Consider the following 54,851-nt stretch of genomic DNA (forward strand, 5'->3'; position numbering starts at 1 on the left):
TATGAAATCGGAAGCCATGGTCATAAGCATGATGATTACAGCACATTCAGCGATGATGAAATCCGTTCGCAAATTCGCATGGCGGATACGATCATTTCTGGATTAACTGGCAAATCGCCGAGCTTGATTCGACTGCCGAATGGCGATTTTGACAAACGTGTCCTTCGAATTGCAGAGGAAATGAATTACAAAGTCATTCAATGGGATACGGATTCGCGCGATTGGCTGAATATTGGCACAAGCAATATCATCGACCGTGTCGTGTCGCGTGCACATCCAGGGGATATCGTTCTTATGCATGCCAGCGATTCCAGTAAACAAACCCATGAAGCATTGCCTGCTATTATCGACCAATTAAAAGCTAAAGGTTATGAATTCGTAACCGTGTCCCAAATGATCGGGCAGACGGAACTTCAAGGCAAAACGGTAAATACCGATACCTTGTCAGATCCCTCTGCCCGGATGGAAGCTGCAGCTTTCGGACTTTAATGAGACTTAAGAAGCTGAGTTAGCCGATTTCGTGATAGTCGCGGAGTCGGCTTCTTGCTTGGAGTTCCCAACGAGTCGATGCAGCAGCAATATTTGGTATGCATTACATATAAACAGTGGCGTTATCATAAAGAAGACGGAAACTGCATTCGTTTCATCTCCGTTAATGCTCGGCCAAGCTTCTAAGACGGTGACGACGAACATCAAGAACACCGTAGATACAAAAGCGCTTTTATTCGTTTGTTTCACTTTAACGAATGCGACTAGGATCGAGCCGATAAACAGTGCAAGCGGCAATACCCAATATAGCCAGTCGCTTAGCTTGTCACGTTCCCCATACAGCATGTAGCCGAGTGCGAATACCGCAAAAGCCGATGAATACCCTTGAAGGGTTGTCCATAAAAACTTCCGGCGGAATATGCTAAGTGCGATATAACTTGCAGTCAAATATGCAAAGAAGCCCAACTGGCTAAATACGCCAATCATCAGACCACTGACAGCCATATTAAATACATTATATCCGATTTCATCCGCTTTCAAAAAACCAAACGATTGATCCGTAAATTGCAGCATTAGACCCAGCAGCGTACATACGACAGCACCGAGGGCCATACAGCTCCAAAATAGGAAAAACAACTTCTTCAAATTCATGCCTGTCCCTACCTCCGCATCATCTCGAAGTCCTCTTCGATAACCTACCCTTCATTTTACCATGTCCGCAACAAAAAGCTAATCCAATCCGATGATAATCGCGTGAACTTTGCGCATACTAACACCATGAAACGGTGTAAGCTAATTTTCGGCTATTACGGCTGTATACAGCTTGTACTAACGGAAGGAGACGGCGGATCATGGTTATCCAATGGCGATTGTGGATAGTAGTGGCGAGTATCTTACTGATGCTGACGGCCTGTGGCGCAGAGCCCTCCGCTCAGAGCGAGCCCATTAGCTACAAGGATATGAAATCAATGGTTATCGACATTCTCAAGACTGAAGATGCCCAGAAAGCGTTGCAGGAATCGGCAAATGCGCAGACGGGCAATAGCGGCTTTAGCTCAAAGCTGCTTTCCGTGCAAGACCAGGAGCAAGTACGAATGGCAGTCAAAGAGGTTCTAGTGTCGCCTGAATATGATAAGGTCATTAATAAACTCATGACTGATCCTCGCTTCGCGGGAGAATTCGCCAAAACCGTAAATTCGCAAAACAAACAAATTCATAAGGATTTGCTGAAGGACCCGACGTATCAAAAGGATCTCATTCAAGTGCTGAAGACACCTGAAATGGATAAAATGATTCTTGAAGTGCTCCAAAGCTCACAGTACCGGAAACAAGTCATGTCACTTATGCAGGATTCCATGCAAAATCCCTTGTTCCGTCTTGAATTGCTTGAGCTGCTTAAAAAGGCGGTACAGGAAGAGCTTAAGCCTAAGCCTGATGAACCGGTCGATAAGAAAAAAGACGACAGCAGCGAGGAAAGCGGAAGCGGCGGCGATTCCTCCAAAGATTCCGAATCCGAGGGCGACAGCGGCGACTCCTCCGTCTAACTGCGAACAGCAAAATGACCCATGCAGAAGATATGCGAGTATCTCTGTCATGGGTCATTTTGTTATATTTTTTCCATTACGCGTTGTGCAAGAGCAGCATATAGCTGGCCGGTTTCACTATCAGCTTTGTATACCGATGGTGAAAAATCTGGCTCTGCAGGGTGGTTGTCTGGCGCGCCTAACGGAATCTGAGCCATCAGCTCGGCGTTAAGCTGTTCAGCCAGCCTCGCGCCGCCTCCGCGTCCGAACACATATTCTTTCTCGCCAGTCTGGGTACTGACGTAATAAGACATATTCTCGATGACACCAACGATCGCATGCTCGGTCTTGATGGCCATCGCCCCAGCGCGAGCTGCGACAAATGCCGCGGTCGCATGCGGTGTGGTCACGATAATCTCTTGGCTCTGCGGGATGATTTGATGAACATCCAATGCGATGTCTCCTGTTCCCGGGGGGAGATCCAGCAGCATATAATCAAGCTCGCCCCACTCGATTTCGGCGAAGAAGTTGCGCAGCATTTTGCCAAGCATCGGCCCGCGCCATACGACGGGGCTGTTGTCCTCTACAAAAAAGCCCATCGACATAACTTTGACGCCAAAGCGCTCGATTGGGATAATGCGGTCCCCGTCAACCTGAGGACGTTCTTCAATCCCCATCATGTCCGGTACGCTGAAGCCGTAGATGTCCGCATCAATTAGTCCTACACGTTTGCCAGCACGGGCTAAAGCAACGGCTAAGTTAACCGTAACAGTCGACTTGCCTACGCCTCCCTTACCGCTTGCTATCGCAATAAATTTCGTGCCGCTTTCTGGCGACAAGAGCGGTGTGGGCTCTAACAGGCCACCGTGTCCCTTAACCGGCGTCTCTTGCTTGTCTGTAGCGACTGAAGCCGCTTCATTCGGCAGCCGGAAGCGACAATGCACGCTGGTTGCCCCTGCACCGATAAGCGCCGTACGAAGCGCTTCTTCCAGTGCAGCTTGCCGTTCTCCTGCCTCAGCAAGCACGGTCATCGATACTTGCCCATCTTTCACCACAACGTCCCTGAATTGCGCCGCAGCGCCTACAAAACCTGCCTCATCCGCAGCGACGCGGACGATGTCTATTACTTGCTCACGAGTTACCATCGTTTCTCATTCCACCTTCGGCTAGATACGATATTAGATCGAATAGATTCGTCCATGCTTTAAAGGCTATTATAGCACAGTTGGGCATCGTCTTCGATTCGCCTACTCGGATTGATTACTTGGGCGCTTAGGGCGCCCCAGGCTTCTCTCCTGCGCTGAAGCGCAGTATGCCTTGATAAATGGCTGCCGCCACCGAACGCTGGTAATTCCCGTCCGCTAGACGAGCCGCTTCCGCTGGATTCGATAAGAACCCAACCTCAACGAGCGCCATCGGAATGTCTTTTATTTGCTTCATGAGGTACACCTCATTCCGTATGACGGAAGCCACTCGGTTCGTATTTGTCAAGTTCCGACGGATTTCGTCTTGAATGAGCGCAGCGATAACGCTATTGTTCGTGTTGTTCGGGTAAAAGAACGTTTGTGCGCCCGACCATTTTGGAGATGGAATGCTGTTCATGTGAACGCTAATGACGAGATCCGCTTTGTTCTCCCGGATAAACGCAACACGCTTCACCAGATCCTCCGTTTTCCTTCTAGCCGTCACTTTCGTATCGGGAGAAGCCAGATCGTAATCGCCTTCCCTCGTCATGACGACAAGCGCGCCGGCTTGCTGCAAATAATCACGTAAATAAAGCGCAATTGCCAGGTTGAGGTCCTTCTCGATTGCGCCTTGCTTGCTGACAGCTCCCCCATCGATCCCTCCATGCCCTGCGTCGATTGCTATGGTCTTTCCAGATAGCGGCAATGACCATGTGGTAGATGTCCGAGAGGCCGGGAAGTCCTGCACGATGAGCACAGCTGCTGCCATCACGATAAGCAATCCAATCGCAATGCGTATAGTCCCCTTGTAATTTAACCAGATTACGATTCGGCTGCGGTAACGCCGCATAAAAAAACCACCCCGTCCCACGCGATTGGTAAGCGGGCTTTACGAGAAAGCCTGTACTTTACCATCCTTATGGGACGAGGCGGTTGAATATGACAAATGACGTAGCGATTAACCGTTAACCGGTTCTACAGCCATGCCTTCGATCAAAATTTTCGCAACTTCTGGGCGCGAGAATTCTGGCGGCGGGCAAACGCCGTCACGCAGAAGTGCGCGAACTTTCGTACCGGAAAGCGTCAAATGATCTTCTTTGCCGTGAGGGCAAGTTTTGCTGGAAGCCATGTTGCCGCATTTGGTGCAGAAGAAGCTGTGCTCGAAGTAAAGCGGTTGAATACCGAGCTCTTCAGCCGAGAACGAGCGAAGCAGATCTTGTGCCTCGTACGTGCCGTAGTAGTCGCCTACGCCAGCATGGTCGCGGCCTACGATAAAGTGCGTGCAGCCATAGTTTTTGCGGACCATCGCATGGAAGATCGCCTCACGCGGACCAGCATAGCGCATAGCAGCCGGGAATACGCCGAGGAACGTACGATCCTGTGGATAGTAGTTCTCAAGAAGCGCGATGTAGCTCTTCATCCGAACGTTAGCGGGAACATCGTCCGACTTCGTCTCGCCGACAAGCGGGTTGAGGAAGAGGGCATCGACGATTTCCATTGCGCTCTTTTGAATATATTCATGTGCACGATGCACGGGATTACGCGTTTGGAATCCAACAACCGTACGCCAGCCCTTCTCAGCGAAGATGCGACGGGTTTCAGCTGGATCGAAGTAGAACTCGTTAAATTTCTCAGGAACAGGACGGTTCAATACCGTAATTGGTCCGCCCACATATGTCGAAGGACGTTCAAACAGTTTCGCGACACCTGGATGCTCAACGTCGTCTGTTTTAAATACGTTAACCGCTTCAACCTTCTGGTCGACGTTATAGATGCTTTCGACAGACAGTACTGCATACACAACGCCATCTTCGCCTACAAGCGCTACGCGCTGGCCTGCAGCCAGTGCAGCAGCTTTAGCTGGCTCAACTGCGAGTGTAATCGGGATACTCCATACCGTGCCGTCAGCCAAGCGCATACGCTCAACTACCGAACGATAGTCAGCTTCGTTCATAAAGCCTGTAAGCGGCGAGAACGCGCCTACGCCAATCAGGTCAAGGTCAGAAACTGTCCAGTTGTTGATGACGAGCTGTTGCAAAGATTTTGCTTCTTCCAATAATGCTTCACGTTCAGCACCAGCGGCAACCCGGTTTACCAGTACGCCACCATGCGGCAAAATATTACTCATTGTGCTTCGTTCCTCCTCTATTCGATAGCCCTACCTTATTTATGCAGTCCGCACTCCGTCTTGTCGTTACCCGACCAACGTCCAGCACGCGGATCTTCACCTGGCATAACTTGACGTGTGCAATGCGTACATCCGATCGATGGATAGTTACGGTCATGCAATGGGTTGTATGGCACGTTGTTCTCGCGAATGTAGTTCCATACATCCTCATTAGTCCAGCTAGCGAGCGGATTGAACTTCATGAGGCCAAACTTGTAGTCATACTCGGCTTTTTTCGAATTAGCACGCGTTGGCGCTTGGTCACGGCGGATACCCGTAATCCAGCATTCGTATTGGCTCAAAATTTTAGTCAGTGGCTGAACCTTACGAATGTTGCAGCATTGGTTCGGATCGTTTTTCCACAGCTCATCGCCGAATTGTGCCGCTTGCTCTTCTGGCGTAATTTCCGGCTTCACTTGTACGTAACGAATGTTCGGGTAACGTTCTGCTAACGCATCACGCGTTTGCAAAGTTTCTTCGAAGTGGAAGTCCGTATCCAAATAGAAAATATCAATATTCGGATTCACTTTTTGAATCATATCGACGAGCACAACGTCCTCTGCGCCGAAGCTGCATGCAAACGTAATATTCGGGAACGTCTCAATGGCGTATTGGATGATGGCTTCTGGCGTCGCATCTTCAAGTTCGATTGCTTTCTGGGCTGCGAGCGCTTCTTTTTCTAACAAGTTCATCGTCAAAACCTCCACACAGGAATAAATCCAAGTAATATAATCTACATTAACTTGATTATACGTCTTTCAATCCGTTTGTACAATGGATTAATTTAAACGTAGTGGGCACTTCCAAGCCCATCATTACAACAAAAATACCTCTTCTCTGCACAACGTGCAACAGAAGAGGTATGGGAAACGAATTAACGTTTGGAGAACTGTGGAGCGCGACGTGCTGCTTTAAGACCGTATTTTTTACGTTCTTTCATACGTGGGTCACGCGTCAGGAATCCTGCACGTTTCAACGATGGACGGAACTCTGGATCAGCTTTGAGCAATGCACGGGAGATACCGTGGCGAATTGCGCCTGCTTGACCGGAGATGCCACCGCCGTTAGCGATAACGATGATGTCGTATTTGTTAGTTGTGTCAGTCAGCGTGAGCGGTTGCTTCACGATGAGTTTCAGCGTTTCCAGACCGAAATATTCATCCAGATCGCGTTTATTAACAATGATTCGTCCTTCACCCGGCACGAGACGAACGCGTGCTACGGAGTGTTTACGACGACCGGTTCCATAGTATTGGACTTGTGCCATGAAACTGTCCTCCCTTTAATTAACCGCGAAGCTCGTACACTTCAGGGTTTTGTGCTTGGTGCGGATGTTCCGAACCAGCATAGACTTTAAGCTTGAGCTTCATTTTGTCGCCAAGACGGTTTTTCGGAAGCATGCCGTGTACAGCAGCCTCGAGAACGCGCTCTGGGTGTTTCTGGAGCATGTCGTTCGCCGTAGTCACTTTCAGACCACCTGGATACATCGAGTGACGGTAGTACTTTTTGTTTTGAAGCTTTTTGCCCGTGAGGACAATTTTCTCAGCGTTGATGATAACAACGAAGTCGCCCGTATCAACGTGAGGAGTAAATTCAGGTTTGTGTTTACCGCGGATCAAGGAAGCCGCTTCGCTGGCCAGACGGCCCAGCGTTTTGCCTTCAGCGTCGATCACAAACCACTTGCGATCAACTTCATTCGGCTTTGCCATAAAGGTAGTACGCATGGGTGTTCCTCCTTAAAATGTAACCAATCCATTTATAATGAAACGTTCGCGCGTTTCAAGATTTAATTCGTTCGTTAAAGGTGCCAAGTTTGTTGCGTCAATGCTGTACATTTTTAATCGGGGCTGTGGGATAGCCATTAAAAATGCACAAGTTATATACTACTATAAGTAACGGTCTTTAGCAAGAGGGTTTCTCTGGCATTTCTCGATTATTTGCATATTTAACATGATCAAATGCTGCTATAGCGAACATGAACAAATAACGCCCTTGATCGTTAACGCCATAACCCATTATCCCTGCTAATCGAGACTACTCCGCTGGGTACTCCACGTTCCATAACATGAGCCCATGCGCCATAGCCGTCGGACCGGCACACGTACGATCAACTGCGGCCAACATAGCAGGAATATCTGCTGGAGCAAGCTTACCTTCACCTACCCACATCATCGTTCCCGCAATGATCCGAACCATATTATATAGGAAGCCATTTCCCGTCACAAATAAATACAGTAATGGGCCATCCTCTTCAAGCCATGCTTCGAATATCGTGCGAACATGGTGAGGCTGTGTAGATTGTATCGAGGTGAACGATGTAAAGTCATGCTCGCCGATCAAATGCGTCAACGCCTCGCGCATTGCGCCCACCTGCAGCGGCGTTGGATGATGGAAGGCATACATTCGGCTAAAAACATCAGGGAACTTGCGACGGTCAATCGTATACCGATAAGTCTTCCGCTTCGCTGAATGACGAGCGTGGAACGCCTCAGGCGCTTCCCAAGCCTCCAAGATGACAATATCATCAGGCAGCCTTGTATTCATCGCTAAAGCCCACCGCTCTTGTGGTATGCGCGACTCCGTATGAAAGTTAAATACTTGGCCACGCGCATGCACACCGGCATCTGTACGACCTGAGCCGATGATACGAAGCTGCTCGCCCGTTAACGAATGTATCGCAGTTTCGACAATATCCTGTATCGTATTGCCGCTAGGCTGTGATTGAAAGCCACTATACGTCGTCCCGTCATAGCTGACGGTCATCACAATATTACGACTCATCGCAACCCCTCCCCTCTTGCAAAGCCAAAAGCACGCCTCATCCTGATGCAGCTTTTACACTTCGTTTCCCCTATCCACACACTAGCCCACAATATCCCCAGAATGTCGGCTTTAATTGAGTCTATCAAGCTTATCAACAAGTGGATAAGATAATCATCAGCCACCTATCCCCATGTTAACAGCTTTAAAATTCGATACACGCAGCTGTTGATAGTGGTTCGTTAAACCGTCTATCGCAACGCATCCACGCGTTCCGGTATCGCGCAAGAAAAAAAGGTGGCCGCGAAGGTCCACCCTTTCTCATCCGATCCATCCGGTCGATTACGCGCGATCCACCAGTTCCAAATACACCATAGGTGCTGAATCACCGCGGCGCGGTCCTAGCTTAAGAATCCGCGTGTATCCGCCCGCACGTTCCGAGTAACGGGTGGCCAGTTCGGAGAACAGCTTTTGGATTGCGTCTTGTTCGCCATCAATTGTTTCACGGCGAACGAAAGCAGCAACTTGGCGACGTGCATGAAGATCACCTTTTTTAGCTTTCGTGATCAGCTTTTCAGCGATAGAACGAACTTCTTTCGCCTTTGCTTCCGTCGTTTGGATGCGCTCGTTCAGGAACAGGTCAGTGACGAGGTCGCGGAAAAGTGCTTTACGCGCGCTTGCGTCACGGCCCAACTTTTGGTAAGCCATCGATTTCTCCTCCTTCTGCAAGACCGCTTAACCGATTAGCGCTTACGCTGCCAGCATCCGAATGAATCGGCAACGAAACGTAAGCAATCGCTTAAGTTATCCCACTTCTTGTGTTCTCATGATTGTCTCTATTCTTCCATGCGGAGGCCTAAACCCAGTTCCTCGAGCTTCTCTTGTACTTCCTCCAAAGATTTACGACCAAGGTTACGCACCTTCATCATATCTTCTTCAGTTTTCGTGATCAGCTCTTGAACCGTGTTAATGCCTGCACGTTTCAAGCAGTTGTAAGAACGAACGGAAAGATCCAGTTCCTCGATCGTCATCTCGAGTACTTTTTCTTTCTTATCTTCTTCTTTCTCGACCATAATTTCCGCGTCTTTGGCTTCATCGGTCAATCCGACGAACAGGTCCAAATGCTCGGTCAAAATTTTAGCGCCGAGGCTTACAGCCTCTTCCGGTCGAATACTTCCGTCAGTCCAAACTTCTAAGGTGAGCTTATCATAGTTGGTAACTTGGCCGACACGAGTATTTTCTACGCTGTAATTGACACGGGTAATGGGCGTGTAAATCGAATCTACGGGAATTACGCCGATCGGTTGATCTTCTTTCTTGTTGCGATCCGCAGGTACATACCCGCGTCCACGATTGGCGAATACCCGCATATGGAGCCGCGCACCGGAGGCTAAGGTCGCGATATGAAGATCAGGATTTAAAATCTCGACATCGCTGTCCGCGCGGATGTCGCCCGCCGTTACATTCCCTTCGCCTTCTGCATCAATTTCCAAAACCTTTTCTTCATCGGAGTGGATTTTGAGCGACAGGCCTTTCAGGTTCAATATGATCTCGGTTACGTCCTCGATCACTCCGGGAACCGTAGAAAACTCATGCAGCACGCCGTCGATTTGTACCGAAGTCACAGCTGCGCCCGGCAACGACGAAAGCAGAATCCGGCGAAGCGAATTCCCCAGCGTCGTACCGTATCCGCGCTCAAGCGGTTCGATTACAAAACGTCCGTATGTGCCGTTATCAGTAAGTTCAACGGTTTCGATTTTCGGCTTTTCGATCTCAATCACTAGTAATACCCTCCTTCAAAACGTCGCTCCGTTCACCGTACGTTTTCAGTCGAATCATGTAGTATGCCAAACCTTCACAACCATTATTCACAAGTTGCTGTAATTTGATACCACAGCAAGACTGAATTATACGCGGCGACGTTTCGGTGGACGGCAGCCGTTGTGCGGAACCGGCGTAACGTCTTTAATCAGGTTAACTTCAAGACCAGCAGCTTGGAGGGAGCGGATTGCCGCTTCGCGACCAGCACCAGGTCCTTTAACCATAACTTCTACCACTTTCATGCCATGCTCCATAGCTGCTTTAGCAGCCGTTTCCGCTGCCATTTGAGCTGCGAACGGCGTGCTTTTACGGGAACCTTTGAAACCAAGGTTACCGGAGCTTGCCCAAGAGATTGCATTACCGTGTGGATCCGTGATCGTTACGATCGTGTTGTTAAACGTCGAACGAATGTGCGCTACGCCGGTATCGATATTTTTACGATCACGACGTTTCGTACGGACGACTTTTTTAGGTTTAGCCATTGTCTGTTATCCTCCCTTCTTACTTCTTCTTGTTCGCTACAGTACGACGAGGACCTTTGCGCGTACGAGCATTCGTTTTCGTACGTTGACCGCGAACTGGCAGTCCACGACGATGGCGAACACCGCGATAGCAGCCGATCTCGATCAGACGTTTGATGTTAAGCGAAATTTCGCGACGCAGGTCGCCTTCCACTTTAACCGATTTGTCGATCGTTTCGCGCAGTTTGCTAACTTCGTCTTCCGTCAGGTCGCGAACGCGCGTTTGTGCGTCAACGCCAGTCGTCGCCAAAATCTTCTTAGCAGTCGTTTGACCGATGCCGAAGATGTATTGGAGAGCGATCTCGACGCGTTTGTCGCGTGGCAAGTCAACACCAGCAATACGTGCCATATGCCTTGTTTCCCTCCTTTAACTAGCCTTGTTTTTGTTTGTGTTTAGGATTTTCACAAATCACCATAACGTTGCCTTTGCGACGAATAACTTTGCATTTCTCGCAAATTGGCTTAACCGAAGGTCTAACCTTCATTGTGACTACCTCCCGAATCCTTCGGCGCAAGCCCGAAAGGCTTACTTCCGATAGGTAATGCGTCCACGTGATAAGTCATAAGGCGATAACTGGATAACAACTTTGTCTCCGGTAAGAATCCGGATAAAGTGCATGCGCAGTTTGCCGGATACGTGAGCCAAAATTTGATGACCGTTCTCTAGCTCCACCTTGAACATTGCGTTAGGTAGCGGTTCTACTACCGTACCTTCGACCTCAATGACGTCTTCCTTAGCCACCGTCATTCTCCTTTCGCTTGCACGAACTTCTGAATCGCGTAGCGCAGCTTGGCATTCGTCACCCGGCCGGTCTCACTCATGCTGTCTGCAACTTCGGTACTGACGACCGACTGAAGCACAAGGTGCGCGATGTTCTTCTTCTTCGGCCGATCAAATCGTTTCTTATCGCCATCAGCGATGAGAACAAAACGATTATCTACGATACCGATAATAACCGCATAACCGCCCTCATCCTTACCACGAAGTACGAAAGCGATCTGACCGATCTGCGGTGCATCATCAACGTGCATCATGCCTGAGCATCCGATTTGGTTAGTATTTCATAACCAGTCTCGGTTACTGCGACAGTATGCTCGAAATGAGCGCACCACGAGCCGTCAACCGTGACGACTGTCCAGTTGTCTTCCAGCGTCCGGACGTAGCGTTCACCGAGGTTAACCATCGGTTCGATACAGAGGACCATACCCGGCTTAAGCCGTGGGCCCCGATCCGGAATGCCGTAGTTCGGAATTTGCGGTTCTTCATGAAGCTTTGAGCCGATTCCATGACCGACATACTCACGAACAATCGATAATCCCGCATCCTCGACAACCTTTTGTACAGCATGCGATATCGTGAAGAGTCGAACATCCGGTTTAATCAGTTCCAGCGCTGCATACAGAGATTGTTCCGCTACATCGAGCAATCGCTGCGCATCAGCAGAAATGGTTCCAACGCCATACGTCCAAGCGGAGTCGCCATGATATCCCTGATATTGCGCACCAATGTCAATGCTGATGATATCTCCGTCTGCCAACTGTTGATTACCCGGTATGCCATGCACTAGCTGATCGTTTACAGAAGCGCATATGCTGGCAGGAAATTGATTGTAACCTTTAAAAGATGGAATGGCGCCCTGACTCCGAATATACGTTTCGGCGATCTGATCCAGATCACGGGTCGTAATTCCCGGCCGTATCGATTGCTTAAGCAACCGATGCGTATCCGCGACTATACGCCCTGCTTCCCTCATCAGACGAAGCTCCGCTTCCGACTTGCAAATGATCATTAGCGTGAACCCCGCAGAACGGATACGATCTCAGCAGTTACTACATCAATGTCCTGTTCCCCATCAACTTCACGAAGTTGCGATTTGCCGTCATAGTAAGCGAGCAACGGTGCTGTTTTCGAGATGTACTCGTCAAGACGCGTACCGACTTTTTCTTCGGTATCGTCTGAGCGTTGGTACAGCTCGCCTTCGCACTTGTCACAAACGCCTTCCTGTTTCGGCGGGTTGAACATGACGTGATACGTAGATCCACACGATTTACAGATGCGGCGACCCGTCAAACGAGCAAGCAGCAATCCGCGATCAACTTTCAGGTTAACGACGTGATCGATCGTGCGACCCATGTCCGCGAGCATGCTGTCAAGCGCTTCTGCTTGCTGCAGCGTACGCGGGAATCCATCAAGCAAAAAGCCGTTAGAGCAGTCATCTTGAAGCAAGCGATCCCGTACGATTCCGTTCGTAATCTCATCCGGAACAAGCAAGCCTTGATCAACAAACTCTTTTGCTTTTAGGCCCATTGGAGTGCCTTGCTTCATAGCTAGGCGGAACGCGTCACCGGTCGAGATATGCGGCACGGAGAACTGATCGACAATGCGCTCAGCTTGCGTTCCTTTACCAGCTCCTGGAGGTCCCATGAATAGAATGTTCATTCCGTGTTCCTCGCTTTAAGCACAATAGGTCCCTTCGGGTCCGACGCTGTCGCCAACGCCCGGATCCCGATTTGAACCTACTGTTATTTATTGATAAACCCTTTGTAATGGCGTTTGATCAATTGGCTCTCGATCTGTTTCATCGTATCGAGTGCAACCCCGATGATGATCAGAAGCGAAGTACCACCTAATTGAACGCCCTGCGGCAAGCCTGCCAATTTGCCAAAGGCAACTGGGAGCAGCGAGATAAGTGATAAGAAAATCGCACCTGCAAGCGTCAGACGAGTCATAACGCGCGTAATGTACGATGAAGTTGGTTTGCCCGGACGAACGCCTGGAACATAACCGCCATTCTTTTTCATCTGATCTGCCATCTGTACCGGGTTGATTTGAACAAATGTGTAGAAGAAGGTAAAGCCGACAATCAAGATAACGTACAGAACCATACCAAGCGGTTTGTCATAGTACATGTTCTTGATAACCCACTGTGCCCATTCTGTATTAGCCCAGAACTGTGCGATCGTAATCGGGAACATGAGCAACGAGATTGCGAAGATTACTGGAATAACGCCTGCACCGTTAACCTTCAGCGGGATGTGGGTCGACTGTCCACCGTACATTTTCCGGCCAACTACACGTTTAGCATATTGTACCGGGATTTTACGTATACCTTGTTGGACGAAGATAACGCCTACGATAACTGCGATTACCACAATTACGATAAGGATTACCTTCAGGATGTTCCAGAAGAGCAGATCGCCTGGGTTCTCGAACTCTGATGCATAGATATCACGAATATGTCCCGGCATAGCCGCTACGATACCCGCGAAGATCAGAACCGAGATGCCGTTGCCGATACCGCGTTCCGTAATTTGCTCGCCCAGCCACATCAAGAAAGCTGTACCAGCAGTCAAGACAATTGCGATCATAAGATAAGTCGTGAACGAATCATCAATGACCATCTTGTAAGCATATCTACGGTTAAAGCCTACAGCCGTACCAAAGCCTTGAATCAAGCCTAAGATGATCGTGCCGTACCGAGTTATTTGCGCAAGTTTCTTTTTACCATTCTCGCCTTCCTTCGCCCATTCCGTAAACTTCGGAATAACGTCCATCGACAAGAGCTGTACGATGATAGAGGAAGTGATGTATGGCATAATCCCGATCGCGAAGATCGAGAAATGGAACAATGCGCCACCCGAGAAAGTGTTCAAGAGGCCAAACAGGTCTGCACCAGTATTAGCTTCCTTGAACACATCCGTATTAATATTCGGAACCGGGATAAACGAACCGATTCGGTAGATCAGCAAGATGAAAAGCGTAAACAGGATCTTCTTGCGAAGGTCTTCCACTCTCCAAATGTTGGACACCGTCTTGAACATTAGATCACCTCGGTTTTACCGCCGGCAGCCTGGATTTTCTCTACCGCAGATTGAGAGAACTTACTAGCTTTAACAGTCAGTTGAACCTTGATTTCGCCGTTGCCCAATACTTTAATACCGCTCAATGGGTTTTTGACGATCCCTTGCTCCAGAAGGAATTCTGGAGTTACTTCTGTTCCTGCTGCAAAGCTATTCAATTCTTCAATATTGACAATCGCGTATTCCTTGCGGAAGCGATTGTTGAAGCCGCGTTTCGGTACGCGACGGTACAATGGGTTCTGACCGCCCTCGAAGCCTGGACGAACACCGCCGCCGGAGCGAGCGTTTTGCCCTTTGTGACCGCGGCCAGCCGTTTTACCGTTACCGGAACCGATACCGCGACCGATACGCTTGCGCTCTTTACGGGAACCTTCTGCAGGTTGGAGCTCATGCAATTTCATCGTTCGTAGCACCTCCTTAAATGGTTTGCCTTAAAATCTATAGAGGTTAAAATTAAACTTCTTCAACTTTAACCAAGTGGTTAACTGCGTTAACCATACCGCGAATAGCCGGACTGTCGTTCAGGACAACCGATTGGTGAAGCTTGCGCAGACCAAACGATTCAACTGTAGCACGTTGCTTTTCGTTGCGGCCGATTAGACTGCGAACAAGCGTAATTTGCAATTTCGCCATCGTGTTTCCCTCCTTAACCCAGAAGCTCTTGTACGGTTTTACCGCGAAGCTTCGCCACGTCCTCTGCACGTTTCAGGCGGGAAAGGCCTTCAAGCGTTGCATTAACCATGTTCATGGAGTTAGAGGAACCCAGCGATTTCGTCAGGATGTCGCCTACGCCAGCCAGCTCGAGTACTGCACGAACTGGACCGCCGGCGATAACACCCGTACCTTGGGAAGCAGGCTTCAGAAGAACTTCGCCAGCGCCAAAGTGACCGATAACTTGATGCGGGATCGTTGTTCCTACGAGCGGAACGTGAACCAGGTTTTTCTTCGCATCTTCAATGCCTTTGCGAATCGCGTCTGGAACTTCGGCAGCTTTACCGATACCAGCGCCTACGTAGCCTTTGCCGTCGCCGACAACAACGAGAGCGCTGAAGCTGAACCGACGTCCGCCTTTTACTACTTTAGATACGCGGTTGATGTTAACAACTTTTTCAGTCAGTTCTAACGTATTAGGATCTACACGCAAGTCGTTTTACCTCCTTGTTAAAAATTTTATTAGAATTCGAGCCCTGCTTCGCGAGCTGCATCAGCCAGTGCTTGAATACGTCCATGGTACAGATAGCCGCCGCGATCGAACACGACTTCAGTTACGCCTTTAGCTTTCGCACGAGTTGCGATTGCTTCGCCAACTTTTTTAGCCGCTTCAACGTTACCGCCGTTGCCAATTGCTTCAACCAGCTCTTTATCGAGCGTGGATGCTGCAGCGATTGTTACGCCGTTTACGTCGTCGATCAGCTGCGCGTACATATGTTTCGAAGAACGGAACACGGACAGACGCGGGCGCGCAGTCGTTCCGTTAATTTTCTTACGAACACGCAGATGACGCTTAAGACGAGCTTTGTTTTTATCGCCTTTCGTAATCATTCGTAGTCACTCCTTTCCGTTTTCTTATGCTGCTATCGAGATAAGCCGGTTGTTAAGCGGCTTATTTTTTCTTACCAGCTTTACCCTCTTTGCGGAGGATGCGTTCGCCTTCATACTTGATACCTTTGCCTTTATACGGCTCTGGCTCACGTACGGAGCGAATTTTTGCCGCCGTTGCGCCGACAAGCTCTTTGTCGATGCCGCGAACGATGATTTTCGTCTGGGACGGCAGTTCGAATTCGATGCCGTTGTCCGGAGCGATCTCAACTGGGTGGGAGTACCCTACGCTAAGAACGACTTTCTCGCCGCTCTTTTGTGCACGGTAACCAACGCCAACGAGCTCAAGCGTTTTTGCAAAACCATCCGTTACGCCGCTTACCATGTTCGAAATAACGCTACGCGTCGTTCCGTGCAGGGAGCGGTGCAGTTTGTTGTCAGTAGGACGTTCTACCACGATCTCGTTTTCTGCTACATTGATCTTCATATCTTTGTGCAGTGCGCGGGAAAGGGAGCCTTTAGGTCCTTTTACAGTGATGACGCTGTCGTTCAGGCTGATGTTAACGCCTGCCGGTACAGCGATCGGTTTGCGACCAATACGGGACATTGTTACACCTCCAATCGTTGACGAGTTATTACCAAACGTAGCAGACGACTTCGCCGCCGGATTTCGTTTGACGAGCTTCTTTATCGGTCATAATTCCTTTGGACGTGGAAATGATTGCAATTCCCAAGCCGCCCAATACGCGAGGAACTTCGGACGATTTCGTGTAAACACGCAGACCAGGTTTGCTAATGCGTTTCAGGCCTGTGATTACGCGTTCGTTGTTCGCTCCGTATTTCAGGAAAACACGGATGATCCCTTGCTTGTTATCTTCGATATATTCTGCATCGCGGATGAAGCCCTCGCGTTTCAAAATCTCAGCGATTTGCTTCTTCACTTTCGAAGCGGGCATTTCCACGGTTTCGTGACGAACGACATTCGCGTTGCGAATACGTGTCAGCATATCTGCGATCGGATCAGACATAACCATTTATGTGAACCTCCTTCCCGAACTAAGAACTGATTACCAGCTTGCTTTTTTGACGCCAGGGATCTGGCCTTTATATGCTAATTCACGGAAACAAATCCGGCAAACTTTAAACTTTTGCAATACGGAATGCGGACGGCCACAGCGCTCACAGCGCGTGTACGCACGCACTTTGAACTTCGGTGTGCGCTGTTGCTTCACTTTCATCGAAGTTTTTGCCACTTGGTAAACACCTCCCGTGGATTACTTCGTGAACGGCATGCCCAGTTGGGTGAGCAGCTCACGAGATTCTTCGTCCGTTTTGGCCGTCGTTACAATGACGATGTCCATACCGCGAACTTTGTCTACTTTATCGTACTCGATCTCCGGGAAGATGAGTTGGTCTTTCAGGCCCAGCGTGTAGTTACCGCGACCGTCGAACGCTTTGTTCGAAACACCGCGGAAGTCACGTACGCGTGGAAGCGTGATGTTGAACAGTTTGTCGAGGAAGTAATACATGCGCTCGCCGCGCAGTGTTACTTTCGCTCCGATTGGCATGTTCTCACGAAGTTTGAAGCCTGCGATCGATTTCTTCGCACGCGTGATTACTGGCTTTTGACCAGCGATCAGCTGAAGTTCTGCAACAGCTACGTCCAATACTTTGGAGTTTGCTACTGCCTCGCCGACACCCATGTTGATGACGACCTTCTCGATTTTAGGCACTTGCATTACAGTCGAATAGTTAAACTTCTGCATCAGAGAAGGCGTAATTTCGTTCAGGAAACGATCTTTCATTCTTACTGCCATGGTTCAGTGAACCTCCTTTCCGTCTCGGATCAATTAGTCGATCACTTCGCCGGATTTTTTAGCAATCCGGACTTTTTTGCCGTTGTCGAGCACTTTGTAACCGATACGCGTTACTTTACCGCTTTTCGGATCAATGTGCATAACGTTCGATACGTGGATCGCAGCTTCTTGCTCGATAATGCCGCCTTGCGGATTCGCTTGGGACGGACGAGCGTGCTTCTTCACGATATTAACGCCTTCGACCAGTACACGGTTTTCGCGAGGATAAGCTGCGATTACGCGACCTTTTTTACCTTTGTCTTTACCGCTAATGACGATAACATTATCGTCTTTCTTAACGTGAAGTTTGTTGTTATGCGATTCGAGAATTTTCTTCAGCCGTGGCATGAGTACACCTCCTGCTTGCTTGATCGGTCTTGCTTATATATACCCTCGGCGCGTTGCGCCCTAAGGGATATTAGATAACTTCCGGTGCGAGCGATACGATTTTCATGAAGTCTTTGTCACGCAGTTCACGAGCAACTGGTCCAAAGATACGCGTGCCGCGTGGGCTCTTGTCTTCTTTCACGATTACCGCAGCGTTCTCATCGAATGCGATGTACGATCCGTCTTTACGACGCACAGAACGTTTCGTACGAACGATAACTGCTTTCACAACGTCGCCTTTTTTGACAACGCCGCCTGGTGTTGCTTGTTTTACGGAGCAGACGATCAAATCTCCGATGTGGCCAACACGACGTCCCGTGCCACCAAGCACCCGAATGCACATCAATTGTTTAGCGCCGGAATTGTCAGCGACAGCCAAACGCGTAAATGGTTGAATCATTTCAACGTCCTCCTTTCGGAAAAATGCTCTTTAGACTTCAGTCCAATAACTTAAAGGACGATCGCTACTTCAACGATTTCTACGAGTCTGAAGCGTTTGTCTTTGGAAAGCGGACGAGACTCCATGATTTTCACGACGTCGCCGATCTTCGCCTGGTTGTTCTCGTCATGTGCTTTGAACTTCTTCGTGCTCTTAATGCGTTTATGGTACAGATCATGTTTTTTATATGTTTCAATAGCAACCACGATCGTTTTGTCCATTTTATCGCTTACCACTTTGCCGATTAGAACTTTGCGGGCATTGCGTTCGCTCATGTTCTTCCTCCTTCCTTAAGCCATTAAAAGGGCTTATCCGCAGTGTGAATATTAACTACTGATACCGAGTTCTCTTTCACGCAAGACGGTTTTGGCACGAGCTATTTCCTTCCGCACATCACGAATGCGAGTCGGATTGTCCAGTTGGCCCGTTGCCAGTTGGAAACGAAGGTTGAACAGTTCTTCTTTGAAGCCTGCGACTTTTTGTTCAATCTCAGCAGAGGTTAGGTTGCGAAATTCACTAGCTTTCATTTGCTTCACCACCCACTTCTTCGCGTTTCACGAACTTCGTTTTAACAGGGAGTTTGTGGGCCGCGAGGCGCATTGCTTCACGTGCGATTTCTTCCGGAACACCAGCAAGTTCGAACATAACCTTGCCCGGTTTAACAACCGCTACCCATTTCTCAACGTTACCTTTACCGCTACCCATCCGTACTTCAAGCGGCTTTTGCGTGATTGGTTTGTGCGGGAAGATCTTGATCCACACTTTACCGCCCCGTTTGATGTAACGGGTCATCGCGATCCGTGCAGATTCGATCTGACGGTTCGTAATCCATGAAGGCTCAAGAGCTTGAAGGCCGTATTCGCCGAAAGCGACTTCCGTACCGCCTTTTGCTTTACCTCTCATGTTACCGCGTTGTTGCTTACGGTGTTTGACGCGTTTTGGTACCAACATGGTTAGTTGCCTCCTTCCTGTGCAGCTTTCTTCTTAGCAGCTGGAAGGATTTCACCGCGATAGATCCACACTTTTACGCCGATGCGGCCGTATGTCGTGTGTGCTTCTGCTGTGCCGTAGTCGATATCAGCGCGCAGCGTATGAAGCGGAACCGTACCTTCGCTGTAACCTTCCGTACGTGCGATCTCAGCGCCACCGAGGCGTCCGCTAACCGACGTTTTAATTCCTTTAGCGCCCGAACGCATTGTGCGTTGAATCGCTTGTTTCAGTGCACGACGGAACGAAGTCCGGCGCTCCAGCTGTTGAGCAATGCTTTCTGCTACGAGGATAGCGTCCAGATCAGCATGCTTGATTTCTGTGATGTTAATGTGCACTTTTTTGCCGTTCGTAATTTTAGCAAGTTGATTGCGGAGGTTTTCAACTTCCGAACCGCCTTTACCGATAACCATGCCTGGTTTCGCCGTGTTGATCGTTACGTTGACGCGATTAGCGGCACGCTCGATCTCAATACGGGAAACGGCTGCGTCTTTCAGCTTGTTTTTCAGGTATTCACGGATTTTCACGTCTTCGATAAGAAGATCGCCGAAATCTTTACCTGCAAACCATTTGGATTCCCAGTCACGGATGATACCGATACGGAGTCCGACTGGATTTACCTTTTGACCCACACGTTTTCCCTCCTTATTTCTCGGATACGATCAAAGTGATATGGCTCGTACGTTTGTTAATCCGGCTAGCGCGACCCATCGCGCGTGGACGGAAGCGTTTCAACGTCGGTCCTTGGTTCACGAATACTTGCTCGATTACCAACTTGTTAACGTCGAGTTGGTAGTTATGCTCCGCGTTTGCGATAGCGGAGTTCAGAAGCTTCTCCACAATCGGGGAAGCAGACTTTGGCGTGTGACGCAAAATCGCGATCGCCTCGCCTACCTTCTTGCCGCGAATCAAATCGACAACCAGTTGGGCTTTACGAGGTGCGATACGTACGAAATTAGCGTGTGCTTTCGCTTGTGCCATGGATGAACCTCCTCTCGTAACATCGAGTCAAGCCGTTAATTAACGGCGACCCGTTTTCTTATCGTCGTCACTATGGCCTTTGTACGTACGTGTCGGTGCGAACTCACCGAACTTGTGTCCAACCATATCCTCCGTGACGTAAACTGGCACGTGTTTGCGACCGTCATAAACCGCCAACGTGTGGCCAATGAATTGCGGGAAAATGGTCGAGCGTCGGGACCAAGTTTTGATCACGACTTTCTTGTTCGTCTCGTTCAGCTCTTCGACTTTCTTCAGCAGGTAGCCGTCAATAAACGGACCTTTTTTCAAACTGCGACCCATGGATGATCCTCCCTTCACTGAACGTGGGCGTGACGGGAATCCGTCACGCAGATTGTATCAAGCAACTATTATTTCGTGCGACCACGAACAATATATTGGCTCGATGCTTTTTTCTTCTTGCGAGTTTTGAATCCGAGTGTCGGTTTGCCCCAAGGGGACATTGGCGATTTGCGACCGATTGGAGCGCGTCCTTCGCCACCACCGTGTGGGTGATCGTTCGGGTTCATGACAACGCCGCGAACTTCCGGACGCTTGCCGAGCCAACGGTTACGGCCTGCTTTACCGATTTTCACGAGTTCATGATCTTCGTTACCTACAGAACCGACCGTAGCGCGGCATTTTTTGAGGATGCGACGCGTTTCGCCGGACGTAAGACGAATTACTACGTACTCTTCTTCTTTACCGAGCAGCTGAGCTTCCGTTCCTGCTGCACGAACGAGTTGTCCACCTTTACCAGGCTTCATCTCGATGTTGTGGATAACCGTACCGACTGGAATGTTCTCAAGTGGCAACGCGTTACCTACTTTGATATCTGCTTCCGTACCAGACATTACTTGGTCGCCAACTTTCAGACCTTTAGGCGCGATGATGTAGCGTTTCTCGCCGTCAGCGTAGTTGATGAGCGCAATGTTGGACGTACGGTTTGGATCGTACTCGATCGTCGCTACGCGACCAACGATACCATCCTTGTTCCGTTTGAAGTCGATGATCCGGTATTTACGTTTGTGTCCGCCGCCATGGTGACGAACCGTAATTTTACCTTGGTTGTTGCGGCCTGCTTTCTTCGAAAGTGGCGCAAGCAACGATTTCTCCGGTGTGCTTGTCGTAATCTCTTCGAATGTCGAGACGGACATTGCACGGCGTGCCGGAGATGTCGGTTTGTACTTCTTAATTGGCACTTGGTTTCCCTCCTATCCTCAAGTTATAAGTTATACAGACTCGAAGAACTCGAGTTCTTTGCTTTCGGCGCTCAGTTGAACGATCGCCTTTTTCCATTCGGACGTATATCCGTTGTGACGGCCATAACGCTTCGGTTTAGCCGGTACGCGCATCGTATTCACGCTGTCGACCTTCACTTTGAAGATTTGCTCGACTGCGCTTTTGATTTCCGTTTTGTTGGCACGAATGTCAACTTCGAAGACATAACGTTTAGCTGCCATGAAATCGCTGGTGCGTTCCGTAATAACCGGGCGCTTGATAATATCGCGTGGGTTCTTCATTACGCAAGCACCTCCTGAACTTTCTCTACAGCTTCTTTAGTGATGATCAGACGATCGTATTGCAATACGTCAAGCACGTTAATGCCTTCCGCTGCAACGAACTTCACACCTGGAATATTGCGAGCCGACAACGCTACGTTGTCTTCGTAGTTAGCTGTAACTACGAGCGCTTTGCGAGCTACTTTGAGGTTATTCAGAATAGCTGCGAATTCCTTCGTTTTCGGTGTTGCCAACGCCAGTTGATCCAGAACAACGATTTCGTTGCTGATCACTTTTGTGGACAAAGCCGATTTGATCGCCAAACGGCGAACTTTTCTTGGAAGTTTGAAGCCATAGCTGCGTGGTGTAGGTCCGAATACCGTACCACCGCCAACCCATTGCGGGGAGCGAATCGAACCCTGACGAGCACGACCCGTGCCTTTTTGTTTCCAAGGTTTACGGCCGCCGCCGCGAACTTCAGAACGTCCTTTGGTTTTGTGCGTACCACGACGCTCTGCAGCTTGCTGCAGAAGTACCGCGCTGTGCAATACGTGAGTATTCGGTTGAATACCGAACACGCTGTCTGCCAGTTCGACTTCGCCAACTTGCGAGCCACTCACGTTATAAAGAGCTACTTTAGGCATAGATAGTTCCTCCTTTCTTTAAAATTATTTCTTCACCGTCAATTTGACTTTAACGAGTGCGTTTTTAGGACCTGGAATCGAACCTTTAACCAAGATCACGTTACGCTCAGCATCGACGCGTACGACTTCAAGGTTTTGAATCGTGATCGTTTCGCTGCCCATGTGTCCTGGAAGGCGTTTGCCTTTTGGCACGCGGTTCGCTTGGATCGAACCCATGGAACCTGGTCCACGGTGATAGCGGGAACCGTGCGACATAGGACCCGTGCTTTGTCCCCAACGTTTGATAACGCCTTGGAAGCCTTTACCCTTCGAAACGCCCGTTACGTCAACAAATTCGCCAGCCGTGAATACGTCAGCCTTGATTACTTGGCCAACTTCATATTCGCCGAGGTTGATACCGCGAATTTCACGAATGTAGCGCTTAGGAGCCGTATTGGCTTTCTTCGCATGGCCTTGAGCAGGCTTAGTCGAATTTTTTTCTTTCTTATCCACAAAGCCAAGCTGAACTGCTTCATAGCCATCGTTCTCTTGGTCTTTCTTTTGCAGGACGACGTTCGGGCCAGCTTCGATGACCGTTACCGGTACTACGTTACCTTCAGCCGTAAACACTTGCGTCATGCCGATCTTTTTGCCTAAGATACCTTTCATGTTGACACCTCTTTTCCTTTACTAATCTATCTTTTTGTTTCTTACAGTTTGATTTCGATATCTACACCGGACGGCAGGTCCAAGCGCATCAATGCATCAACCGTTTGCGGCGTCGGGTTAACAATGTCGATCAAGCGCTTGTGTGTGCGCATTTCGAATTGCTCCCGCGAATCCTTGTACTTGTGAACCGCGCGGAGAACGGTGATGATTTGCTTTTCCGTAGGAAGCGGAATCGGCCCGGAAACACCTGCACCGGAACGTTTTGCAGTTTCAACAATTTTCTCTGCGGATTGGTCAAGAATCCTATGATCGTATGCTTTCAAGCGAATACGAATCTTTTGCTTTGCCATATAAGTCCCTCCTTCTATCGCCCAATTTTTATCGGACATACTCCGTGAGAAAACCCGTCTCACACGCCCCATGGCAAAGGGGCCGGGTGTGTCGGCAACCTCTCACATCATCGCAACGTCACAGACCAACATCAAATATTATATCGAACTGGGCGGGCAATTGCAACTAAAAGTTGATTTCTATTCATTTGGCAATAAAATACCGCCATACGCAATTTATCAAGCTGCTTAATGGCGGCAATATTATGAGTAGAGAACGATTTTAACCTAGTACAACACGGTCATCCGCCAGCTTGCGGCCGCTAATTTGCTCAAACTCGCCAAGCAGCTGTTCAACCGTCAGATTTTTCTTACGCTTCTGGTCCACATCGAGAATAATGCGTCCCTTATCCATCATTATAAGCCGGTTGCCAAGCTTAATCGCTTGCTCCATATTGTGCGTCACCATTAATGTCGTAAGCTGCATGTCCCGTACGATCGTTTCGGTTAGATTGGTTATGAGCTCCGCTCTAGCCGGATCCAATGCAGCGGTGTGCTCATCGAGCAGCAAAATTTGCGGCCTCGTAAAGGTTGCCATCAACAGACTAAGCGCCTGCCGTTCTCCGCCTGATAATAAACCGACCTTTGCTTTCAGCCGGTTTTCCAAGCCGATGCCTAATTTCGAAAGCTGTTCCTTAAACAACGCTCGCCTTGTACGGGTCACGCCGATCTGAAATCCGCGCGCTTGTCCCCGCTTATAAGCCATCGCCAAATTTTCCTCAATCGTCATTGTCGGTGCCGTTCCAGCCATCGGGTCTTGAAACACGCGCCCAATCCAACGACTACGCCGATACTCCGGCAAATGACTAATATTGCTGCCCTCTATTCTAACTTCGCCGGTGTCCGGCTTCATCACGCCAGAGATAATGTTCATTAATGTAGATTTGCCTGCGCCATTACTTCCGATTACCGTTACAAAATCGCCTGGATGCAATTTCAGTTCGATTCCGATCAGCGCTATTTTCTCGTCTACCGTTCCTGGATTAAACAGCTTCGATACTTTTGCAATTTCAATCATCGAATCGCGCCTCCCTTATCGCCTGAATGACCGGATACTTGCAGCAGCAGCTCCGCCGTCCGCTTACGGGCTTGCGATTTTTGTTTTATCAGCTTTCTTAATGAAGGGAAGACTAATGCGATGATGACGATCAATGCAGTAATCAGCTTGAGGTCAGACGACTCTAGCCACTCTACTCGCAAGGCAACAGCTACAATGATTCGATAAACGATAGATCCCAGCACGACAGCGAGCGTAGCACGGAATACCGTTTTGGCCCCAAAAATTGCCTCGCCTATAATGACCGAAGCCAGTCCAATGACAATCATGCCGATGCCCATCGAAATATCTGCAAAACCGCCTTGCTGTGCAATCATTGCACCAGACAGCGCTACAAGCCCGTTAGAAAGACTAATGCCGAGAATCTTCGTGTAGTCGGTATTGGCGCCGAAGCTTCTGATCATTCTTGCATTGTCTCCAGTTGCACGCAAGCTCAAACCTTGGTCAGTATGCAAGAACAAATCAAGCAGCAGCTTTAATGCAATCACGATGATTGGCATAATCGTTAATACCGAGACGCCCGTAAAAATCGTATCCTCTTGTATCAATGAAATGTTCGGCCTATCCATAATGCGCAGGTTGATCGAATAAAGCGCAATCATCATCAAAATCCCGGATAGAAGCCCATTTATTTTACCTTTCGTATGCAATAACCCCGTACAAGCCCCTGCCACAAGCCCGCCGCCAAACGCAGCAATGCTCGAAAGCCAAGGGGAGTAGCCATGCGCAATCATCACTGCAGCGATACCTGCTCCCGTGGTGAAGCTCCCATCTACCGTCAAATCGGGAAAATCCAAAATTCGAAACGTAATATATACACCAAGCGCCATAAGCGAATAAAGAAGACCCAGCTCCAACGCCCCTAATAACGAGTCACCCATTCTTTGACCTCCTTCGCAAAATAAAAGCGGGTGTGAACAAGAAGCATGTCCACCCCGCAAAGTTCGCTTCATTCAATCTTATTGAATGATATTGTTCGCCGGATCCTTCACTTCGGCTTTCATCTGATCCGTCACCGCAATCCCTTGCGCCTCCGCTGCTTTTAAATTAAGAATTAAGTCCAGTTTGTCCGGAACGGTAATTTTCAATTCGTTTGTTTTCTTCCCGTTTTTCAAAATATCCACTGCCATCTGGCCAACTTGATAGCCATGGTCATAGTATTTGAAGCCAACCGTTGCGAATGAACCATTCTCTACCGTATCGCGATCACTCGTAAATAACGGGATATGCTTTTTATTCGCGGTTTGCACGATCGCATCAAAACCATTAACGACCATGTTATCAAGCGTTACATAAAATGCATCTACGCGGCCCACGAGCGAATCCGCAGCCTGCTTTACTTCCGATGTGTTTGTTACTGGCGCTTTCACCAGCTCAATCCCATACTTCGCAAGCTCAGTCTTTGCTTTATCTGCCATTACGATAGCATTCGTTTCGCCTTCATTAATAATAAGGCCGACTTTCTTCACTTCTTTGAAGTTCGTCGAAATAAACTTCATTAATTGCGCAATCGCTTCGGGATTCGAATCTGAAGCTCCCGTTACATTACCGCTTGGTTGGTCAAGTTTATCAACAAGCTTCGCAGCGATCGGATCTGTCACTGCCGCGAATAACACTGGCGTATCTTTTACTTGCTGAACGACTGCTTGAGCAGATGGTGTTGCAATAGCTAGCACCAAATCGTCTTTGTCGCCCGCAATCTTTTGTGCAATCGACAAGTTATTGGTCTGATCGTTTTGCGCGTTATTGTAATCAATTTTTAAGTTTTCGCCCTCAACAAACCCCGCATCTTTGAGCGCTGCAATAAACCCTTGGCGAGTAGCATCCAAGGCTGGATGTTCTACGATCTGCGAAATACCAATCTTGTACACTTTAGCAGCAGAATCCGTTTTCTCTTCGCTCGTTGACTTCGCATCGCTTCCGCAACCTACAGTAACGAGCAGAACTGCGGCCATGACAAGCGACCCCCATACTTTCTTGTTGAACATGCAAACCCCTCCTGATGTCTGTATGAAAAATCACTGTATCACACCGTAAACATTGCATTTCTTGATACACTTCACGATGCTGATCTTCTTTAATACTACTGTTACGCATCTCACATCGTCAATAATAGATATTTACAATTCAATATGTAATATTTTACTATTAGTAAATAATTCAAACAAAAAAAAGACTGCCTTACGTTACCGAAGTAACATAAGGCAGTCTAATATGCTCAACGGCGTTACCGCCGTCATGCATTATTTTTGGATCGAAGCAACTGCGCCAGCGCCTACCGTACGGCCGCCTTCGCGAATAGCGAAACGCGTACCTTCTTCGATAGCGATTGGAGCGATCAGCTCAACCGTAACCGTGATGTTGTCGCCTGGCATTACCATCTCCGTACCTTCTGGCAGGTTGATGATGCCCGTAACGTCAGTTGTACGGAAGTAGAACTGTGGACGGTAGCCTGTGAAGAAAGGCTTGTGACGGCCACCCTCTTCTTTAGTCAGGACGTAGATTTGAGCCGTGAAGTTCGTGTGTGGTTTAACGGAACCTGGCTTAGCCAAGACTTGACCACGCTCGATGTCTTTACGGTCAACACCGCGAAGCAGTGCGCCTACGTTGTCGCCTGCTTGAGCGGAGTCAAGCAGTTTACGGAACATTTCTACGCCCGTAACAACGGATTTGCGAGTTTCTTCATGCAGACCGATGATTTCGATCTCGTCGCCAACTTTGATAACGCCACGCTCTACACGACCCGTAGCAACCGTACCACGACCAGTGATCGTGAACACGTCCTCGACTGGCATCAGGAAAGGTTTGTCCGTGTCGCGCTCTGGCGTAGGGATGTAAGTGTCAACGTGCTCGAACAGTTCGACGATTTTGTTAGCCCACTCGCCGTCTGGGTTTTGCAGAGCTTCACGAGCTGCGCCACGCACGATTGGCGTGTCGTCGCCTGGGAACTCATACTCGTTGAGGAGGTCGCGAACTTCCATCTCTACGAGCTCGAGGAGCTCTTCGTCTTCAACCATGTCGCATTTGTTCAGGAATACGACGATGTAAGGAACGCCTACTTGGCGGGAGAGCAGGATGTGCTCGCGCGTTTGTGGCATTGGGCCGTCAGCTGCGGATACGACGAGGATAGCGCCGTCCATTTGTGCTGCACCCGTGATCATGTTTTTAACGTAGTCGGCGTGACCTGGGCAGTCAACGTGAGCGTAGTGACGGTTAGGCGTCTCGTACTCAACGTGAGCTGTCGAGATCGTGATACCACGCTCGCGCTCTTCTGGAGCTTTGTCGATTTGGTCGAATGCTACTGCTGCACCGCCGTATTTTTTGGACAGTACCGTCGTGATAGCAGCCGTCAGCGTTGTTTTACCGTGGTCGACGTGACCAATCGTACCGATGTTAACGTGCGGTTTATTACGTTCAAATTTAGCCTTAGCCATTGAACTTCTGCCTCCTTAAATAAATTAAATTTATTAGTTGTGTATGTGATGGTATCGGCGGCTTACGATTAGACGCGCAAGCCGCGTGATTACCGAGTAAATCTTATCTTAAAGCCATTACCCTCGGAACGTCAGGCTTAAGCGCCTTTGTTTTTCGCGATAATTGCTTCGGAGATCGAACGTGGAACTTCCTCGTAGTGGGACAGTTCCATCGAGAATACCCCGCGTCCTTGCGTACCCGAACGGAGAACCGTCGAGTAACCGAACATTTCAGCAAGAGGTACCTTCGCACGAACGATCAGGGAGCCGTGTTTCGTATCGGAACCTTCGATGCGGCCGCGACGGGAGCTGAGCATACCCATTACGTCACCCATGTATTCTTCCGGTACGGAAACTTCGACTTTCATGATTGGCTCGAGAAGCACTGGGCTACATTTTTCTTTAGCCGCTTTAAGTGCCATCGATCCAGCAATTTTGAACGCCATCTCCGAGGAGTCGACGTCATGGTACGAACCATCGACAACTGTTGCTTTAATATCAACGAGTGGGAAACCAGCGATAACGCCGTTTTTCATCGACTCTTCGATACCAGCTTGGATTGGTCCGATAAATTCACGCGGAATAGCGCCACCAACGACTTTATTCTCGAACGTGAAGCCTGCGCCTGGCTCTTGTGGTTCGAACTCAACCCAGCAATGACCAAATTGGCCACGGCCGCCGGATTGGCGAACGAACTTACCTTCTACCTTAGCAGCAGCTTTGAAAGTCTCACGGTAAGCTACCTGAGGTGCGCCTACGTTCGTTTCGACTTTGAACTCACGAAGCATACGGTCTACGAGGATCTCCAAGTGGAGCTCGCCCATACCTGCGATGATCGTTTGTCCTGTCTCTTCGTCCGTGTGAGCGCGGAACGTCGGATCTTCTTCAGCAAGCTTCTGAAGAGCGATACCCATTTTGTCTTGGTCAGCCTTAGTCTTAGGCTCAACCGCGAGCTGGATAACTGGATCCGGGAAGTTCATCGACTCAAGAATTACCGGGTTTTTCTCGTCGCACAGCGTGTCGCCAGTCGTCGTGTCTTTCAGACCTACTGCAGCCGCGATGTCACCGGAGTAAACTTCAGTGATCTCTTGACGGCTGTTCGCATGCATCTGAAGGATACGGCCAACGCGCTCACGTTTGCCTTTCGTTGCATTCACAACGTACGAACCGGAGCTTAATACACCGGAGTATACGCGGAAGAACGTCAGTTTACCGACATAAGGGTCAGTCATGATTTTGAACGCCAGCGCCGAGAACGGTTGATCGTCAGCCGACTTGCGCGTCGTCTCCGTGCCGTCTTCAAGGGTACCCTTGATGTCAGGAACGTCGATTGGAGCAGGCAGGTAGTCAACAACCGCGTCGAGCATGAGCTGAACGCCTTTGTTACGGTACGAGGAACCGCAGATAACAGGGAAGATCTTAACTTCGCAAACGCCCTTACGGAGCGTAGCTTTCAGTTCCTCAATTGTGATTTCTTCACCTTCGAGGTACTTCATCGTCAGTTCTTCGTCAAGTTCTACAACTTTCTCGACCAGTTCCATACGGAGCTCTTCGACTTGTTCAGCCAGTTCCGCAGGGATTTCGATAACTTCTGGCTCTTTGCCGAGGTCATCTTTGTATTTGTAAGCTTTACGCTCAACGATATCAATCATGCCGAGGAATTCGTTCTCAGCGCCGATTGGAAGTTGAATCGCAACGGCATTCGCTTGCAGACGCTCACGCATGTCTTTTACAACATTCAGGAAGTCTGCACCGATGATGTCCATTTTGTTAACGTAAGCAATCCGTGGAACGCCATAGCGGTCAGCCTGACGCCAAACGGTTTCGGACTGAGGCTCAACGCCCTCTTTCGCACTGAAAACACCTACAGCCCCGTCCAATACGCGCAGGGAACGTTCAACTTCTACTGTGAAGTCAACGTGCCCTGGGGTGTCGATAATATTGATGCGGTGACCATCCCATTGAGCTGTCGTAGCAGCGGACGTGATCGTGATGCCGCGCTCCTGCTCTTGCTCCATCCAGTCCATCGTAGCTGCACCTTCGTGCACCTCACCGATTTTGTGGGTACGGCCTGTGTAGAACAGGATCCGTTCAGTGGTAGTCGTTTTACCCGCATCAATATGCGCCATAATCCCGATGTTACGCGTATTTTTCAAGGAGAACTCTCTTGCCATGATTATGTCTCCTTCCGATTATACGAATGTGAATCCTACCAGCGGTAGTGTGCGAACGCTTTGTTCGCTTCAGCCATTTTGTGCGTGTCTTCGCGCTTCTTAACTGCTGCACCAGTGTTGTTCGATGCATCCAGAATTTCAGCAGCCAGACGTTCTACCATCGTTTTTTCACCGCGGTTACGTGAGTAGTTCACGAGCCAACGGAGACCAAGCGACGTACGACGCTCCGGTTTCACTTCGATCGGTACTTGATAGTTGGAACCGCCTACGCGGCGAGCTTTAACTTCAAGGACTGGCATAATGTTTTTGATTGCAGCTTCAAACACTTCCATAGGTTCTTTACCCGAACGTTCTTGGATAAGTTTGAATGCATCATACAGCAATGTTTGAGCAACACCGCGCTTGCCGTCGATCATAATACGGTTAATGAGACGCGTTACCAGTTTGCTATTGTAAACCGGATCCGGCAGTACATCACGTTTCGTTACAGGACCTTTACGTGGCATGAGGATGTCCCCCTTTCTTTAATAGTGTCTCGATGTAGTCGAATTATGCAATATTGCTAATTCGATTATTTTTTAACTTTTGCACGCTTCGTACCGTATTTGGAACGAGCTTGTTTCCGGTTGTTAACACCTGCAGTATCAAGCGCACCGCGAACGATGTGATAACGTACACCCGGAAGGTCTTTTACACGACCACCGCGAATCAAAACAACGCTGTGCTCTTGCAGGTTGTGACCGATACCTGGGATGTAAGCCGTTACCTCGACTTTATTCGTCAGACGTACACGGGCATATTTCCGGAGTGCGGAGTTCGGTTTTTTCGGAGTCATCGTACCTACACGAGTGCAGACACCGCGCTTTTGTGGAGCGCTAATGTTCGTTGCTTCACGTTTCAGGGCGTTGAAACCTTTTTGCAGAGCAGGCGATTTCGATTTTACGACTTTCGCTTGACGGCCTTTACGGACCAGCTGGTTAATTGTTGGCATGTTGCCACCCCCTTCCTTTAATTGTAAAGCATATGATCTTACCCGAAATAATTAAGCCCACAGATCCAGGTGATTCATAAAGAAGCAAAGAAAAATTTCTGTCAGCCCGTCCATCTCAATAAACTGCCGACAAAAACAACGATTCTCTATTCGTCTTCCGAAATATCTGATACGACAGCTGCCATGGCGGCTCCAACATCAATTCCGCAGGTTTCCCCTAAGAGCTGCATGTTCTTGACCCAAGCAACCTCGACCTCATAATCCTCGCATAATTGGACAATACGATCCGTCATACGCGAATCTGCATCTTGGGCAACATAGACGAGTACGGCTTTGCGAAGCTCTACCATCTTCGTCGTTTGCTTCGTGCCGATCTTGTACTGCATGCATTCACCCCTCTTCGTCCAACAGGACAGGGATCACACGAACAGGCACACTACGACATATTAGCATCTGACGCCTATTCATGTCAAGGTGAAACACTTTAATTATTAATTATTAATTTCATGTAAATCATGGCTCTTTCAAAAGAAATGGAACCCGTCAATCATGCCGAGCGCGAAATGCGCTCGACATGACCACGGCTTCCGGTTCTTAGGACTCGATAGCGACGGATTCGCTTTCTGTTGAACCTTCGCCTTCGATAATCTCGTCTTCCAATCCCGCAAAGCGGATGCTCCGATAGCGGGTCATACCCGTACCTGCCGGAATGAGCTTGCCGATGATGACATTCTCTTTCAGGCCGAGCAATTGGTCAACTTTACCCTTGATTGCTGCGTCAGTAAGAACACGTGTTGTTTCTTGGAACGATGCAGCCGAGAGGAACGAATCCGTCTCGAGGGATGCTTTCGTAATACCGAGCAGTACCGGCTTCGCAACTGCAGGCTCAAGCCCTGCAAGAATTGCGGTACGATTAGCCGCTTCATATTCATGAATGTCGACGAATGAACCTGGCAGAAGTGTCGTGTCGCCCGCATCAACGATGCGGATTTTGCGAAGCATCTGCTTGATCATTACCTCAACGTGCTTATCATTGATTTCTACGCCCTGGTTCCGGTATACGCGTTGAACTTCTTGCAAGATGTAGTTCTGAACGCCACGAATACCTTTAATGCGCAGCATTTCTTTCGGGTCAATCGAGCCATCCGTCAGTTCGTCACCCGCATCCAGCTTCGCGCCTTCGCTTACGCGCAGACGGGAGCCGTACGGTACGAGATACGTTTTGGTCTCTGCTTCACCTTGTACTTCAATTTCACGACGGTCTTTGCCATCGCGAACTTCTTTGACGATACCGTCGATTTCACTGATCGTCGCTTGACCTTTCGGGTTACGAGCCTCGAAGAGCTCCTGGATACGCGGCAAACCTTGCGTAATATCGTCGCCGGCAACGCCGCCGGTATGGAATGTACGCATTGTAAGCTGTGTTCCTGGCTCACCGATCGATTGAGCTGCGATAATGCCGACTGCTTCGCCGATTTCTACGAATTTGCCTGTAGCCAAGTTGCGGCCATAGCACATTTTGCAGACGCCATGACGAGCACGGCAGCTGAGCACGGAACGGATTTGCAGCTTCTGAACGCCAGCTGCAACAATCTCTTCGGCTTTATTCGAGTCAATCAGCTCGTTGCGACGTGCAATGATTTCTCTTGTTTCTGGATGACGAACCGTCTCGAAGCAATAACGCCCTTCGATCCGATCATACAGATCCTCGATAACTTCTTTGCCGTCACGAATTTGCGCTACAGTGAAGCCTTTATCCGTACCGCAATCATCTTCGCGTACGATAACGTCTTGTGCGACGTCAACGAGACGACGAGTCAGGTAACCCGAGTCAGCTGTACGCAGAGCGGTATCGGCCAAACCTTTACGCGCACCGTGCGTTGAGATGAAGTACTCGAGGACGGATAGTCCGTCACGGAAGTTCGATTTAATTGGAATCTCGAAGATACGACCCGATGGTGTTGCCATCAGACCACGCATACCGCCGAGCTGAGTAATCTGCGATTTGTTACCCCGTGCTTTGGAGTCGACCATGAGCATGATGGAGTTGAAGCGATCCATCGATTTCATGAGTGCATCCGTCACTTGGTCTTTCGCTTTACCCCAGATCTCGATAACACGGTCATAACGCTCTTCGTTCGTGATCAGACCACGACGATATTGGTTCGTAACGGTCTTAACCTTCTCGTCGGACTCTTTCATAATCTGATCCTTCTCGACAGGTACCGTTACGTCTGCTACTGCTACCGTGATGCCTGCGCGAGTCGAGTACGTAAAGCCGAGCTTCTTGATCTGGTCAAGAATAACGGACGTTTTCGTCGTCTCGTAAATGCGGAAGCATTCTGCAATGATATTGCCGAGATATTCTTTGCCAACTGCAGGAGCAATTGGAAGCGTCTCTTTAATTTCATGCAGGTCGGAACCTTTTTCATAGATGAAATATTTCTCCGGCGTTCCGTGCAGAAGGTTAGCTTTGGAAGCTTCGTTAATGTACGGGAATGTAGCTGGGAATATTTCATTGAAAATGATTTTGCCGACCGTCGTGCTAAGCAAGCCGGTCTGTTGTTTCTCCGTAAACGATACCTTGCCAAGAACACGCGCAGGAATAAATACGCGAGCATGCAGGGCCGCAGCGCCACGCTGATAAGCAGAGACAGCTTCATTAACAGACGCGAAGACAATACCGCTGCCTTTAGCATCCTTATTGTCTACCGTCAGGTAGTAGCTGCCCAGAACCATATCCTGGGATGGCGTAACGACTGGTTTACCGTCTTTCGGGTTCAAGATGTTGCCGGAAGCAAGCATGAGCAAGCGTGCTTCTGCTTGTGCTTCAGCAGACAACGGTACGTGAACAGCCATTTGGTCACCGTCGAAGTCGGCGTTGTATGCCGTACAAACGAGCGGATGCAAACGAATTGCGCGTCCTTCGACCAGAATCGGTTCGAACGCTTGAATACCTAGACGGTGAAGCGTCGGAGCACGGTTAAGAAGAACCGGATGTTCTTTAATGACTTCTTCGAGAACGTCCCATACCTCTGCGCTTACGCGCTCAACCTTGCGCTTCGCACTTTTAATATTATGAGCAAGCCCTTTGTTTACAAGCTCTTTCATTACGAAAGGCTTGAACAACTCCAGCGCCATTTCTTTTGGAAGTCCGCATTGATACATTTTCAGGTACGGTCCAACGACGATAACGGAACGACCGGAGTAGTCAACACGCTTACCGAGCAAGTTTTGACGGAAACGTCCTTGCTTACCTTTGAGCATGTGGCTGAGCGATTTCAATGGACGGTTGCCTGGGCCCGTAACAGGGCGGCCACGACGACCATTGTCAATCAGAGCATCGACTGCCTCTTGAAGCATCCGTTTTTCGTTTTGAACGATAATGTCTGGCGCGCCAAGATCAAGAAGACGCTTCAGACGATTGTTCCGGTTAATTACCCGGCGATACAGATCATTCAAGTCGGACGTTGCAAAACGGCCGCCATCGAGCTGTACCATTGGGCGAAGCTCCGGAGGAATGACCGGAAGCACGTCGAGAATCATCCAATCCGGACGGTTGCCCGAGCTCTTGAATGCCTCGATTACTTCAAGGCGCTTAATCGCACGGTTACGACGTTGGCCTTGCGCAGTGCGCAGGTCTTCCTTCAGCGTATCGAGCTCTTTCTCAAGATCGATGTCTTGAAGGAGCTTCTTAACCGCCTCAGCACCCATGCCAGCTTGGAAGCCGTAGCCGTACTTCTCGCGATAGCTGCGATATTCCTTCTCGGAAAGAAGCTGTTTCTTCTCGAGCGGCGTTTCGCCTGGATCCGTTACGACATAGGATGCAAAGTAGATAATCTCTTCCAACGAGCGTGGCGACATATCGAGCGCCAAGCCCATACGGCTAGGAATACCTTTGAAATACCAAATGTGTGAAACCGGAGCAGCGAGCTCAATATGGCCCATCCGCTCACGGCGTACTTTCGAGCGCGTTACTTCTACGCCGCAACGATCGCAAACAACGCCTTTGTAACGCACACGCTTATACTTACCGCAATGACATTCCCAGTCCTTCGTAGGCCCAAAAATCTTCTCGCAGAAGAGACCTTCCTTCTCCGGTTTCAATGTCCTATAGTTGATGGTCTCCGGTTTTTTGACTTCTCCGCGGGACCACGATCGAATTTTATCGGGAGATGCCAACCCGATCTTCATATATTCGAAGTTGTTCACGTCCAACAAGGAGCAACCCTCCTTCGTCAAGTATCGCTTATTCGGCGTTAGCTTCTGAGCCTTCTAAATTCAAGTTCAGCTTATCGCCCGTGCCGTCTTCATCATCATCCGCTTCACGAAGTTCGATTTCTTCTTCGTCTTCAGACAATATTTTAACGTCCATGCCTAGGCTCTGGAGCTCTTTGATCAATACTTTGAACGACTCAGGAACACCAGGTTCCGGTACGTTCTCACCCTTCACGATCGACTCATACGTCTTCACGCGACCGACAACGTCATCGGATTTAACCGTCAATATCTCTTGCAGCGTATACGCTGCGCCATATGCTTCAAGCGCCCAAACTTCCATCTCACCGAAACGCTGTCCGCCAAACTGAGCTTTACCACCCAGCGGCTGCTGCGTAACGAGCGAGTAAGGACCTGTAGAGCGTGCATGGATTTTATCGTCAACCATGTGCGCCAGTTTGATCATGTACATAACGCCGACCGTAACTTCACGTTCGAACTCTTCGCCCGTGCGGCCGTCATACAGTACCGTCTTACCATTGCGCTGCATGCCTGCTTCTTCCATTGCATTAAACACGTCATATTCACGCGCGCCATCGAATACTGGCGTAGCTGCATGAATACCAAGACGCTTACAAGCCATGCCAAGGTGAACCTCGAGAACCTGACCGATGTTCATCCGCGAAGGTACGCCCAGCGGGTTCAACACGACTTCAACAGGCGTGCCGTCCGGCAGGAATGGCATATCTTCTTCTGGCATAATACGGGCGATGACACCTTTGTTACCGTGGCGTCCTGCCATCTTATCGCCTTCGGAAATTTTCCGTTTCTGAGCGATATAAGCACGAACCAATTGGTTAACGCCTGGTGGCAGCTCGTCGCCGTTCTCGCGCGTAAACACTTTAACGTCAACGACGATACCGTCCGTACCATGCGGTACGCGAAGGCTCGTATCGCGAACCTCACGCGCTTTTTCTCCGAAGATCGCATGCAGCAAACGTTCTTCCGCCGTCAGCTCCGTAACACCTTTAGGCGTTACTTTACCTACGAGGATATCGCCAGCACTGATCTCGGCACCAACGCGGATAATGCCGCGCTCGTCGAGGTTTTTCAACGCTTCTTCGCCGACATTCGGAATATCGCGCGTAATTTCTTCAGGTCCAAGCTTCGTGTCGCGAGCTTCGGACTCATATTCTTCAATGTGAATCGACGTATACACGTCTTCCTTCACAAGCTTTTCGCTCAAGAGGATAGCATCCTCGTAGTTGTAGCCTTCCCACGTCATGAAAGCAACGACGACGTTGCGTCCAAGCGCCAATTCGCCTTGTTCAGTCGAAGGACCATCCGCCATGATGTCGCCTTTGCGGATAATGTCGCCCTTGTTAACAAGCGGACGCTGGTTAATGCAAGTACCTTGGTTAGAACGCATAAACTTATGCAGTTTGTGCTTCACTAAATCGCCAGTCACTTGCTTGCCGTCAAGCATTTCAATGCGACGCAGCCAGATTTCATTCGCCGAAACCCGTTCAATGACGCCATCATACTTGGATACGATACATACGCCGGAATCTTTAGCCGATTTATGCTCCATCCCTGTACCAACAAGCGGCGCTTTCGGAATAAGCAGCGGAACCGCCTGACGTTGCATGTTGGATCCCATAAGCGCACGGTTAGAGTCATCGTTCTCGAGGAACGGAATGAGCGCCGTTGCAACGGATACAACCTGCTTAGGCGATACGTCCATGTAGTCAACACGTTCGCTTGGCATCGTCAGGATGTTGTCTCTTTGTTTGTTATAACGTACGAGTACAACATCTTCTGCAAAGTTGCCTTCTTCAGTCAACTTAGCATTCGCCTGTGCAACTACATAGTTGTCCTCTTCATCAGCTGTCATGTAGTCGATCTGTTCCGTTACTACACCCGTTTTCGGATCTACCCAACGATAAGGTGCTTCAATGAAGCCATATTCGTTAATGCGGGCAAATGTAGACAAGGAGTTGATCAAGCCGATGTTCGGTCCCTCTGGTGTCTCGATCGGGCACATCCGTCCGTAGTGGGATGGATGTACGTCACGAACCTCGAAGCCTGCGCGTTCGCGCGTCAGACCGCCCGGTCCGAGTGCAGACAGACGACGTTTGTGCGTCAATTCTGCCAGCGGGTTCGTTTGGTCCATGAACTGCGATAGCTGGGACGATCCAAAGAATTCCTTAATCGATGCGATAACCGGACGAATGTTGATAAGCGCCTGCGGCGTAATCGCATTAGCATCTTGAATGGACATACGCTCGCGAACGACGCGCTCCATCCGAGATAAGCCGATACGGAATTGGTTCTGCAGCAGTTCGCCTACGGAACGCAAACGACGGTTACCCAGATGGTCGATATCATCTGTGTTGCCGATGCCGTGCAGAAGGTTAATGAAATAGTTGATCGACGAAATAATATCGGCCGGCGTAATATGCTTGACGGTTTTGTCGATAATACCGTTCGATACAATCTTGATTACTTTCCCGTCCTCGTAAGGGGAGAATACGTTAATCGCTTGAAGCGGAATACTATCCGCATTAAGCACGCCGTTGGCTACATGGTAAGTCTTAAAGCCAACATTACTCTCCAAACGCGGCAATATTTCATCCAAAAGACGACGGTCGATGATTTGACCTGCCTCAGCGATAATTTCGCCAGTTGCAGGATCAACAAGCGTTTCCGCCAGTCGTTGGTTGAATAAACGATTTTTGATATGCAGCTTTTTGTTGATCTTGTAACGACCAACGTTAGCCAAGTCATACCGTTTTGGATCGAAGAAGCGTGCAACCAGCAAGCTCTTAGCGTTATCCAAAGTCGGCGGCTCGCCCGGACGAAGGCGCTCATAAATTTCGATGAGTGCTTTTTCCGTCGAATCCGTGTTGTCCTTGTCCAGCGTATTGCGGATATATTCATCTTGTCCAAGCAAGTCCAAGATTTCTGCATCCGTGCTGAATCCAAGTGCTCTGAGCAATACCGTTACCGGTATTTTACGCGTACGATCGATCCGGACATAAATAATGTCCTTCGCATCCGTCTCAAGCTCCAGCCACGCGCCGCGGTTCGGAATAACCGTAGCCGTATAGGTACGTTTTCCGTTTTTGTCTACCTTCGTGCTGAAATAGACGCTCGGGGAGCGGACCAACTGGCTGACGATAACCCGTTCTGCACCATTGATGATGAACGTGCCCGTCTCGGTCATAAGCGGGAAATCGCCCATGAACACTTCTTGTTCCTTAACTTCGCCCGTTTCCTTATTAAGGAGACGCACTTTCACGCGCAGCGGAGCAGCAAACGTAACGTCGCGCTCTTTAGATTCATCGACCGAGTACTTCGGCTCGCCGAGACTGTAGTCGATAAACTCGAGTGACAGATTTCCTGTAAAGTCCTGAATCGGCGAAATGTCCTGGAACAACTCTAGCAAGTCAGCATCCAAGAACTTCTCGTACGACTTTTGTTGGATTTCAATCAGGTTCGGAACTTCGAGCACTTCATTAATGCGCGCATAACTTCTCCGCGTGCGTCGACCATACTGAACAAGTTGTCCTGCCAACTTAACCTCACCCCTCATGTCTGCTTCACAGCTTACGTATCGTAAAACAATAAAAACTTCCGCGGCGGATACACAACTGATGGTGTGCGATCTGCGTAATAGAGGAAGTTTTCAGCCCACCAAGCGAAGCCGTGGTCCATCTTAGCGGACCCGGCTTCGCCCGGCGGCTTTGAATCTTTGTGATAACAACTCCAAACGAACCTCCCGAAAGAGGTACGGGCGGTGCTTTTCCTTGCGAGATAAGGAGGCGGTCTACAATTGGATCGCTTTCTTATCTCGTAAAGAAAAGGCTCCACTCGAACATTCATGTCGATACAAGAGCAACCAACCCGCGAACGACGAGTCGCGACAAGCAAAAGTCCTATATCAAGTAATTTTGCCCAAAACGTAAACATTATACGTCAAATGTCGTAATTCTATGCATGACGCGCTCGAATTTTGTTCTTGACATTTTAGTGAGCTAAAGAGAATTAGCCCAGTCTAATACTGACATTTTATAATAATATCATATCTGAAATGTCAAGTCAATAATTAGTTACTTTATTACTGCATTTTCTCGGATTGCCCTGAATATGCGATAGCCTTTTTCTTTGGTTACCTCTTCGACGTTGCCAAACCGCTCTAGCAGCTTTGCTTCTGCAGACGGCGCCCCTTGCTTCTTCTGAATAACCACCCACATCGAGCCGCCAGGCTTCAGCAGATCATAGCCCTCTTCAAATATTTGATGCACAACCGATTTACCCGCACGTATAGGTGGATTCGTAAGAATCGCATCATACCGATTCTCGCGCACTGACTGATAGACATCGCTTTGCTTAACGGTTATGTTATCGATTCCGTTTAGCTTCGCATTCTCTTGCGCAAGGGCGATCGCTCGCTCGTTAATGTCGATCATTGTAACGTGGCCCTTCGTTGCTAGCTTTGCTGCCGATAATCCAATTGGACCATAGCCGCAACCCACATCTAATACCTCTGCATCAACAGGTATGTCTAACGCATCAATAAGAACGCGGCTTCCAAAGTCGATTCCGGATTTCGAAAATACCCCTGCATCCGTTGTAAATCGTAATCGCACACCTCGCAATTCAAATTCAAGCGTTTTCCGATCATGCTGCACATCAGGCGTCTTCGAGTAATAGTGATTGGACAATAGGCTCACTCCTTACTGACTTTACAGCTGCAAAATAGGAACGAACCCCTTGGAACCGTTAGGCTCCAAGGGGTTCGGCATCTCGTAATGAGATTATTTTACTTCTACGGAAGCGCCTGCTTCTTCGAGTTTAGCTTTGATCGATTCAGCTTCTTCTTTCGAAACTTTCTCTTTCAGTGCTTTTGGAGCGTTGTCAACAACTTCTTTCGCTTCTTTCAGGCCGAGACCCGTGATTTCGCGAACGACTTTGATAACGTTGATTTTCGACGCGCCAGCGTTGTTGAGGATAACGTCGAATTCAGTTTGCTCAGCAGCTTCAGCAGCGCCGCCGCCAGCTACTACTGCAACTGGAGCTGCAGCTGTTACGCCGAACTCTTCTTCGATTGCTTTTACCAGATCGTTCAGTTCGAGAACCGTCATTACTTTAATGGCTTCCAAGATTTGCTCTTTAGACATGGTTGAACCTCCATAAAATTGAGTTTTTTATTGTAAATCTAAGCCGGTGGCTTCAGCCTGCGCGGCGGGTTATTAAGCTTCTGCCTCTTGCTTCTCCGACACCGCTTTGACAGCGAGTGCGAAGTTGCGAACTGGTGCTTGGAGCACGCTGAGGAGCATGGACAGCAAACCTTCGCGGGACGGAAGATCCGCCAACGCTTTGATTTGGTCAACGCCAACAACGCGACCTTCAACTACGCCACCTTTAACTTGCAGCGCGTCGTTTTTCTTAGCGAAGCTGCTAAGAATTTTCGCTGGAGCAACGATATCGTCGCCACCAAAAGCGATTGCAGTAGGACCTGTAAGAACAGCGTCCAGTTCTGTCAATTCTGCGGAAGCAGTAGCGCGGCGAACGAGCGAGTTTTTGAGGACTTGGAACTCGATGCCAGCTTCACGCAGTTGTTTACGGAGTTCCGTTACTTGTGCAACGTTCAATCCGCGGTAGTCAGCTACAACCGTAGAGGAGCTCGCACGGAGCTTCGCTGCGATTTCATCGACTGCGAGTTGTTTCTCTTGAATAATTTTTGCGTTTGCCACTTTGTACACCTCCCGTACATTATTGCACATTCCGTTCAATTACGTTTCCCGTCCCGTGATGCATGAGAAAGGCCTTCGCAGACAATGCGAAGGCCATGATGGTCTGTCAGCTTAATCATCCATACGAATGAAAGTTGCAAACACTGTATCATAACACCTCGGTAGGAAATTAAGCCCTAAAGGCACCTACTGTCTACGGTATGCGTATTCGAAATTGATGCGTTACCTCTTAGCGGTACGAAGCCACGTTAACGCGAGCGCCAGGGCCCATCGTCGAGGAAATCGCGATGTTTTTCAGGTACACGCCTTTTGCCGATGCTGGTTTAGCACGGTTCAGCGCATCCATCAACGATTTGAGGTTCTCAGCGAGTTTCTCAGCGTCGAAGGATACTTTGCCGATCGGAGCAAGAATTTGTCCTGCGCGATCGAGACGGTACTCGATTTTACCAGCCTTAATCTCTTGCACAGCTTTGGAAACGTCAAACGTTACCGTGCCGGCTTTAGGGTTAGGCATGAGGCCTTTACCACCGAGAATACGACCGAGTTTACCGACTTCAGCCATCATGTCAGGCGTAGCTACGCAGACATCGAAGTCGAACCAACCTTGTTGGATTTTGTTGATTACGTCGGAATCACCAACATAATCAGCGCCGGCAGCTTCCGCTTCCTTTGCTTTTTCGCCTTTAGCGAATACGAGTACGCGTTTCGTTTTACCCGTGCCGTGTGGCAGGACAACTACACCGCGAACCGCTTGATCTTGTTTACGCGGGTCAACACCCAGACGTACCGCAACCTCAACCGTTTCGTCGAATTTAGCCGAAGCGGCTTTCTTCACGAGCTCGATTGCTTCTGCTGTTTCGTAAGTTGCTTCGCTGTCGATCAGCTTGGCAGCTTCGATATATTTCTTACCGTGTTTAGCCATGAGAATTACCTCCTTGTGTGGTAGTAGCGGAATATCCTCCTTGCGGATGATCCTCCCACTTTCACGCTGATGACAATTGCCATCCGCGCCGTACGCCGGTTTCCCGAGCGAACGCAACTCGATTATCGAGTTGGATTAGTCTTCGATAACAACGCCCATGCTGCGCGCCGTACCTTCAACCATGCGCATTGCCGCTTCCACGGATGCTGCATTCAGGTCTTCCATCTTTTGCTCAGCGATTTCGCGAACTTTGGCACGTTTCACCGTTGCAACTTTCTTCTTGTTAGGCTCGCCGGATCCTTTAGGGATTCCTGCCGCTACGCGAAGCAATACTGCAGCTGGTGGCGTTTTCGTCTCGAACGTGAACGAACGATCTTCGAATACGCTGATAACGACCGGGATAATCAAGCCCGCTTGGTCAGCTGTACGAGCGTTGAACTCTTTACAGAACGCCATGATGTTAACGCCTGCTTGACCGAGTGCAGGACCGATCGGCGGTGCCGGGTTCGCTTTACCTGCTGGTACTTGCAGTTTCACCATCTTGATGACTTTCTTTGCCATGCTAACACCTCCTTAAACCAATAATGCCCATATGCGCGAAGTTACACTCCGCCTCGCCGGAGGCGCCGACGAATCCGGAAACCGGATATTATATCTTCTCCACTTGAGTGTAATCCAGTTCAAGCGGGGTTTCCCTGCCAAACATGTTGACGTGCACCTTAAGCTTCGCTTTATCAAGCAAGATCTCTTCGATCGTGCCGACAAACCCAGCAAAAGGACCTACTTTGACATTGACGGTTTCTTTCAGTTCGAACTCGATCTTCGGCTTCGGTTCCTCAATGCCCATGTGTTTCAGAATCTGATCCACTTCTTCAGGCAATAGCGGAGTCGGCTTTGAACCGGATCCCGTCGAACCGACGAAGCCCGTCACGCCGGGCGTGTTGCGAACGACATACCAAGAATCATCCGTTTGAACCATCTCTACGAGAACATATCCGGGGTAAACTTTACGCATAACGGTCTTTTTCTTACCGTCCTTGTTTACCACTTCTTCTTCCATAGGCACGAGCACGCGGAAGATTTTATCCTCCATGCCCATCGATTCAACGCGACGCTCTAGGTTCGCCTTCACTTTGTTCTCATACCCGGAATAGGTATGCACCACATACCATCGTTTTTCCATAGCCATCCACCTTCGGACCCTTCTTAAACAACCAGTTCAACCAATTCAGAGATCCCGATGTCAAGAACCCAGAAGTAAATGGTTACGAGAATAATAGTAACAAGCACTACAATCGTATAGCTTGTCAACTCTTTACGGCTCGGCCATCTAACTTTCTTCAGTTCTGCCCAACTGTCTGCGAAGAAACTGAACGTCGTTCCGAAGCCTTGCTTCAGCTTAGCCAAAAAAGCCACGTTCACACCTCCAATAGACTATCTCGTCTCGCGATGAGGAGTATGCTCGTTACAGAACTTGCAAAACTTCTTCATCTCGATGCGGTCGGGGTGATTGCGCTTGTTCTTGCTGTTTGTGTAGTTTCTTTGTTTGCAGCTCGTACAAGCCAACGTAATGATTACCCGCATTGAAGTACACCTCCTGAGCTGTACTTAGTGTTGCTCGTTTATGTTGAATCATAATTGATTCCTGAGCCAATAGAGCCAATAGGTTGAAAATTGCATTTTTAGACCTACCCAAACAGATTATCACATTGCAATTTTCGTGTCAATGCCGATATATTCAACAAATAATTTGGCAATCGAGCGGCAAAACCGCGCCATTCCTCGTTTTACTGCATAACAAGCGACATCGGGTGTCTCACGTGCAGTATGGCCAATTTTCGGCAAAATAGACACTTATCTATATATGAATATGCTGACACTTCATATACAGTTCATTCTAGCGCGAGGATCCTACGCATTGACAAGCTGTCGGCAAATAAAAAAGACTCGCAGCACGAGTCCTTATGATTCGTATTCCTTATCCTCCAATATCGCGCACTTCCAAATAACGTTCTAGCTTGCGCTTCACTCGTTGAAGAGCGTTGTCTATGGATTTCACATGCCGATCCAAGTCGACTGCGATCTCCTGATATGAACGGCCATCCAAGTAGAGCATGAGCACTTTGCGCTCCAGATCGCTCAATATTTCAGACATCTTGTCTTCTAATCCAACGAACTCTTCTTGATTAATGATAAGCTCTTCCGGGTCCGATACTCGAGTGCCGCAAATGACATCTAGCAACGTACGATCGGAATCCTCATCATAGATCGGCTTATCCAACGAAACATAAGAGTTAAGCGGGATATGCTTCTGCCGAGTCGCTGTCTTAATCGCAGTAATAATCTGCCTCGTAATGCACAATTCAGCAAATGCTTTAAAAGATGAGAGCTTGTCTCCTTTAAAATCACGAATCGATTTGTAAAGGCCAATCATGCCTTCCTGGACAATATCTTCCCGGTCGGCGCCGATAAGAAAATAAGAACGGGCTTTCGCGCGTACGAAATTGCGATACTTGTTAATCAAATACTCCAAAGCTTCGCTATCACCTTCGCGGACCGCTTCAACGACATCTTCGTCCGTTCTGCAGTCATATCCGTCCGTACTTGTTTCTCTGAGGTCGATGCTCACGAACTATCCCTCCGGCCTGCAAGGCGTGCACTGCTCGACTCGCACTCTATCAAGCATAGAATTAGTATACATTATGTAACTTCCAACCGTCAACCGATACGACTGCCGGAAACCACTAAGTAAATAGTAGATTTGTAAGCAAATGGTGGCAATTGATTCCCATATGTTACCTATTGTTACATAGCTGTTACATAATTCTTACAGATCGCCTCGACGCCACTTTTCAAGCCTCGCCCGGACATCTAACGTCAGCGATCCGTCTACCGTATTTCGTTTAACCGGGCGAATCTCCGCTTCTTTCAGCGTCGCCTGGATTTGCTTCTGCTTCTGCCCGATGTCAATGAGAAGCTCCCTGGCTGACAAGCGAAGCGCCCCTTTGCCAAACGCCACATGCTGCTCCGTCATATCAGACGTGGCAACGTATATATTTCGTCCGCGCATCGTCAGTTCGACCACTAATCGTTCAATGCATTCGTCTGCTGTTTCTTTTTCTTTGGTATAAACAACAACCATCTCATGTTGCTTGTACTTCGCGCCAAGCCCTGGAACCTGATGCGCGTCAAACACGACATATACATGCATTCCCGTAAAGCCTTGATAGTCGGCAAGCATGTCCAGCAATGCGTCCCGCGCATCCTCAAGATCATGATCGCGAAGGCGCTGCAAAACCGGCCACGCTCCAATGACATTGTAGCCGTCAACCAGAAGGACGTCTCCCCTCCGGCTCATCGTCAGATGCCCCTGCGTTGGCGAAGCACTTCATACATGAGCACACCCGCCGCAACGGATGCATTCAACGAATTAAGTTGACCCGCCATAGGCAGCTTGATAAGAAAATCGCATTTTTCACGGATGAGGCGCCCCATCCCCTTGCTCTCATTGCCAATCACGAGACCAAGCGGCATATCAAACTTCGTGCGGTACACGTCTTGCTCCGCCGCAACGTCTGCTCCGGCGATCCATACGCCTTGCTCCTTGAGCGTTTCAATCGTTTGCGCCAAGTTGGTCACGCGCGCAACGGGCACATACTCTGCTGCTCCAGCAGAAATTTTGGACACCGTAGCCGTCAATCCGACGGAACGCCGCTTTGGAATAATGACGCCATGCACGCCCGTGCACTCAGCTGTACGCAAGATCGAGCCCAGGTTGTGCGGATCCTCAATCTCATCTAGCAGCAGCAGGAAAGGCGTTTCTCCCTTTGCCTTGGCCGCAGCGAGAATTTCCTCAACCTCGTAATACCGATAAGCCGCCGCTTGCGCGATTACGCCTTGATGGGCAACCTCTCCCGCCATGCTGTCCAATTTGCGTTTATCTGCGAACTGCACAATGATGCCATGCTGCTTCGCTTCTGCGACAATCGGCGCCGTCAGATGCTTCTGCGAGCCTTCCGCGATCCACACCTTATTAATCTCGCGGCCAGAGCGAAGCGCTTCGAGCACAGGGTGCTTGCCTGCAATGATTTCCCCGTCATTATCCGCTGTCGCCTGTTCCGCTTGCACCTGCTCGGTTGTTCGATATCCGCCCGAGCTTCTCTCGCGCTGGCGTTCTTGTCTATAGGGATTGTTCCGTGATTTCATGCCTTATCCTCCTCGGACCGGATGGGTCCCTGTTCATCCAATACAACGGCCAACAGCTCGCGAAGCCGGGTACCGCGTCTTTCATAATATAAATAGCCAAACAGCGCCTCAAGCGCGGTAGCTTGTCGATAATCAGCCACGTCGGCATTTTTGGGCGGTGCGCCCGATTTGGCATTACGCCCCCTGCGCACGACCTCCGCCTCTTCCTCAGTCAAGAGCGGCAGCAGCTTTTCCAGCGAAATCCGCTGTGCTTTAGCCGACACTCGCTTCGTCGCTTCCCGATGCAATTCATGCATCTTATGGCTCGGCTTAGCGATCAAATATTGCCGCACCAGCAGCTCAAACACCGCATCCCCAGCATAAGCAAGCACGACCGGATTCATGAGCCGAGCCGGCTTCGAGGGCTCATGAATCAACAGGTCAAGGGCATCCAACGAGTCTCCGTCGTTCAAATGCTCCATCATTTACGACGCCACTTAATGCCTTGCGGCGTATCTTCCAATACGATATTGTCTGCAGCGAGCAGATCGCGAATCTCATCGGCACGCGCCCAATTTTTGGCTTGGCGCGCTTCCGTACGCTCCACGATCAGCTTCTCGATCTGCTCATCCAGCAGCTCGCCCGCTTCATCCGCGCGCGGCAGCAGCCCGAGCGTGCGGTCAAATTGCTCCAGCAGCGCAAGCAGCGCTTGCAGTTCGGCTGCGGAAGCGTCTTGGCGCTGCATTGCTCCATTAGCTTCCGATACGAGATCAAACAATGCCGTAATTGCGTCCGGCGTGTTAAAATCATCGTTCATTTTGGCGGCAAATTGTCCGGCAATAGCAGCCAAGCGCGCATCCAGCGCGTCATTGCCTGAAGCAGCGACAGCCTGCTGCGGTTCAAGCGGCTTCTCGCCCAGCACGGACAGGCGGTGCAGCAGGTTGCCTGCGCAATTCACAATGCGCTCAACGCTGTTTTCGGCTTGCGCAATCGTGTCGTCGCTGAAGTTCAGCGGACTGCGATAGTGCGTAGCGAGCACAAAATAACGAATCGCCTGCGGCTTCGTCCGCTTCAGCAGCTCACGAACGGTGATGCCGTTACCGAGCGATTTGGACATTTTCTCATTGTTAATGTGAACATAGCCGTTATGCATCCAATAGTTTGCGAGCGGCTTGCCCGTCAACGACTCGGATTGCGCCACCTCGCACTCATGATGCGGGAACTGAAGGTCATGCCCGCCGCCGTGGATATCCAGCGTATCGCCGAGATATTCGCGCGCCATCGCGGAGCATTCGATATGCCAGCCCGGCCGGCCGTTGCCCCATGGGCTGGACCAGTGGATCTCGCCCGGCTTAGCGGACTTCCACAGCACAAAGTCTTGCGCATGCTGTTTGCGCTCGTCGATTTCGATGCGAATGCCGAGCTGCAATTCCTCCGTATTTTGATGCGACAGCTTCCCGTATGCCTCGAATTGGTTCGTGCGGAAGTAGACGTCGCCAGCGCTCTCGTAAGCAATGCCTTTGTCTACCAAGCCTTGAATAAAGCTAACAATAAGCGGGATGTGATCCGTCACTCGCGGATTACGCGTCGCCTTGTGCACACCGAGCGCTTCGATATCCTCATTAAAAGCAGCGATAAACGTATCAGCCACCTCTGGCACGGTCGTGCCGAGCTGTTCCGCTTTACGGATCAACTTATCATCAACATCCGTGAAGTTGACGATGTAATTCACTTCATAACCAGTTACCTCTAAATAGCGTCTCACAACGTCGAAAAAGATAACCGGACGCGCATTGCCAATATGAATATAGTCGTACACGGTCGGCCCGCACACATACATTTTGACCTGACCTGGCTGCTGTGGCTTGAAAGCCTCCTGCGCCCTTGTCATTGTGTTATAAATGGAAACGGTCATTTGACAGATTCTCCTTCGAGTACGGGCTCTCGGGTCTTTCCCGCCTGCGCCCTCAATTCATGTACCTCATGCCGCAAATCGGCTATTTCCTTCTGCATCGTCCGAAACATCTCAATAACGGGATCCGGCAGCTTGTTATGGTCAAGTCGATCCCCTACCCGTTCGCCATTTCGTTTGACGATACGTCCAGGTATGCCGACTACCGTACTGTTGTCAGGCACCGCCCGCAAGACGACGGAATTGGCGCCAATGTTGGAATTCGCTCCGACAGAGAAGGAGCCCAGCACTTTAGCCCCTGATGCGATAACTACATTATTGCCAATCGTCGGGTGACGCTTTCCTTTTTCCTTCCCCGTCCCGCCCAGCGTAACGCCTTGATAGATGACAACATCATCGCCAATCTCGCAGGTTTCGCCTATGACAACGCCCATGCCATGATCAATAAATAATCGGTCGCCAATGCGAGCGCCCGGATGGATTTCGATCCCCGTCATAAATCGACTGAATTGCGATACGCCCCGTGCAATAGCGAACCATCCCCGCTTATAAAAGCCATGTGCAATGCGGTGAGCCCAAATCGCATGGAGACCTGAATACGTGAACACAACCTCCAGCTTGCTGCGGGCTGCCGGGTCATTGTCAAACACAGCCTGTATGTCTGAGCGAATATGTCTAAACATGCCGTCTCCTCCTCCCGCTCCTCCTCTAACTATCCGTAAGCCTGCGATCATTCATCCTGTGTGCATTTATGCAAAATCCAACAGGCCACCGCGCTTTCGTTCCCCATATTTGCAGCATTGCCTTCTCCATGCATAAAATGCTTCTCGTACAAAAAAACCTCCGCAGTCACAAGGACTGCAGAGGCGTGTTCGTCGCGGTTCCACTCTGCATGAATGCTCCCGATCGTTAGCTCGCTCCAGCATGTAGCGTTTATCGCCTCAGCCGCGCCGCCTGCGTATCGAATCGTCATTCATCTCAAGTACCCTGTAACGGGGGTATCCCGTTGCCGCCTACCCCGATGAGTCAAACGGTCGTCTTGCTGTGCAAGACCGACTCGCAGCGCTGCATTCGGATCGGAGCAAAGCTCCCAGGTGCATCAGTTACGCTGTGGAATTAGACAACTTGCAGCCCAATGCCGGTATGCCGCATTCGCGGGCCCGCATGACGGTTGTCCTCTCTGATAATTCCGCTATGGCGAACTTCTCCTGTTCAAAGCCTTTCACTTATAGGACCGTATAGGAGCAATCCTTCGATTAGCTCCAGCTATGCCTTTAAATTCAGTATACTCAATCACCGCCAAGGTGACAAGGGCGGACGTCCGCGTTTACGCGCTTATTGGCCAAGGCGAAGCTTCAAACGGCTCGCTACTTTATCCTTGCCGAGCAGCGCGATCGTCTGGTTCAGGTCAGGGCCATGCGTTTGGCCGGTCAAAGCCGCTCGAATCGGCATGAACAAGGCTTTGCCTTTGTTCCCCGTCTCCTGCTGCACCGCTTTAATCATCGCCTTCATATCGTCCGCGCCAAATGCGGCAGCCGCTTCAACCTGTGCCAGGAACGCGCCCAGCACAGCCGGCACCTGTTCTTCGGCCAATACCGCAGCTGCGTCGCCTTCATCTTCAACCGCATCGCGGAAGAACAGCTCCGTCAGCGGAACGATTTCCGACGCAAAACGGATTTTGTCTTGATACAACTGCACTAGATCCGTAACCCAAGCGTGCGCGGCAGCATCCAGCTCGGCCGATACGCGGCCTGCCTTTTGCAAATGCGGCAAGCAAAGATTGACGAGACGGTCGATATCGGTTTTCTTCACATACTCATTGTTCATCCAAGCCAGCTTGTTCGTATCGAACACAGCCGGGCTCTTGCTGAGCCGCGCTGCATTAAACACGCTGATCAGCTCTTCGCGCGTGAACATCTCTTGCTCGCCCTCTGGCGACCAGCCGAGAAGGGCAATGAAGTTGAACAACGCTTCCGGCAGATAGCCCAGTTGGTCATATTGCTCGATAAACTGAATGATCGACTCGTCGCGTTTGCTCAGCTTTTTGCGCGTTTCGTTCACGATCAGCGTCATATGACCGAACTGCGGCGGCTCCCAGCCGAGCGCTTCATAGATCATCAGCTGGCGAGGCGTATTCGAGATATGGTCTTCACCGCGCAGAACATGAGAGATCCGCATCAGGTAGTCGTCGATAACAACCGCGAAGTTGTAAGTCGGTATGCCGTCCTTCTTCACGATGACGAAATCGCCCATGCCCTCGGATTCGAAGCTGATTTCGCCTTTTACCATATCGTTGAATTTATAAGTCTTGCCTTCTTGCACGCGGAATCGAATGCTCGGCACGCGGCCTTCCGCTTCGAACGCTTGGCGCTGCTCCTCTGTCAGCTCGCGGTGGCGGCCCGAATAACGCGGCGTCTCGCCACGGGCAGTCTGCTCCTCGCGCTCTTGCTCAAGTTCCTCTTCTGTGCAGTAGCAGCGATACGCGCGCCCTTGATCGAGCAGCGTCTGCCAGTATTCGCGATAAATATCAAGACGTTCCGTCTGGCGGTACGGCCCGTAGCCACCACCGACGTCAATGCTCTCATCCCAATCGATGCCGAGCCATTGCAAATACTTAAGTTGGCTTTCTTCCCCGCCTGCTACGTTGCGTTTCACGTCCGTATCTTCGATCCGGATAATGAATTTACCGCCCAAGCTGCGTGCATACAAATAATTGAACAATGCCGTTCTTGCATTGCCGATATGAAGATGGCCCGTCGGTGACGGCGCATATCGAACGCGAACTTCCTGTGTCATATGTTAGTGCTCCCCTCGTACGTTTGCCGCGCCTTGCGGCGGCCGACTTATCGTAAACTAATGCCTAAGATGATAGCACATCCTTGACAAGACAGACAACCGATTGCGCCGCGATCCCTTCGCCCCGTCCAGTAAAGCCGAGCTGCTCCGTCGTCGTCGCCTTCACGTTCACTTGCGACAAATCGTCGGCTTCCAGCACGCGCGCGATGACCTCCACCATTTGCGGAATATAAGGAAGCATCTTCGGCTTCTGCGCGATAATCGTATTATCGACGTTGCCCAGCTTATAGCCCCGCTCCTTCGCAAGCGCCCAGACATGCTCAAGCAGTTTGACGCTGTCCGCGCCCTTGAACGCCGGATCCGTATCCGGAAAATGCTTGCCAATGTCCCCGAGCCCTAGCGCCCCAAGCACAGCATCCGCCACGACATGCAGCAGGACATCTGCGTCGGAATGGCCCAGCAGACCTTTCTCATACGGAATGGTTACGCCGCCAATAATACACGGACGCCCCTCTACCAATTGATGTACGTCGAATCCTTGTCCAACACGAATCATGCTTGTATCCCCCTCTTAAAATGTAACGATTATAATGGCTTGCGCATTTCTAATAGAAACGTCGCATACGGCAAATCTTCCGGCGTCGTGATTTTGATATTCGTATAATCGCCTTCCGCCACAACGACCGGAACGCCCAACCGTTCGACGACCATTGCGTCATCGGTGCCGACGAAGCCCTCAGCTTCAGCTTCTTCATGCGCATGCGTCAGCAGCGCACGACGAAAAGCTTGTGGCGTTTGGATCGCCCACAAGCTTTGGCGGTCAGGCGTCGCAACGATGACACCCGCTTCATTAACCTGTTTAATCGTATCCTTCACCGGCACCGCAAGCACAGAAGCGCCAGCGCGTACAGCAGCCTCGCAGCCTCTGCGTACAGCTTCCGCCGTCACCAGCGGGCGAACGCCGTCATGCACCATAACCCACTCGATATCCGCTGGCAGCGCCTTTAGCCCTAAGTGGACCGAATGCTGGCGCTCAGCGCCGCCAGAGACGACTGCCGTTACTTTATCCAAGCCATATTGCGTTACCCAATTCCGGCACCGGTCGATGTCGTGTTCCCCAACGACCAGCGTAATCGCCTTCGTATCCGCAAGCGACTGGAACAGCTCCAGCGTATGCACCAGAATCGGCTTGTCCTGCAAAGCCAGATACTGCTTGCTTTCCGCTGTTCCCATCCGCGTGCCTTTGCCTGCCGCTACGATGACGACTCCCCACTGTGCTACCATGTTTGCCAACCGCCTCACTGTATGATCATACGTCCATCATACCGTGTTTATTGCGCTTTTTCCAACAGCTTCGGCTTCGCGAAGATCATTCGGCCCGCAGATGTCTGCAGCACGCTCGTCACGAGCACTTCCATCGTCGTTCCAATATATTCGCGGCCGCCCTCAACGACGATCATCGTTCCATCGTCCAGGTAAGCGACGCCTTGACCATGCTCCTTGCCATCTTTGATGACCTGCACGACGATTTCCTCGCCTGGCAGCACGACCGGCTTCACCGCATTGGCCAGATCGTTGATATTGAGCACCGAAACGCCTTGCAGCTCGCAAACCTTATTCAAGTTGAAGTCGTTGGTTACCACTTTGCCGCCGAGCGCCTTCGCCAGCTTGACCAGCTTGCTGTCCACCTCGCCGATTTCCTCAAAATCGCCCTCATAGATGAGCACTCTAACATCCAGCTCTTTTTGGATTTTGTTCAAAATATCAAGCCCCCGCCTGCCGCGGTTCCGCTTGAGCAAATCCGAGGAATCCGCGATATGCTGTAGCTCTTCCAAAACGAACTCCGGAATGACGAGCGTTCCTTCAATGAATCCCGTTTTGCAAATATCGGCGATTCGACCATCGATAATGACGCTCGTATCCAAAATTTTATGCTCCTCAAATCGGCTCTTGCCATCATCCTCAACAGGCGTCGCTCGACGCTGCATCAACGCGCTCCAGCCCGCTGCCATCTCTTCCTTTTTCCCTAGGCCAAGCTGCAGCCCCAAATAACCGAGCAGCGCCGTCAGTATAACAGGAAATACAATGCCGATTCCGTTGATCCGCGCGACAGCCGGATAAAGAAGCGCCGCAAAAATAAGTCCCGCCAATACGCCTGCCGCTCCTGCAAGCAAATCACTCATAGGTACAGCTGACAGTCGCTCCGATCCGCCGCGAACACGCTTCATTATAGGTGTTGCCAGCATCGTTGCAGCCGTTAGTCCGCAGAAAGCGCCAATCGCAATGTTCGCATAGTACATGCCAGAGCCGCTACCTTGTACCGACGTGCTTACGAGCGAAGACGATAATCCGCCGCCCATCCAATCATGCCACTGGTTGCCTAATGCGCCGCCCAACCAAATTCCGATAATTTGTATCATTCGTTTCATGACCTAATCCACCTCCATTACCCATTATGGTCAGCGCATCCGCCCATTAATCCCCGCTTCAACCATTTTCTTTTTGAAAAGGATCGGCGCGAAGATTATAATAGAGTTATACGAAAGCCGATGACGAGAAAGGTGGATGAATGTGAGCGCTCCAACACTGGATCAATTTCAACGGCAAGTGTCTGAACTATTGCTACGACACCGCAGTCTATTAGATGTCCTGTCCAAATACGGCCAAACCGGCTCCGCTGTCAACCGCGCTGTTGCCAAGGCTGTTACAGAATGCGGCTGCATTGAATTAAATGCCAAGAAACAAGCTTATTCGGATGAAACGGATCTGACAGAAGCCCAATCCATGCTGGAAAATCACATGAATGGCGAGCTGTGCGAGCAGTGCAGCGATGTGCTTCGCGCCGAGCTTGGCCGCAATCTATTCTACATGTCCGCGCTTTGCAATTTGCTTGATATTAAGCTCGAAGAAGTCGTGGCGAATGAAGCAGACAGATGCTCCACGCTTGGCCTGTTCAATATGCGTTAATGATTCAGCACGAATAACAGGGGGGACCCCAAAGCCACGACGGCTGGGGCCCCCTGTTTTTGCGCTGCAGCGGTTCGTATTGTGTGGTGTAAAGCAGCTTATTTGCTTAGAGCAACTTGCTCATTGCAGTTCCTACAATGGGATCAACTCAAGTGTGGGAATGAGGAAGTGTCATTGCATATGATGCAATAGGAAAGACGGCTTTCCTATGTTTTAGGCGCATCTTAGCTCTCCTGGCTCGCATATCGTTGCATGGGCTGCAATAGGAGCCTTCGGGACAGGTTTCTCCCACCTTTCCCATTGTACAAATCGCAACGGCAATCCGGCCGCAGCAGCGATCGTACAGACCCTCCACTCTGCACAGTCAGCCACTTTGAAGCGCTACACACTTGGAACAAGCGAAAAAGCTGTCCAAAAGTCTATTGATCATGACTTTTGGACAGCTCCGTTGTAGATTCTATTCTGTTAACGGTTCTAAACGATATCCTTGAAGATCGGCGCAATCTGGTTCAATTGCTCTCTCGTCACGTCGCCGTATCGGGTAATGCGCGGCGTACCGGTCAGATCGATGATCGTACTCGATTTGGTCGTTCCTTGCGCTTCCCCTTTCAATATATAGTCGACATTCCCGCCGACTTGGCGCAGCGCAAGATCAAGGTCAACGAGCACGCCGTCCGCTTG

At 49.9% G+C, this 54,851-nt stretch carries 71 protein-coding genes and 1 other annotated feature (2 of these 72 only partly in view); of the genes, 3 read left to right on the forward strand and 68 right to left on the reverse strand.

The features are described 5' to 3' along the window. Positions 1–489, forward strand: partial view of a polysaccharide deacetylase family sporulation protein PdaB gene (gene pdaB, locus PAECUDRAFT_RS09530; protein ID WP_006037908.1) — the 3' portion only. It extends 324 nt beyond the left edge of the window; the window shows 489 of its 813 coding nt (coding positions 325–813); its start codon lies off the left edge, out of view; it ends in the stop codon at positions 487–489. Between the two features lie 6 nt (positions 490–495). Here the strand turns inward: pdaB and PAECUDRAFT_RS09535 are convergent, their stop codons facing one another. Then, on the reverse strand, positions 496–1,140 hold the full coding sequence (locus PAECUDRAFT_RS09535) for a KinB-signaling pathway activation protein (protein WP_006037909.1): 645 nt from the start codon (positions 1,138–1,140) through the stop codon (positions 496–498). A 200-nt stretch (positions 1,141–1,340) separates the two neighbouring features. On the opposite strand from PAECUDRAFT_RS09535, the gene gerD reads away from it, so the two are divergent. Next, positions 1,341–2,033: a spore germination lipoprotein GerD gene (gene gerD, locus PAECUDRAFT_RS09540; RefSeq protein ID WP_006037910.1), complete on the forward strand. Its 693-nt coding sequence runs from the start codon at positions 1,341–1,343 to the stop codon at positions 2,031–2,033. Positions 2,034–2,095: 62 nt separating this feature from the next. Here gerD and PAECUDRAFT_RS09545 read toward each other — a convergent pair whose 3' ends face one another. From PAECUDRAFT_RS09545 to PAECUDRAFT_RS09870, 66 genes are all read right to left on the reverse strand, one after another. Beyond that, complete coding sequence (locus tag PAECUDRAFT_RS09545; protein ID WP_006037911.1) at positions 2,096–3,157, reverse strand: Mrp/NBP35 family ATP-binding protein; 1,062 nt, start codon at positions 3,155–3,157, stop codon at positions 2,096–2,098. 127 nt (positions 3,158–3,284) lie between these two features. Continuing rightward, positions 3,285–4,046 (reverse strand): N-acetylmuramoyl-L-alanine amidase CwlD, encoded by a 762-nt coding sequence (gene cwlD / locus PAECUDRAFT_RS09550; RefSeq protein WP_006037912.1) that lies wholly within the window; start codon positions 4,044–4,046, stop codon positions 3,285–3,287. A 108-nt stretch (positions 4,047–4,154) separates the two neighbouring features. Beyond that, on the reverse strand, positions 4,155–5,324 hold the full coding sequence (gene sat, locus PAECUDRAFT_RS09555) for a sulfate adenylyltransferase (protein ID WP_006037913.1): 1,170 nt from the start codon (positions 5,322–5,324) through the stop codon (positions 4,155–4,157). A 35-nt stretch (positions 5,325–5,359) separates the two neighbouring features. Further along, positions 5,360–6,055, reverse strand: coding sequence for a phosphoadenylyl-sulfate reductase (locus PAECUDRAFT_RS09560; RefSeq protein ID WP_006037914.1), 696 nt, complete (start codon positions 6,053–6,055; stop codon positions 5,360–5,362). 182 nt (positions 6,056–6,237) lie between these two features. Then, entirely contained in the window at positions 6,238–6,630 is a 393-nt protein-coding gene (gene rpsI, locus PAECUDRAFT_RS09565; RefSeq protein WP_006037915.1) for a 30S ribosomal protein S9, read from the reverse strand. A gap of 19 nt (positions 6,631–6,649) precedes the next feature. Further along, a complete protein-coding gene (rplM, locus tag PAECUDRAFT_RS09570) occupies positions 6,650–7,087 on the reverse strand; it encodes a 50S ribosomal protein L13 (protein ID WP_006037916.1) in 438 nt (145 codons plus the stop codon). A 310-nt stretch (positions 7,088–7,397) separates the two neighbouring features. Continuing rightward, the gene (gene truA, locus PAECUDRAFT_RS09575) at positions 7,398–8,144 is read right to left on the reverse strand and encodes a tRNA pseudouridine(38-40) synthase TruA (RefSeq protein WP_006037917.1); all 747 of its coding nucleotides are present in this window, start codon (positions 8,142–8,144) and stop codon (positions 7,398–7,400) included. Positions 8,145–8,465: 321 nt separating this feature from the next. After that, complete coding sequence (gene rplQ / locus PAECUDRAFT_RS09580; RefSeq protein ID WP_006037918.1) at positions 8,466–8,831, reverse strand: 50S ribosomal protein L17; 366 nt, start codon at positions 8,829–8,831, stop codon at positions 8,466–8,468. A 128-nt stretch (positions 8,832–8,959) separates the two neighbouring features. Continuing rightward, positions 8,960–9,904: a DNA-directed RNA polymerase subunit alpha gene (locus tag PAECUDRAFT_RS09585; RefSeq protein WP_006037919.1), complete on the reverse strand. Its 945-nt coding sequence runs from the start codon at positions 9,902–9,904 to the stop codon at positions 8,960–8,962. A 126-nt stretch (positions 9,905–10,030) separates the two neighbouring features. Next, positions 10,031–10,426: a 30S ribosomal protein S11 gene (gene rpsK / locus PAECUDRAFT_RS09590; RefSeq protein WP_006037920.1), complete on the reverse strand. Its 396-nt coding sequence runs from the start codon at positions 10,424–10,426 to the stop codon at positions 10,031–10,033. Between the two features lie 19 nt (positions 10,427–10,445). Next, a complete protein-coding gene (gene rpsM / locus PAECUDRAFT_RS09595) occupies positions 10,446–10,814 on the reverse strand; it encodes a 30S ribosomal protein S13 (RefSeq protein WP_006037921.1) in 369 nt (122 codons plus the stop codon). Between the two features lie 22 nt (positions 10,815–10,836). Continuing rightward, positions 10,837–10,950 (reverse strand): 50S ribosomal protein L36, encoded by a 114-nt coding sequence (gene rpmJ, locus PAECUDRAFT_RS25225; RefSeq protein WP_003333770.1) that lies wholly within the window; start codon positions 10,948–10,950, stop codon positions 10,837–10,839. A 41-nt stretch (positions 10,951–10,991) separates the two neighbouring features. Beyond that, positions 10,992–11,207 carry a translation initiation factor IF-1 gene (gene infA, locus PAECUDRAFT_RS09600; RefSeq protein WP_006037922.1) on the reverse strand — a complete coding sequence of 72 codons (216 nt, stop codon included), beginning with the start codon at positions 11,205–11,207 and terminating at the stop codon, positions 10,992–10,994. A 2-nt stretch (positions 11,208–11,209) separates the two neighbouring features. Continuing rightward, a complete protein-coding gene (locus PAECUDRAFT_RS09605) occupies positions 11,210–11,500 on the reverse strand; it encodes a KOW domain-containing RNA-binding protein (protein WP_006037923.1) in 291 nt (96 codons plus the stop codon). After that, positions 11,497–12,255: a type I methionyl aminopeptidase gene (gene map / locus PAECUDRAFT_RS09610; protein ID WP_040711984.1), complete on the reverse strand. Its 759-nt coding sequence runs from the start codon at positions 12,253–12,255 to the stop codon at positions 11,497–11,499. Before map ends, PAECUDRAFT_RS09605 begins: the two co-directional genes overlap by 4 nt. Beyond that, positions 12,255–12,905: an adenylate kinase gene (locus PAECUDRAFT_RS09615; protein WP_006037925.1), complete on the reverse strand. Its 651-nt coding sequence runs from the start codon at positions 12,903–12,905 to the stop codon at positions 12,255–12,257. Before PAECUDRAFT_RS09615 ends, map begins: the two co-directional genes overlap by 1 nt. Positions 12,906–12,988: 83 nt before the next feature. Beyond that, the gene (secY, locus tag PAECUDRAFT_RS09620; RefSeq protein ID WP_006037926.1) at positions 12,989–14,287 is read right to left on the reverse strand and encodes a preprotein translocase subunit SecY; all 1,299 of its coding nucleotides are present in this window, start codon (positions 14,285–14,287) and stop codon (positions 12,989–12,991) included. After that, entirely contained in the window at positions 14,287–14,727 is a 441-nt protein-coding gene (rplO, locus tag PAECUDRAFT_RS09625) for a 50S ribosomal protein L15 (protein WP_006037927.1), read from the reverse strand. Before rplO ends, secY begins: the two co-directional genes overlap by 1 nt. Before the next feature lie 52 nt (positions 14,728–14,779). Further along, a complete protein-coding gene (gene rpmD / locus PAECUDRAFT_RS09630) occupies positions 14,780–14,959 on the reverse strand; it encodes a 50S ribosomal protein L30 (protein WP_006037928.1) in 180 nt (59 codons plus the stop codon). Positions 14,960–14,972: 13 nt separating this feature from the next. Beyond that, entirely contained in the window at positions 14,973–15,470 is a 498-nt protein-coding gene (rpsE, locus tag PAECUDRAFT_RS09635) for a 30S ribosomal protein S5 (RefSeq protein ID WP_006037929.1), read from the reverse strand. Positions 15,471–15,499: 29 nt separating this feature from the next. After that, positions 15,500–15,868 carry a 50S ribosomal protein L18 gene (gene rplR / locus PAECUDRAFT_RS09640; RefSeq protein WP_006037930.1) on the reverse strand — a complete coding sequence of 123 codons (369 nt, stop codon included), beginning with the start codon at positions 15,866–15,868 and terminating at the stop codon, positions 15,500–15,502. 61 nt (positions 15,869–15,929) lie between these two features. After that, entirely contained in the window at positions 15,930–16,472 is a 543-nt protein-coding gene (gene rplF / locus PAECUDRAFT_RS09645) for a 50S ribosomal protein L6 (protein ID WP_006037931.1), read from the reverse strand. A gap of 28 nt (positions 16,473–16,500) precedes the next feature. After that, positions 16,501–16,899, reverse strand: coding sequence for a 30S ribosomal protein S8 (gene rpsH, locus PAECUDRAFT_RS09650; protein ID WP_006037932.1), 399 nt, complete (start codon positions 16,897–16,899; stop codon positions 16,501–16,503). Between the two features lie 33 nt (positions 16,900–16,932). Continuing rightward, a complete protein-coding gene (locus PAECUDRAFT_RS09655) occupies positions 16,933–17,118 on the reverse strand; it encodes a type Z 30S ribosomal protein S14 (protein WP_006037933.1) in 186 nt (61 codons plus the stop codon). Between the two features lie 21 nt (positions 17,119–17,139). Then, positions 17,140–17,682, reverse strand: coding sequence for a 50S ribosomal protein L5 (rplE, locus tag PAECUDRAFT_RS09660; protein ID WP_006037934.1), 543 nt, complete (start codon positions 17,680–17,682; stop codon positions 17,140–17,142). Between the two features lie 33 nt (positions 17,683–17,715). After that, complete coding sequence (gene rplX / locus PAECUDRAFT_RS09665; protein ID WP_006037935.1) at positions 17,716–18,069, reverse strand: 50S ribosomal protein L24; 354 nt, start codon at positions 18,067–18,069, stop codon at positions 17,716–17,718. 70 nt (positions 18,070–18,139) lie between these two features. Further along, entirely contained in the window at positions 18,140–18,508 is a 369-nt protein-coding gene (gene rplN / locus PAECUDRAFT_RS09670) for a 50S ribosomal protein L14 (protein WP_006037936.1), read from the reverse strand. 50 nt (positions 18,509–18,558) lie between these two features. Further along, complete coding sequence (rpsQ, locus tag PAECUDRAFT_RS09675) at positions 18,559–18,822, reverse strand: 30S ribosomal protein S17 (protein WP_006037937.1); 264 nt, start codon at positions 18,820–18,822, stop codon at positions 18,559–18,561. Between the two features lie 51 nt (positions 18,823–18,873). Beyond that, on the reverse strand, positions 18,874–19,074 hold the full coding sequence (rpmC, locus tag PAECUDRAFT_RS09680; RefSeq protein ID WP_006037938.1) for a 50S ribosomal protein L29: 201 nt from the start codon (positions 19,072–19,074) through the stop codon (positions 18,874–18,876). Continuing rightward, on the reverse strand, positions 19,064–19,498 hold the full coding sequence (gene rplP, locus PAECUDRAFT_RS09685; protein WP_006037939.1) for a 50S ribosomal protein L16: 435 nt from the start codon (positions 19,496–19,498) through the stop codon (positions 19,064–19,066). Before rplP ends, rpmC begins: the two co-directional genes overlap by 11 nt. Before the next feature lie 2 nt (positions 19,499–19,500). Beyond that, complete coding sequence (gene rpsC / locus PAECUDRAFT_RS09690; RefSeq protein WP_006037940.1) at positions 19,501–20,166, reverse strand: 30S ribosomal protein S3; 666 nt, start codon at positions 20,164–20,166, stop codon at positions 19,501–19,503. A gap of 13 nt (positions 20,167–20,179) precedes the next feature. Then, on the reverse strand, positions 20,180–20,515 hold the full coding sequence (rplV, locus tag PAECUDRAFT_RS09695) for a 50S ribosomal protein L22 (protein ID WP_006037941.1): 336 nt from the start codon (positions 20,513–20,515) through the stop codon (positions 20,180–20,182). A 39-nt stretch (positions 20,516–20,554) separates the two neighbouring features. Beyond that, complete coding sequence (rpsS, locus tag PAECUDRAFT_RS09700; protein WP_006037942.1) at positions 20,555–20,836, reverse strand: 30S ribosomal protein S19; 282 nt, start codon at positions 20,834–20,836, stop codon at positions 20,555–20,557. Between the two features lie 68 nt (positions 20,837–20,904). After that, positions 20,905–21,735: a 50S ribosomal protein L2 gene (gene rplB / locus PAECUDRAFT_RS09705; RefSeq protein ID WP_006037943.1), complete on the reverse strand. Its 831-nt coding sequence runs from the start codon at positions 21,733–21,735 to the stop codon at positions 20,905–20,907. Between the two features lie 30 nt (positions 21,736–21,765). Continuing rightward, positions 21,766–22,056, reverse strand: a complete 291-nt coding sequence (gene rplW, locus PAECUDRAFT_RS09710) for a 50S ribosomal protein L23 (RefSeq protein ID WP_006037944.1) — start codon at positions 22,054–22,056, stop codon at positions 21,766–21,768. Next, positions 22,056–22,679 carry a 50S ribosomal protein L4 gene (gene rplD / locus PAECUDRAFT_RS09715; RefSeq protein WP_006037945.1) on the reverse strand — a complete coding sequence of 208 codons (624 nt, stop codon included), beginning with the start codon at positions 22,677–22,679 and terminating at the stop codon, positions 22,056–22,058. The genes rplW and rplD overlap by 1 nt, the downstream gene beginning before the upstream one ends. A 24-nt stretch (positions 22,680–22,703) precedes the next feature. After that, on the reverse strand, positions 22,704–23,327 hold the full coding sequence (gene rplC, locus PAECUDRAFT_RS09720; protein WP_006037946.1) for a 50S ribosomal protein L3: 624 nt from the start codon (positions 23,325–23,327) through the stop codon (positions 22,704–22,706). 41 nt (positions 23,328–23,368) lie between these two features. Beyond that, complete coding sequence (rpsJ, locus tag PAECUDRAFT_RS09725; RefSeq protein ID WP_006037947.1) at positions 23,369–23,677, reverse strand: 30S ribosomal protein S10; 309 nt, start codon at positions 23,675–23,677, stop codon at positions 23,369–23,371. A 262-nt stretch (positions 23,678–23,939) separates the two neighbouring features. After that, the gene (locus tag PAECUDRAFT_RS09730; RefSeq protein ID WP_006037948.1) at positions 23,940–24,734 is read right to left on the reverse strand and encodes an ABC transporter ATP-binding protein; all 795 of its coding nucleotides are present in this window, start codon (positions 24,732–24,734) and stop codon (positions 23,940–23,942) included. Then, a complete protein-coding gene (locus PAECUDRAFT_RS09735) occupies positions 24,731–25,654 on the reverse strand; it encodes an ABC transporter permease (protein ID WP_006037949.1) in 924 nt (307 codons plus the stop codon). Before PAECUDRAFT_RS09735 ends, PAECUDRAFT_RS09730 begins: the two co-directional genes overlap by 4 nt. 78 nt (positions 25,655–25,732) lie before the next feature. Further along, on the reverse strand, positions 25,733–26,761 hold the full coding sequence (locus PAECUDRAFT_RS09740; RefSeq protein ID WP_006037950.1) for an ABC transporter substrate-binding protein: 1,029 nt from the start codon (positions 26,759–26,761) through the stop codon (positions 25,733–25,735). A 255-nt stretch (positions 26,762–27,016) separates the two neighbouring features. Next, entirely contained in the window at positions 27,017–28,207 is a 1,191-nt protein-coding gene (gene tuf, locus PAECUDRAFT_RS09745; RefSeq protein ID WP_006037951.1) for an elongation factor Tu, read from the reverse strand. A 137-nt stretch (positions 28,208–28,344) separates the two neighbouring features. Continuing rightward, the gene (fusA, locus tag PAECUDRAFT_RS09750; protein WP_006037952.1) at positions 28,345–30,420 is read right to left on the reverse strand and encodes an elongation factor G; all 2,076 of its coding nucleotides are present in this window, start codon (positions 30,418–30,420) and stop codon (positions 28,345–28,347) included. 35 nt (positions 30,421–30,455) lie between these two features. After that, positions 30,456–30,926 (reverse strand): 30S ribosomal protein S7, encoded by a 471-nt coding sequence (rpsG, locus tag PAECUDRAFT_RS09755; RefSeq protein WP_006037953.1) that lies wholly within the window; start codon positions 30,924–30,926, stop codon positions 30,456–30,458. 65 nt (positions 30,927–30,991) lie between these two features. Next, entirely contained in the window at positions 30,992–31,411 is a 420-nt protein-coding gene (gene rpsL, locus PAECUDRAFT_RS09760) for a 30S ribosomal protein S12 (protein WP_006037954.1), read from the reverse strand. Positions 31,412–31,557: 146 nt separating this feature from the next. Continuing rightward, on the reverse strand, positions 31,558–31,797 hold the full coding sequence (locus tag PAECUDRAFT_RS09765; protein ID WP_006037955.1) for a ribosomal L7Ae/L30e/S12e/Gadd45 family protein: 240 nt from the start codon (positions 31,795–31,797) through the stop codon (positions 31,558–31,560). A 208-nt stretch (positions 31,798–32,005) separates the two neighbouring features. Beyond that, entirely contained in the window at positions 32,006–35,632 is a 3,627-nt protein-coding gene (rpoC, locus tag PAECUDRAFT_RS09770; RefSeq protein WP_006037956.1) for a DNA-directed RNA polymerase subunit beta', read from the reverse strand. A 28-nt stretch (positions 35,633–35,660) separates the two neighbouring features. Continuing rightward, positions 35,661–39,224, reverse strand: a complete 3,564-nt coding sequence (rpoB, locus tag PAECUDRAFT_RS09775; RefSeq protein WP_199558741.1) for a DNA-directed RNA polymerase subunit beta — start codon at positions 39,222–39,224, stop codon at positions 35,661–35,663. Positions 39,225–39,741: 517 nt separating this feature from the next. After that, positions 39,742–40,356, reverse strand: coding sequence for a class I SAM-dependent methyltransferase (locus PAECUDRAFT_RS09780; RefSeq protein ID WP_006037958.1), 615 nt, complete (start codon positions 40,354–40,356; stop codon positions 39,742–39,744). Between the two features lie 93 nt (positions 40,357–40,449). Beyond that, the gene (rplL, locus tag PAECUDRAFT_RS09785; RefSeq protein WP_006037959.1) at positions 40,450–40,812 is read right to left on the reverse strand and encodes a 50S ribosomal protein L7/L12; all 363 of its coding nucleotides are present in this window, start codon (positions 40,810–40,812) and stop codon (positions 40,450–40,452) included. A 72-nt stretch (positions 40,813–40,884) separates the two neighbouring features. Then, a complete protein-coding gene (rplJ, locus tag PAECUDRAFT_RS09790; RefSeq protein WP_006037960.1) occupies positions 40,885–41,388 on the reverse strand; it encodes a 50S ribosomal protein L10 in 504 nt (167 codons plus the stop codon). A 55-nt stretch (positions 41,389–41,443) separates the two neighbouring features. Next, positions 41,444–41,605: a sequence feature (ribosomal protein L10 leader region), on the reverse strand. A 12-nt stretch (positions 41,606–41,617) separates the two neighbouring features. Then, on the reverse strand, positions 41,618–42,310 hold the full coding sequence (gene rplA / locus PAECUDRAFT_RS09795) for a 50S ribosomal protein L1 (protein WP_006037961.1): 693 nt from the start codon (positions 42,308–42,310) through the stop codon (positions 41,618–41,620). Positions 42,311–42,445: 135 nt separating this feature from the next. Then, entirely contained in the window at positions 42,446–42,871 is a 426-nt protein-coding gene (rplK, locus tag PAECUDRAFT_RS09800) for a 50S ribosomal protein L11 (RefSeq protein ID WP_006037962.1), read from the reverse strand. A gap of 88 nt (positions 42,872–42,959) precedes the next feature. Continuing rightward, positions 42,960–43,493, reverse strand: coding sequence for a transcription termination/antitermination protein NusG (nusG, locus tag PAECUDRAFT_RS09805; RefSeq protein ID WP_006037963.1), 534 nt, complete (start codon positions 43,491–43,493; stop codon positions 42,960–42,962). 23 nt (positions 43,494–43,516) lie between these two features. Further along, the gene (gene secE / locus PAECUDRAFT_RS09810; protein ID WP_006037964.1) at positions 43,517–43,726 is read right to left on the reverse strand and encodes a preprotein translocase subunit SecE; all 210 of its coding nucleotides are present in this window, start codon (positions 43,724–43,726) and stop codon (positions 43,517–43,519) included. An 18-nt stretch (positions 43,727–43,744) separates the two neighbouring features. Continuing rightward, positions 43,745–43,894 carry a 50S ribosomal protein L33 gene (gene rpmG / locus PAECUDRAFT_RS09815; RefSeq protein WP_006037965.1) on the reverse strand — a complete coding sequence of 50 codons (150 nt, stop codon included), beginning with the start codon at positions 43,892–43,894 and terminating at the stop codon, positions 43,745–43,747. 394 nt (positions 43,895–44,288) lie between these two features. Further along, complete coding sequence (gene sigH, locus PAECUDRAFT_RS09820) at positions 44,289–44,939, reverse strand: RNA polymerase sporulation sigma factor SigH (protein ID WP_006037966.1); 651 nt, start codon at positions 44,937–44,939, stop codon at positions 44,289–44,291. A gap of 198 nt (positions 44,940–45,137) precedes the next feature. After that, the gene (locus PAECUDRAFT_RS09825) at positions 45,138–45,668 is read right to left on the reverse strand and encodes an NYN domain-containing protein (protein ID WP_006037967.1); all 531 of its coding nucleotides are present in this window, start codon (positions 45,666–45,668) and stop codon (positions 45,138–45,140) included. Positions 45,669–45,670: 2 nt separating this feature from the next. Further along, the gene (gene rlmB, locus PAECUDRAFT_RS09830; protein ID WP_006037968.1) at positions 45,671–46,516 is read right to left on the reverse strand and encodes a 23S rRNA (guanosine(2251)-2'-O)-methyltransferase RlmB; all 846 of its coding nucleotides are present in this window, start codon (positions 46,514–46,516) and stop codon (positions 45,671–45,673) included. Continuing rightward, on the reverse strand, positions 46,513–46,977 hold the full coding sequence (locus PAECUDRAFT_RS09835) for a Mini-ribonuclease 3 (protein WP_006037969.1): 465 nt from the start codon (positions 46,975–46,977) through the stop codon (positions 46,513–46,515). The genes rlmB and PAECUDRAFT_RS09835 overlap by 4 nt, the downstream gene beginning before the upstream one ends. Continuing rightward, positions 46,977–48,410: a cysteine--tRNA ligase gene (gene cysS / locus PAECUDRAFT_RS09840; RefSeq protein ID WP_006037970.1), complete on the reverse strand. Its 1,434-nt coding sequence runs from the start codon at positions 48,408–48,410 to the stop codon at positions 46,977–46,979. The genes PAECUDRAFT_RS09835 and cysS overlap by 1 nt, the downstream gene beginning before the upstream one ends. Beyond that, complete coding sequence (gene cysE, locus PAECUDRAFT_RS09845) at positions 48,407–49,090, reverse strand: serine O-acetyltransferase (protein ID WP_006037971.1); 684 nt, start codon at positions 49,088–49,090, stop codon at positions 48,407–48,409. The genes cysS and cysE overlap by 4 nt, the downstream gene beginning before the upstream one ends. A 652-nt stretch (positions 49,091–49,742) precedes the next feature. Then, complete coding sequence (gene gltX / locus PAECUDRAFT_RS09855; RefSeq protein WP_006037972.1) at positions 49,743–51,203, reverse strand: glutamate--tRNA ligase; 1,461 nt, start codon at positions 51,201–51,203, stop codon at positions 49,743–49,745. Positions 51,204–51,267: 64 nt separating this feature from the next. Then, a complete protein-coding gene (ispF, locus tag PAECUDRAFT_RS09860) occupies positions 51,268–51,759 on the reverse strand; it encodes a 2-C-methyl-D-erythritol 2,4-cyclodiphosphate synthase (RefSeq protein WP_006037973.1) in 492 nt (163 codons plus the stop codon). A 29-nt stretch (positions 51,760–51,788) separates the two neighbouring features. Beyond that, positions 51,789–52,487 (reverse strand): 2-C-methyl-D-erythritol 4-phosphate cytidylyltransferase, encoded by a 699-nt coding sequence (ispD, locus tag PAECUDRAFT_RS09865; protein ID WP_006037974.1) that lies wholly within the window; start codon positions 52,485–52,487, stop codon positions 51,789–51,791. A gap of 47 nt (positions 52,488–52,534) precedes the next feature. Next, positions 52,535–53,632, reverse strand: coding sequence for a PIN/TRAM domain-containing protein (locus PAECUDRAFT_RS09870; RefSeq protein WP_006037975.1), 1,098 nt, complete (start codon positions 53,630–53,632; stop codon positions 52,535–52,537). Positions 53,633–53,774: 142 nt separating this feature from the next. On the opposite strand from PAECUDRAFT_RS09870, the gene PAECUDRAFT_RS09875 reads away from it, so the two are divergent. Further along, positions 53,775–54,170, forward strand: coding sequence for a nucleoside triphosphate pyrophosphohydrolase family protein (locus tag PAECUDRAFT_RS09875; protein ID WP_006037976.1), 396 nt, complete (start codon positions 53,775–53,777; stop codon positions 54,168–54,170). Positions 54,171–54,644: 474 nt separating this feature from the next. Here the strand turns inward: PAECUDRAFT_RS09875 and PAECUDRAFT_RS09880 are convergent, their stop codons facing one another. Beyond that, positions 54,645–54,851 carry the 3' end of an L-threonylcarbamoyladenylate synthase gene (locus PAECUDRAFT_RS09880; RefSeq protein ID WP_006037977.1) on the reverse strand. Its footprint extends 444 nt past the window's final position, so 207 of the gene's 651 nt are visible here — the last part of the coding sequence; its start codon lies beyond the right edge, outside the window — the gene reads right to left on this strand; the stop codon is at positions 54,645–54,647.

Source organism: Paenibacillus curdlanolyticus YK9 (assembly GCF_000179615.1).
In the GTDB taxonomy this organism is placed as follows: domain Bacteria; phylum Bacillota; class Bacilli; order Paenibacillales; family Paenibacillaceae; genus Paenibacillus_T; species Paenibacillus_T curdlanolyticus.

What these genes read in the sequence shown, in the direction of transcription:
- PAECUDRAFT_RS09535 (WP_006037909.1), bottom strand. Translation starts at nt 1,140, where the DNA reads ATGAATTTGAAGAAGTTGTTTTTCCTATTTTGGAGCTGTATGGCCCTC.
- gerD (WP_006037910.1), top strand. Translation starts at nt 1,341, where the DNA reads ATGGTTATCCAATGGCGATTGTGGATAGTAGTGGCGAGTATCTTACTG.
- PAECUDRAFT_RS09545 (WP_006037911.1), bottom strand. Translation starts at nt 3,157, where the DNA reads ATGGTAACTCGTGAGCAAGTAATAGACATCGTCCGCGTCGCTGCGGAT.
- cwlD (WP_006037912.1), bottom strand. Translation starts at nt 4,046, where the DNA reads ATGCGGCGTTACCGCAGCCGAATCGTAATCTGGTTAAATTACAAGGGG.
- sat (WP_006037913.1), bottom strand. Translation starts at nt 5,324, where the DNA reads ATGAGTAATATTTTGCCGCATGGTGGCGTACTGGTAAACCGGGTTGCC.
- PAECUDRAFT_RS09560 (WP_006037914.1), bottom strand. Translation starts at nt 6,055, where the DNA reads ATGAACTTGTTAGAAAAAGAAGCGCTCGCAGCCCAGAAAGCAATCGAA.
- rpsI (WP_006037915.1), bottom strand. Translation starts at nt 6,630, where the DNA reads ATGGCACAAGTCCAATACTATGGAACCGGTCGTCGTAAACACTCCGTA.
- rplM (WP_006037916.1), bottom strand. Translation starts at nt 7,087, where the DNA reads ATGCGTACTACCTTTATGGCAAAGCCGAATGAAGTTGATCGCAAGTGG.
- truA (WP_006037917.1), bottom strand. Translation starts at nt 8,144, where the DNA reads ATGAGTCGTAATATTGTGATGACCGTCAGCTATGACGGGACGACGTAT.
- rplQ (WP_006037918.1), bottom strand. Translation starts at nt 8,831, where the DNA reads ATGGCTTACCAAAAGTTGGGCCGTGACGCAAGCGCGCGTAAAGCACTT.
- rpsK (WP_006037920.1), bottom strand. Translation starts at nt 10,426, where the DNA reads ATGGCTAAACCTAAAAAAGTCGTCCGTACGAAACGTCGTGATCGTAAA.
- rpsM (WP_006037921.1), bottom strand. Translation starts at nt 10,814, where the DNA reads ATGGCACGTATTGCTGGTGTTGACTTGCCACGCGACAAACGCGTCGAG.
- rpmJ (WP_003333770.1), bottom strand. Translation starts at nt 10,950, where the DNA reads ATGAAGGTTAGACCTTCGGTTAAGCCAATTTGCGAGAAATGCAAAGTT.
- PAECUDRAFT_RS09605 (WP_006037923.1), bottom strand. Translation starts at nt 11,500, where the DNA reads ATGATGCACGTTGATGATGCACCGCAGATCGGTCAGATCGCTTTCGTA.
- map (WP_040711984.1), bottom strand. Translation starts at nt 12,255, where the DNA reads ATGATCATTTGCAAGTCGGAAGCGGAGCTTCGTCTGATGAGGGAAGCA.
- PAECUDRAFT_RS09615 (WP_006037925.1), bottom strand. Translation starts at nt 12,905, where the DNA reads ATGAACATTCTATTCATGGGACCTCCAGGAGCTGGTAAAGGAACGCAA.
- secY (WP_006037926.1), bottom strand. Translation starts at nt 14,287, where the DNA reads ATGTTCAAGACGGTGTCCAACATTTGGAGAGTGGAAGACCTTCGCAAG.
- rplO (WP_006037927.1), bottom strand. Translation starts at nt 14,727, where the DNA reads ATGAAATTGCATGAGCTCCAACCTGCAGAAGGTTCCCGTAAAGAGCGC.
- rpmD (WP_006037928.1), bottom strand. Translation starts at nt 14,959, where the DNA reads ATGGCGAAATTGCAAATTACGCTTGTTCGCAGTCTAATCGGCCGCAAC.
- rplR (WP_006037930.1), bottom strand. Translation starts at nt 15,868, where the DNA reads ATGATTACGAAAGGCGATAAAAACAAAGCTCGTCTTAAGCGTCATCTG.
- rplF (WP_006037931.1), bottom strand. Translation starts at nt 16,472, where the DNA reads ATGTCCCGTATTGGTCGCAAACCGATCGCTGTACCGGCAGGCGTTAAC.
- rpsH (WP_006037932.1), bottom strand. Translation starts at nt 16,899, where the DNA reads ATGGTTATGTCTGATCCGATCGCAGATATGCTGACACGTATTCGCAAC.
- rplE (WP_006037934.1), bottom strand. Translation starts at nt 17,682, where the DNA reads ATGGCAGTAAGAATGAAAGATCGTTTCCTGAACGAAATTACGCCTTCT.
- rplX (WP_006037935.1), bottom strand. Translation starts at nt 18,069, where the DNA reads ATGCCACGGCTGAAGAAAATTCTCGAATCGCATAACAACAAACTTCAC.
- rplN (WP_006037936.1), bottom strand. Translation starts at nt 18,508, where the DNA reads ATGATTCAACCATTTACGCGTTTGGCTGTCGCTGACAATTCCGGCGCT.
- rpsQ (WP_006037937.1), bottom strand. Translation starts at nt 18,822, where the DNA reads ATGAGCGAACGCAATGCCCGCAAAGTTCTAATCGGCAAAGTGGTAAGC.
- rpmC (WP_006037938.1), bottom strand. Translation starts at nt 19,074, where the DNA reads ATGAAAGCTAGTGAATTTCGCAACCTAACCTCTGCTGAGATTGAACAA.
- rplP (WP_006037939.1), bottom strand. Translation starts at nt 19,498, where the DNA reads ATGTTGGTACCAAAACGCGTCAAACACCGTAAGCAACAACGCGGTAAC.
- rplV (WP_006037941.1), bottom strand. Translation starts at nt 20,515, where the DNA reads ATGGCACAAGCGAAAGCACACGCTAATTTCGTACGTATCGCACCTCGT.
- rpsS (WP_006037942.1), bottom strand. Translation starts at nt 20,836, where the DNA reads ATGGGTCGCAGTTTGAAAAAAGGTCCGTTTATTGACGGCTACCTGCTG.
- rplW (WP_006037944.1), bottom strand. Translation starts at nt 22,056, where the DNA reads ATGAAGAACCCACGCGATATTATCAAGCGCCCGGTTATTACGGAACGC.
- rplD (WP_006037945.1), bottom strand. Translation starts at nt 22,679, where the DNA reads ATGCCTAAAGTAGCTCTTTATAACGTGAGTGGCTCGCAAGTTGGCGAA.
- rplC (WP_006037946.1), bottom strand. Translation starts at nt 23,327, where the DNA reads ATGAAAGGTATCTTAGGCAAAAAGATCGGCATGACGCAAGTGTTTACG.
- rpsJ (WP_006037947.1), bottom strand. Translation starts at nt 23,677, where the DNA reads ATGGCAAAGCAAAAGATTCGTATTCGCTTGAAAGCATACGATCATAGG.
- PAECUDRAFT_RS09730 (WP_006037948.1), bottom strand. Translation starts at nt 24,734, where the DNA reads ATGATTGAAATTGCAAAAGTATCGAAGCTGTTTAATCCAGGAACGGTA.
- PAECUDRAFT_RS09735 (WP_006037949.1), bottom strand. Translation starts at nt 25,654, where the DNA reads ATGGGTGACTCGTTATTAGGGGCGTTGGAGCTGGGTCTTCTTTATTCG.
- PAECUDRAFT_RS09740 (WP_006037950.1), bottom strand. Translation starts at nt 26,761, where the DNA reads ATGTTCAACAAGAAAGTATGGGGGTCGCTTGTCATGGCCGCAGTTCTG.
- tuf (WP_006037951.1), bottom strand. Translation starts at nt 28,207, where the DNA reads ATGGCTAAGGCTAAATTTGAACGTAATAAACCGCACGTTAACATCGGT.
- fusA (WP_006037952.1), bottom strand. Translation starts at nt 30,420, where the DNA reads ATGGCAAGAGAGTTCTCCTTGAAAAATACGCGTAACATCGGGATTATG.
- rpsG (WP_006037953.1), bottom strand. Translation starts at nt 30,926, where the DNA reads ATGCCACGTAAAGGTCCTGTAACGAAACGTGATGTACTGCCGGATCCG.
- rpsL (WP_006037954.1), bottom strand. Translation starts at nt 31,411, where the DNA reads ATGCCAACAATTAACCAGCTGGTCCGTAAAGGCCGTCAAGCGAAAGTC.
- PAECUDRAFT_RS09765 (WP_006037955.1), bottom strand. Translation starts at nt 31,797, where the DNA reads ATGCAGTACAAGATCGGCACGAAGCAAACGACGAAGATGGTAGAGCTT.
- rpoB (WP_199558741.1), bottom strand. Translation starts at nt 39,224, where the DNA reads ATGAGGGGTGAGGTTAAGTTGGCAGGACAACTTGTTCAGTATGGTCGA.
- rplL (WP_006037959.1), bottom strand. Translation starts at nt 40,812, where the DNA reads ATGTCTAAAGAGCAAATCTTGGAAGCCATTAAAGTAATGACGGTTCTC.
- rplA (WP_006037961.1), bottom strand. Translation starts at nt 42,310, where the DNA reads ATGGCTAAACACGGTAAGAAATATATCGAAGCTGCCAAGCTGATCGAC.
- rplK (WP_006037962.1), bottom strand. Translation starts at nt 42,871, where the DNA reads ATGGCAAAGAAAGTCATCAAGATGGTGAAACTGCAAGTACCAGCAGGT.
- nusG (WP_006037963.1), bottom strand. Translation starts at nt 43,493, where the DNA reads ATGGAAAAACGATGGTATGTGGTGCATACCTATTCCGGGTATGAGAAC.
- rpmG (WP_006037965.1), bottom strand. Translation starts at nt 43,894, where the DNA reads ATGCGGGTAATCATTACGTTGGCTTGTACGAGCTGCAAACAAAGAAAC.
- PAECUDRAFT_RS09825 (WP_006037967.1), bottom strand. Translation starts at nt 45,668, where the DNA reads ATGAGCCGGAGGGGAGACGTCCTTCTGGTTGACGGCTACAATGTCATT.
- rlmB (WP_006037968.1), bottom strand. Translation starts at nt 46,516, where the DNA reads ATGAAATCACGGAACAATCCCTATAGACAAGAACGCCAGCGCGAGAGA.
- PAECUDRAFT_RS09835 (WP_006037969.1), bottom strand. Translation starts at nt 46,977, where the DNA reads ATGGAGCATTTGAACGACGGAGACTCGTTGGATGCCCTTGACCTGTTG.
- cysS (WP_006037970.1), bottom strand. Translation starts at nt 48,410, where the DNA reads ATGACCGTTTCCATTTATAACACAATGACAAGGGCGCAGGAGGCTTTC.
- cysE (WP_006037971.1), bottom strand. Translation starts at nt 49,090, where the DNA reads ATGTTTAGACATATTCGCTCAGACATACAGGCTGTGTTTGACAATGAC.
- gltX (WP_006037972.1), bottom strand. Translation starts at nt 51,203, where the DNA reads ATGACACAGGAAGTTCGCGTTCGATATGCGCCGTCACCGACGGGCCAT.
- ispF (WP_006037973.1), bottom strand. Translation starts at nt 51,759, where the DNA reads ATGATTCGTGTTGGACAAGGATTCGACGTACATCAATTGGTAGAGGGG.
- ispD (WP_006037974.1), bottom strand. Translation starts at nt 52,487, where the DNA reads ATGGTAGCACAGTGGGGAGTCGTCATCGTAGCGGCAGGCAAAGGCACG.
- PAECUDRAFT_RS09870 (WP_006037975.1), bottom strand. Translation starts at nt 53,632, where the DNA reads ATGAAACGAATGATACAAATTATCGGAATTTGGTTGGGCGGCGCATTA.